The sequence below is a fragment of the Roseateles sp. FW305-36 genome (assembly GCF_058787015.1).
The window spans coordinates 1-56972 of record NZ_JBYSZK010000004.1; the positions used below are offsets into that span (position 1 = coordinate 1).

The following is a 56972-nucleotide window of genomic DNA, read 5'->3' on the forward strand; positions in this document are numbered from 1 at the left end:
GGTTTGGCGCAGCGACCGCGACATCGCAGACTCTCAGCAACACCGGCTGAGCGTCCAATTGGGAAGATACAAGGGGATGGCGATGCTTGCCGGATCGACCGGCAAGCACATCGCCAGGCGGGCCGGCTAGGGAGCGGCCCGGCGCTCGGCCCGCAAGACAAGCAGCCCAGCTACCATCCTGGCATGAGCGCCCCTGAAGCCACCTCCGAGGAACTGCGCGTCACCTCCAGTGCCGAGATCGCGGCCTATCTGCAGCAGCTGCAGCGCGAGAGCGCTGGCGTGCTGCTGAGCGGCCCCCAGGGCCTGAGCCTGTCCAGCCATATCGTCGCCCTGGACATCGATGCCGACCTCATCGGCCTGGAAATCGCCACCGATCCCCAGGGCATCAGCCAGGCCATGGTGGCCGAGGGCGAGATCACCGCCGTGGCCTACCTCGGCGCCATCAAGCTGCAATTCGAACTCGAAGCCGCGGTCCTCGTGAGCGGCGAACAGGGCACGGTGCTGCGCAGCGCCTTGCCGCAACGGCTCTACCGCTTCCAGCGCCGCCAGTCCTTCCGCGTCCAGCCGGCTGGCAGCGCGTTCCCGCGCGTCGTGCTGCCTGGCGGCGAGGAATTCGGGCATGTGCTGAGGGTGCTGGACATCAGCATCGGCGGCCTGGCCCTGGCCCTGCCGCAGCCATCCCCGCCCCTGCCGCTGGGCCAGGTCAGCGAGGGCCTGGTGCTGGAACTGGACCGCATCAGCGCCCTGCGCGTCTCCCTGCTGCCGCACCACGTCAGCCCCGTGGCCGGCGACGCCAGCGGCATGCAGCAACTGGGCTGCTCCTTTGTCGACCTCGACGCCAACGCCAGCCGATCGCTGCAGGTCTATGTGGACCAGACCCAGAAGCGGCGCCGGCTGCTGAAGCTGGATCCATGACGCGCCGCCCCCGTGGTTTCACCCTGATCGAAGTCGTCTGCGTGATCGCCATCATCGGCATCGTGCTGTCGGTGGCCATTCCGAACTACGCGAGTTATCTGGCCCGCCAGCGCCTGCGCCATGTGGCCGAACTGCTGGAGCTGGACCTGCGTCGCGCCCGCGCCCTCAGCGTGGACGAAAACCGCAACATCTACGTCAGCTTCAACAGCGGCGCCCAGTGGTGCTGGGGTGCCAGCCGCGTCGCGCCCTGCGACTGCGCCAGCGGCACGCCGCGCTGCGAACTCGGCAGCATCAACTACCGCGAGCACAAGGGCACGCTGCTGCAGTCGGGCCAGAGCATCAGCTTCCAGGCCGGCATGGGCCGGGCGCTGGACTGGACGCGCATCGGCATCTCCAACGACAAGAATCAGCAGCTCTACCTGGACCTGAACCCGCTGGGCCGGCCTGCCATCTGCGGAGCAGACGCGCGAAAAGGCAGTTGTTGAGGCGGCAGCCTCAGATCTGCATGTTCATGATCTCGGAGTAGGCCGAGACCAGGCGGTTGCGCACCTGCAGGGTGGCCTGGAAGCCGATCTGCGCCTTCTGCATCGAGACCATGGTCTCTTCCAGGCTGACGGTCGGGTTGTCCAGCTGCACCTCTCGCTGCAGGCGGGCGGCCTCGTTCTGCTGGGCGCTGACGCCCTTGAGCGCCTGGGTCATGGCATCGCCGAAGCTGGCGCCGGTGGTGGCGGCCGGCTTGGGTGCCAGCGGCGTGCCGTTGACCGCCAGGCCTGCGCGGGCGGCAGCCTGGGCAAAGTCGAAGGGGCGCAGCTTCATGTCCATGGGGCAGGACTTTGGCAGCAAGTCACGGCCACGAAGCGCGGAGATGCGCGGGCCGAGTCGGCCACTTCAGCGCTTTCTTGAGGGTGGCGGCACGAATAATTTGCGCATCGCCGGATTCCCCGGCCTCCGCTGTATTCGCCCACCCGATGGACACTGCCCTGAGCGCCTCCGCTGCCGCCGCCCCGGTGATGATCACCCCGGTCGACGCCCAGCCCAATTTCGTGCAGCGCCTGAACGGCCTGCCGCTGCGCAGCAAGCTGACCATGGGCGCCGGCCTGCTGGCCCTGGCCGGCGCCGTGCTGGCCATCACGCTCTGGTCCAGCCAGGGCGACTACCGTCCCCTCTTCTCCGGCCTGGCCGACAAGGACGGCGGCGCCGTCATCGGCCAGCTGTCGGCCCTGCAAGTGCCCTACAGGCACGAGGCTGGCGGCACCATCCTCGTGCCGGCCAACCAGGTCTACGAGCTGCGCATGAAGCTCGCCGCCCTGGGCCTGCCCAAGGGCGGCAACGGCAACGGCGTCGGCTTCGAGCTGATGGACAAGTCCTCCATCGGCCAGACCCAGTTCGCCGAGCGGCTGAACTTCCAGCGCGGCCTGGAGGGCGAGCTGGCCCGCACCATCACCGCCATGTCCGACGTGGCCGACGCCCGCGTGCACCTGGCCATCCCGCAGCAGAACGGCTTCTTCCGCGAGCAGCAGAAGCCCAGCGCCAGCGTCTTCCTGACGCTGCGCGGCGGCCGCACCCTGGACCGCGCCCAGGTCGCCGGCATCGTGCATCTGGTCTCCAACGCCGTGCCCGAACTCAATCCCAAGGCCGTCAGCGTCTCCGACCAGACCGGGGCCCTGATCTCCCAGGCCGGCGCCGACAGCGCCACCGGCCTGGACAGCCAGCAGCTGCAATACAAGCAGCAGGTCGAAGCCGGCTACAACAAGCGCATCTTCGATCTGCTGGAACCGGTCGTCGGCCGTGACAACCTGCGCTCCACCGTCACTGCCGACGTGGACTTCTCGCAGACCGAGGCCACCGCCGAGGAATACCGCCCCAACCAGGGCCCCAACACCCAGGCCGCGGTGCGCTCCAGCCAGAGCAACGAGAGCAACAACGCCAGCAACGCCACGCCCACCGGCGTCCCGGGCGCCGCCACCAACCAGCCGCCCGTGCCGGCCACAGCGCCCGTCAACGGCGCCAGCGCCCCGCTGCAGGCCGCCCAGGGCGGTGCCGGCAACGGCAACAGCCGCCGCGAGCAGGTCACCAACTACGAGCTCGACAAGACGGTGCGCGTCACGCGCGGCTCGGTCGGCAACATCAAGCGCCTGAATGCCGCCATCGTCGTCAACCACCGCTCGGTGACCGACGCCAAGGGCAAGACCACCCAGCAGCCGGTCTCGGCCGAAGAAATCACCCGCCTGACCGACCTCGTCAAGGAAGCCATGGGCTTCAGCGCCGACCGCGGCGACTCCGTCAAGGTCATCAGCGCACCCTTCGTCGTCGACAAGACCGAGCCCACAGACGTGCCGGTGTGGAAGCAGCCCTGGCTGCTGGACATCGCCCGCAGCGCCATCGTGCCGCTGGCCTTCGTCGCCATCGCGCTGATCGCCGTCTTCGGCATGATCCGCCCCGCCATCAAGGCCGCCACTGCCAAGCCGGAGGCCGAAGACAAGCCCGAGGCGGTGGACGAGGTCGTCGACGATGCCGAACTGCTGCCCGGTGCCGATGGCATGCCGCGCCTGGAGGCACCGGTGCACAACGAAAAACTCGACCGCGCCCGGCTGCTGGCCCGCGACAATCCCGTGGCCGTCGCCAATATCGTGCGCGACTGGATGGCGGGCGAAACTGCCGCATAACATGGACCACCCCTACTCGCTTCGCGAGCCCCTCAAGGGGCGCCGCCAATGGCCTGGCAAAGCCAGTTCCATGGCAGCCGCTTGGGAAGGCACTACGCCCTGCGTGAGGCTTGATCATGGATGACAAAGGCATAGAAAACGCCGCAATCCTGTTGATGTCGCTGGGCGAAGAGGAAGCCAGCGAGGTCTTCAAGCATCTGTCGCCCAAGGAAGTGCAGGCGCTCGGCGAGACCATCGCCAAGCTCAAGGTCATCAAGCGCGCCCAGGTCGAGACCGTGCTCGACAAGTTCGACGCCGTCGCCGAGACCCAGAGCACCCTGGTCACCGACACCGACGAATACGTGCGCGCCGTGCTGCGCAAGGCCCTCGGCGAGGACAAGGCCAACCTGCTGCTGGACCGCATCCTGCAGGGCAGCGACGTCTCCTCCATCGAGAGCCTGAAGTGGATGGACGCCGCCAGCGTGGCCGAGCTGCTGCGCAACGAGCACCCGCAGATCATCGCGGCCATCCTGGCCCACCTGGACTTCGACCAGACCAGCTCCGTGCTCAAGCTCTTCACCGAGCGCGGCCGCAACGAGGTGCTGATCCGCATCGCCACGCTGGACGGCATCCAGCCGACGGCGCTGAAGGACCTGAACGAGGTCATGAGCCAGATCCTGGCCGGCGGCGAGCGCATGAAGAAGAGCTCGCTGGGCGGCGCCAAGACGGCCGCGGAAATCATCAACATGATGGGCTCCAGCGTCGAGGCCTCGGTGCTGGACTACATCCGCGAGGCCGACTCCGACCTGGCGCAGAAGATCATGGACAACATGTTCACCTTCGACGATGTGACCAAGATCGACGACAAGGGCGTCCAGGCCATGCTCAAGGAAGTCCAGAGCGAAAGCCTCGTCGTCGCCCTCAAGGGGGCCAGCGCCGAGCTGCGCGAGAAGATCTTCCGCAACATGTCCACCCGCGCGGCCGAGACGCTGCGCGAAGACCTCGAGACCCGTGGCCCGGTGCGCCTGTCCGAGGTCGAGGCCGAGCAGAAGGAAATGCTCAAGATCGTGCGCCGCCTCGTCGACGAAGGCCAGATCGTGCTGGTCGGCGGCGGCGACGACCAGTTCGTCTGAACATGAAGCCCCTCGTCCAAGGCGTACCTTGGCCGGTCCCCCGAGGGGACGGCGATGCTTGCGGCATCCAGCCACAAGCACATCGCCATGGCGGGCCGGCTCGGGAGCGGCCCAGCGCTCGGCCCGAAATGCATCGCTTGGACAACTGACATGGCAACTGGACGTCAGCCCCCGCGGCAAGTGCCGCCACCCGATCGCCGCGAAAGCGATCGCCGCGGCACTTATGCCCGCTTCATTCCCGGCGAGGAACTCCAAGGCGCCAAGGCCTGGAGCATGGACAACCTGGGCAACACGACACCCTCGCCCTTCGCGCCCATGCGCCCGGGCACGCCCCAGCCACCAGCCGCCGCCGCGGCGCCGGTGCAGCCCCCGCCTCCGCCGGAGCCCAGTGCTCAGGAAATGCTGCATGCCGCGCGCCAGAGCGGCTACCAGGACGGCTACCGCGACGGCATGGCCGCGCTGGACGCCTTCAAGCACAGCTTCGCCCAGCAGATGAGCAAGCAGATCGGCGGCCTGGTCACGGGCTTCGACGACGAGATGCGCGCGCTGGAAGACGAGATGGCCGCCGCGGTGGCCCGCATCGCCGTCGAACTGGCCCGCCAGGTCGTGCGCAGCGAGCTCGAACAGCGCCCCGAGCTGATTGCCCGCGTGGCGCATGACGCCGTCGAGGCCCTGCAGCTGTCGGCCCGCCATGTGCGCGTACGCGTCCACCCTGACGACCACGCCCTCGTGCAGGAAGGCGCCGGCAACGAGCTGCAGGCCCGGGAAGCCCAGTTGATTCCCGACCCCGAAGTGCCACGCGGCGGCGTCAAGGTCGACGCCGATGTCGCCAGCGTCGATGCCACCATCGCGACGCGCTGGCAGCAGGCCGTCTCGGCCATCGGCCAGCAGTCGATCTGGGAAGACCGCCGTGGCGCGGACGACGAATGAGCTCCGCTCGAACCGACCGCTGGCAACGCTACCTGGGTGACCTCGAGACGCTGGCCGCCAATGCCGCGCCGCTGGAATGCCAGGGCAAGCTGGTACGCGTCGCCGGCCTGGTGCTGGAAGCCACGGGCATCAAGGTGCCGATGGGTTCGGTCTGCCGCATCCAGATGCCCAGCAGCGGCAACAACCCGCGCCGCGGCTCGGCGCCGGTGAATGCCGAGGTCGTCGGCTTCTCGGGGGACCGCGCCTATCTGATGCCCACCGACGAGGTCCAGGGCCTGTCCAGCGGCGCCTCGGTCGTGCCGCGCCACCTGCCGCCGCTGGCGCCCCAGCTGGGCCAGCCTCTGCATCCCTGGCGCCGCGGCGAGGACCGCGGCCTGCACCTGCCCATGGGCGACGGCCTGCTGGGCCGCGTCGTCGACCCCCACGGCCACCCGCTGGACCGCGGCGGCGAGCTGACCAACATCCATAACGAGCCCATGGTGCGGCGCCCCATCAATGCGATGGATCGCGACCCGGTGCGCACGCCTCTCGATACCGGCGTGCGCGCCATCAACGCCATGCTGACCGTCGGCCGCGGCCAGCGCCTCGGGCTGTTTGCCGGCACCGGCGTCGGCAAGTCGGTGCTGCTGGGCATGATGGCCCGCTACACGCAAGCCGACGTCATCGTCGTCGGACTGATCGGCGAACGCGGCCGCGAGGTCAAGGAATTCATCGAGGACATCCTCGGCGACGAGGGTCGCCAGCGCAGCGTCGTCGTCGCGGCACCCGCTGACGCGCCGCCGCTGATGCGCATGCAGGGCGCCCACTACGCCACCGCGATCGCGGAATATTTCCGCGACCAGGGCCGCCACGTGCTGCTGCTGATGGACTCGCTGACCCGCTACGCCATGGCCCAGCGTGAAATTGCTCTCGCCATCGGCGAGCCGCCGGCCACCAAGGGCTATCCGCCCAGCTGCTTCGCCAAGCTGCCCCAGCTGGTGGAGCGCAGCGGCAACGGCCTGCCGGGTGAGGGATCCATCACGGCCTTCTACACGGTACTGACCGAGGGCGACGATCCCCAGGACCCCATCGCCGATGCGGCGCGCGGCATCCTGGACGGCCACATCGTGCTGTCACGCGAGCTTGCCGAGGCCGGCCACTACCCGGCCATCGACATCGAGCGCTCCATTTCCCGGGTGATGACCAGTGTTGCACCCCAAAACCAGGTCGATTCCGCGCGTCGATTCCGCCAGCTTCTGGCGAAATACAACAAGGCCCGCGACCTGATCCAGCTCGGTGCCTATGCCCCGGGCGCCGACCCCGAGCTGGACCTGGCCGTTCGCCTGCATGCCGACATGACGCGGCTGCTGCAGCAGGACATGCACAGCCCGGCACTTCTTCACGCCAGCGTCAGCCAATTGCAGGCCGTGGTCCAAGGCGCCTAAACCTCCGGGTGGCGCCCGCCGATATCGAATGAGCGCCGGCCCGCGGGTCTGGCGCTGCGCTGGAGAAGTTGAATGAGTGCAAACGCAAAAGACACGCTGGCCCTGCTGCTGGAACGCGCCGAGAACGAGCGCGATGCCGCCGCACAGGCCCTGCATGCCGCCAGCAACCAGGCGCAGGCCGCGCGCGCCCAGCACGGCGAGCTGGCCGGCTATCGCCAGGACTACCAGCAACGCTGGACACAGAGCTTCGCCCAGGCCACGACCATGGACATCGTCGGCTGCTACCAGAGCTTCGGACGGCGCATCGACCAGGCCGTCGACACCCAGGGCCACGTCGCCAATCACGCCGACCAGCGCCAGCAGCGTGCCCGAGAGGCCCTCGGCCAGGCCGAGATGCGCGTCGCCGCGCTGCGCCAGCTGATCGCGCGCCGCCAGGCCGAAGCCGACAAGGTCGCCCAGCGCCGCGAGCAGAGCGCCGCCGACGAATTCGCCGCGCGCGCCCATCTGCGTCGCATGGCCCACGCCTGAGGAGCCGGACACCATGCTCAGCAGCGCCCAATCCGTCACGCCCAAGCCGGCCGCCATGCCGCCGGCCGTCCAGGCGCCTCAGACCGCTCTGCCCGGCTCCGGCAGCGCCGGCGGTCCGAGCTTTGCGCAATTCCTGAACGACCAGCCCCTCCAGCCGCCGGCCCATCCCGACCCCGTGCCCAGCGAGCCTGACACGGCCGCCCAGGCCAAGGCCGCACCGGCCCCGGCGCCCAACACGGCGTCGACGCGCCGCAAGGACGGCAACGCCACTTCGGCCAAGCCGGCCGCACCAGCGCCAGCCCCCGACGCCAAGGACGCCGGCAAGGCCCCTGCCAAGGACGCCAAGGCGACCGAGGCCAGCCAGGACAGCACCGAAACCGACGACGCCAAGGCCGCCGGCGACAAGGACCCGGAGACCTCGGGCCTGAACGAATTCACCCAGCTCATCGGCATGGCCGTGCCGCCGCAGACCACCACGCCCCAGCCCGTCACGCCAGGCCTGCCGGGTGCCGCGGATGCCGCCAACGAGTCCGGCGTCAAGGGTGCTCGGGCTGCCCGCGCCGGCCGTGTCGCGACCGACGAGGCCACCACCGACACCAAGCCCCGCGGCGACGCCGGCGACACCGGCGCTGCCGTGACCAGCGAACAGCAGCGGCCCGCTGACACGCATGCGCGCGCCACCGACGCGCCCCGCGCCAAAGGCATCGAGCTCGCCGCCGACAAGGCCACGGCTGCTCAAGGCGCCGCCAGCGAAGCGCTGAAGACTGCCACGGCCGCGCCCGGCGAAGCCGCTCCGCGCATGGCCGGCTCGGTCGATGCCGCCGCACCCAATTTTTCCGCCCTGCTGGCCCAGGCCATGCCCACCGCGGCGGCGGCGACCGACACCTCTTCGGTGACGGCGACCGGCCAGGTGCATGCCGCCGTGCAGAGCAATGCCTTCGCGTCCGAGCTCGGCGCCCGCGTCAGCCTGCTGGCGGTTGACGGCGTGCAGCAGGCCGAGCTGCAGCTCAACCCGGCCGACATGGGCCCAGTGGCCGTGCAGATCGTCGTCGACGGCTCGCAGGCCCAGGTGTCCTTCCACGCCGCCCAGGCTGACACCCGCCAGGCCCTGGAGCAAAGCCTGCCCGACCTGGCCGCGGCGCTGCAGAGCCAAGGCCTGACGCTGTCCGGTGGCGGTGTGTTCCAGCAGGCCCAGCAAGGTTCCAAGGGTGGCGAGGCGGAAGCCGGCAACGGCTCCGACGGCCGCGGTTCGCGCACAAATACCGGTGGCGGGCGCGTCGCCGCCAGCGCCACGGCAGCTCCCATTCGCCGCAGCGTCGGCCTGCTCGACACATTTGCCTGAAGCTGTAGCGGAAATAGCCACGCCTCACTCAAGCTAATCGACGCTTGGCCGGCGGGTCCGAGGTCAATAATCGAGCGCATGGGCCCATTGCCCGCAGTGGGCAAGGCCCGTTCAAGGAGTTCACATGGCGACTGCGCCGGCTGCCGAAGCCGCTGCACCCAAGGGGGGCGGCAGCAAGAAGCTCATCATCATCATTGCCGCCGTGCTCGTGCTGGTGCTGGTGGGCGGTGGCGCGGCCGTCATGTTGCTGAAGAAGAAGCCGCCCGCCGAAGATGGCGAGGACGGCGCCGAGACCACCGAGGCCCCGGCCAAGGCCAAGGCCCACGCCAAGAGCGACCACCCGCCCACCTTCGTGCCGCTGGACCCCTTCACGGTCAACCTGGCCGACAAGGACGTGGACCGTTTCGCCCAGGTCGGCGTGACGCTGCAGGTCGACGACCCCAAGTTCGCCGACCAGATCAAGGCCTACATGCCCGCCATCCGCAGCAATGTGCTGATGGTGCTGGCGCACAAGACGGCCGCCGAGTTGCTGACCCGCGAGGGCAAGGAAAAGCTCGCCAAGGACATCATGCGCGAGTCGGTGCGCCCCATGGGCATCGAGCTTGATGACGAAGAGGACGACCCCGCGGCCGCCAGCGACGCACCCAAGAAAAAGAAGAAGAAAAAGGCCCACGTGGAAAGCCCCGTGTCGCAGGTCCTGTTCTCCAACTTCATCGTGCAGTAAGCCGGATCGGCCATGAATCAGCAGATCCTTTCCCAAGACGAAGTCGATGCACTGCTCCAGGGCATCACCGGCGAGAGCCAGAAGCTCGAGGCCGAAGAGGAGCAGGTAGGCGGCATACGCGAGTACAACCTCGCCAGCCAGGAACGCATCGTTCGTGGGCGCATGCCCACGATGGAAATCATCAACGAGCGGTTCGCGCGCAATATCCGCGTCGGCCTGTTCAACTTCATCCGCAAGAGCCCGGAAGTCGCCATCGGCGGCATCAAGGTGCAGAAGTACAGCGCCTTCCTGCGCGAGATCGTCGTCCCGACCAACTTCAACATCGTCTCGGTCAAGCCGCTGCGCGGCAGCGGGCTGATCGTCTGCGACCCGACGCTGGTGTTCGCCGTCATCGACTCCCTGTTCGGCGGCATCGGCAAGTTCCACGCCCGCATCGAGGGCCGTGACTTCTCGCCCACCGAGCAGCGCGTCATCACCCGCATCGTCGAGGTCATCCTCGCCGAATACCACAAGGCCTGGAAGGGCATCTATCCGCTCGAGCTGGAATACCAGCGTTCGGAGATGCAGCCCCAGTTCGCCACCATCGCCACGCCCAGCGAGATCGTCGTGTCGACGTCCTTCACGCTGGAGATCGGCGAGACCAGCGGCACCATCTATTTCTGCATTCCCTACTCGACGCTGGAGCCCATCCGCGACGTGCTGTATTCCACGACCGTCGGCGACTCCTCCGAGCCCGACCGGCGCTGGATCAACCTCCTGAAGACGCAGATCCAGGCCGCCGAGGTGGAACTGGTGGCCGAGCTGGGCACCGCGCCGGCCACGGTGGAGCAGCTGCTGGCCTTCAAGCCGGGCGACTTCATCGAGCTGGACCTGGAACCCCAGATCCAGACCAAGGTGGACGGGGTGCCCGTCTTCGACTGCCACTACGGCACGTCCAATGGTCGCTACGCCCTGAAGATCGACAAGATGCTGACTGGCTCCCAGGAGAGCTGGTTGGGAGCCAAACATGAGTCCTGATTCACCCAGCCAAGAAGAACAAGACGCGATGGCGGCCGAATGGGCCGCGGCGCTGGCCGAGGCCGCGCCCGCCCCATCCGTCGCGACCGAAGTCGTCGCCGAGGTGCCGGAGCAGGTCTCCACGCCCAGCTTCGCCAACTTCACGCCGACCACCGGCGCGGGTCCGGGCAACGACATCAACATGATCCTGGACATCCCCGTCCAGCTGACGGTGGAACTCGGCCGCACCCGCATCCCGATCAAGAACATCCTGCAACTTGCCCAGGGCTCGGTCGTGGAACTGGACGCCCTGGCCGGCGAACCCATGGACGTGCTGGTCAACGGCTATCTGATCGCCCAGGGCGAAGTGGTGGTCGTGAATGACAAGTTCGGTATCCGGCTGACGGACATCGTCACGCCGTCGGAGCGCATGCGCCGCCTCTCAAAGGCTGCCTGAACCGGCGCCGCTGGCGCAGTCTTTGGACAACCAAGGGTTTGCCGGGCCATTTAGGGGGTTCGGCAGCTCAAGTCCGTCCGCAGAATGCCGAGGCATGAATGCTTCCGGCCTGCTCCCCTTTCTGTGGTTCCTCGCCATCGTCGCGCTGATCCCGGTCGCGCTGTGGCTGCTCAAGCGCACGCCCCTGGGCGGCGCGGCGGCGGCCGGCGTGCTGCGCGTCGTGGCCCAGCTGCCCACGGCCCCCAACCAACGCCTCCTCGTCGTCGAGGTCGGCCAGGGCGAGGACCGCCGCTGGCTGGTGCTGGGCGCCACCGCCCAGAACATCACGACGCTGCATGTGATGCCGCCGCAGGCCGAGCCCGTGGCAGCTGCAAGCTTTGCCAAGCTGCTGAGCAAGGAGCGCCAAGATGCGTCTTAAGCCCCTGCTTGGCGCCACGTTGCTGCTCGCTGCCGGCGCCGCCTTCGCCCAGCAGAACCAGACCCCGCCAGCCTCCCTGCCCCTGCTGATCGGCCAGGGCGCGGGCGGCAGCTATTCGGTGCCCATCCAGACCCTGCTGTTCTTCACGGCCCTGGGTTTCCTGCCTGCGGTCATCCTGATGATGACGGCCTTCACGCGCATCGCCATCGTGCTGAGCCTGATGCGCCAGGCCCTGGGCACGCAATCGGCGCCGCCCAACCAGGTCATCGTCGGCCTGTCGCTGTTCCTGACCTTCTTCGTCATGAGCCCGACGCTGGACAAGGTCTATGCCGACGCCTGGCAGCCCTACAGCGCCGGCACCATCCAGTTCGACGAGGCCCTGAAGCGCGCCGAAGTGCCGATGCGCGGCTTCATGCTCAAGCAGACCCGCCAGGCCGACGTGGCCCTGTTCTCGCGCCTGGCCAAGCTGGACGCCAGCGTCAAGCCCGAGGAAGTGCCTTTCAAGGTGCTGGTGCCGGCCTTCGTGACCAGCGAGCTGAAAAGCGCCTTCCAGATCGCCTTCCTGATCTTCATCCCCTTCCTCGTCATCGACATGATCGTGGCGAGCGTGCTGATGAGCCTGGGCATGATGATGCTGTCGCCCGTGCTCGTCGCCCTGCCCTTCAAGCTGATGCTGTTCGTATTGGCTGATGGCTGGAATCTTCTTCTTGGCTCTCTCGCAGCCAGCTTTGTGACTTGATCAGTTGGGGACAGAGCAGCCGGCGAGTACGCCGTCAGGTCCGTCCCGCAAAGAAAACAACCCATGGACGCCCAACAAGTCTTCACCTTCGGCCAGCAAGGCCTCTACATGATGATGCTGGTGGCCGCACCCATCCTCATCGTCGTGCTGCTGGTCGGCGTCGTCATCAGCGTGATCCAGGCAGCCACGCAGATCAACGAGGCGACGCTGTCCTTCGTGCCCAAGGTCGTCGCCGCCATCCTGACCCTCGCCATCGCCGGGCCTTGGATGATGACGACGCTGGTGGAGTACATCCAGCGCACGCTGATGACGATTCCTCAGGTTGTCGGCTGAATGTTCTCGGTCACCGAAGCCCAGCTGCTGGCGTGGTTGAACCCGCTGCTCTGGCCCTTCATCCGCACGCTGGCCCTGTTCGCCGGTATGCCGACCTTCAGCCAGCGCAACGTGCCGCTGCGGCTGCGCATCGGCCTGTCCCTCTTCATCGCCGTGGCGGCCCAGCCCTCGCTGCCGGAGATGCCGGTCACGCCGCTCGACTCCCTGCCCGGCCTGACCCTGCTGGTGGCCCAGCAGCTGCTGATCGGCTTGGCCATGGGCTTCGCGGTGCGCATCGTGTTCGCGGCGCTGGAATTCGCCGGTGAAGTCATCGGCCTGCAGATGGGCCTGAATTTCGCCGGCTTCTTCGACCCCGGCACCGGCGCCCAGGGCACGGCCAGCGCGCGCTTCTTCGGCAGCATGGTGGCCTTCCTCTTCATCGCCATCAACGGCCACCTGCTGCTGATCAATGCGCTGATCCAGAGCTTCCACTCCTTTCCGGTCGGCACCGAGCCCTTCGCCTTCCTGCGCGTGGCGATGCCCCAGCAGTGGGGGGCCGAGATCTTCAGCATCGGCCTGTGGATCGCGCTGCCGCTGATCACGATGCTGATGTTCGTCAACCTCGTGCTCGGCGTGATCTCGCGCGTCGCGCCCCAGATCGGCGTCTTTTCCGTCGGCTTCCCGCTGACCATCAGCATCGGCCTGATCGGCATGGTGGCCACACTGCCGCTGATGCAGACGCCTTTTACCGTGGCGCTGGAGAGGTTGCTGGCGGCGTTCAGCTAGCGGCCTGCTGATGCGGGGATCAGCTGGCGTTCGGCTCCGCCAGCGAAGGCGAACGTGGCCGCGGCTGCTGCGCCGCCTTTCCTCGCGAGGACTTCCCGAAGCTACCGGGGGGCTGAAAGCTTGCCGATGATGGCTTCGAAGAGGAGATTGCTCGCGGCCAGAATATCCTTGCGCGCGAGCCCGTGGTTCACCAGCGATAGCGCGCCCTGGGAGGCCGCCCAGACGACCCGCGCGGTGGCATCAACCGGCCCTTGCAGTCGACCCATGTCTACAAGCCTCTGGACACGGGACTGCATGAGCGCATAGGCATCGGCGACCAGCGCTGGCTCAGCGCGAACATGGTGTGCCAGCAGCGCATACAGCGCCGGACGCTTGAGCGCGAATTCAAGCGCGACATCCCATCCCTCACGCAACTGGTCCAGAAGGTCTGCCGACGCCGGTGACTGCAGCTTGCGTCGCATGAAATCGGACATCCCGCGGCGGATCAGAGCCCGCTCCATGCCGTCCTTGTCGCCGAAGTGGTGATAGAGCGTGGGCGCCTTGATGCCCGCAGCTTCGCAAACCGCGCGGGTCGTCAGTGCCCCAGGACCTTGCGCCTCAAGCAGCGCAGCAGCCGCGTCAAGAATCACCGTTTCGGTATCCATCCATGTCCTCGATCGCCCCATCGCTTGACGAGGACTATATCAACGATATACATTCCATATATCACTGATATACGGAGGTGCTCGATGTCTGTCACATGCCTTGTTACGGGCGGTTCTGGCTTCGTCGGCGGCAGGCTCATTGAGCGGCTTGTTGCGAAGGGGTGGAAAGTCAGGGCGCTTGCGCGCAGCGACGAAGCCGCGCGAATTGTAGGCAGCAGGGGTGCGCAACCCATGCGGGGTTCGCTCGACGACATCGCTGCGCTGACCCATGCCGCGATGGGCTGTGACGTGGTGTTCCACGTTGCGGCTCACTTCAAGCTATGGGGTGACCCAACCGAGTTCGAACGCACCAACGTTGACGGCACGTCTCGTCTGCTGAAGGCCGCAGCAACCGCGTCCGTCGGGCGCTTCATTCAGCTGGGTGCGGCTGCCGTCGTGATGGGCGACATGGAGCCCATGCTGAGGGTCAACGAAACACTGCCTCTGCAGGAGCGCTCCTGGGCGCCCTATAGCGCTTCAAAGGCGCGCAGCGAGGCATTGGTGATGAGCAGCAACAAGCCTGGCGTGTTCGAGACTGTCGTGGTGCGGCCGCCGATGATCTGGGGGGCGGGCATGCCGACACTGGATCACATGGTTGAAACGGTCAAGGCGGGCCAATTCCGCTGGGTCGGCGACGGGTCGCAGGCCATGTCGACGGCGCACGTGGACAACGTGTGCCAGGCCCTCGAACTGGCCGCGATCAAGGGCAAAGCGGGCGAGGCCTACTTCGTCAGCGACGACCAGGACAGCACGCTCAAGCAAGTGATTTCTGGATTGCTGGAAACGCGATCCATCAAGCCACCGCGTGCGTCTGCACCACTCCCCGTCGCTTGGGTGATGGCCAGCGTCATGGAGTGGGCATGGCGGACGTTCTCCCGCAAAGGCGAGCCCCCGATCACGCGGCAGATGCTCCGCCTCATCGGCCAACCTTTCACCTTGGACATCCGGAAGGCGCAACGCGAACTGGGCTACCGGCCTGAGGTGACGCGCGACCAGGGGCTGCGGTCCATGGTGACCGTCTGAGGTTGCTCTCCCTCCATGAGCCCGCCTGCATGGGGTGACATGGGCTCGACCTGAGCCGGCAGCCGCTCCGAGCGACGACGCCTTGCCCCCGCTCTCCCAACCGGAACCATTCATGCGCAAACTGCTCGCACTGACTGCCATCACCCTGCTCTTCGCGGGCCACCCTGTCCATGCGGCTGACGAAGCCCAGTCGCCGCTCGGCTTGTGGCGAACGATGGACGACAACACAGGCAAGCCGCGAGGCATCGTGCGCGTCTACGAGCAAGACGGGCGTTACTTCGCGCGCATCGAGCGCAGCCTCACACCGGGCGAAGAAGGACGCAAGTGCACGGCTTGCACCGATGAACGCAAGGACCAGCCCTTCATTGGCCTCGTGCTGATGCGCAATGTGAAGCTTGAGAAGGGCGAGTATTCCGGCGGCGACATCCTGGATCCCGACACCGGCTCCGTGTACCGATGCAACTTCAAGCTCGAAGACGGTGGCAAGACGCTGGTCGTCCGTGGCTTCATGGGCGTGTCCCTCTTCGGCAGGAGCCAGAAGTGGCTGCGCGAGGCGGGCTGATCGGGTCGGCGCTGGCCGGCATGGCGACGCTGCTGGGATTGCTGGGCTGCGCGACTCGCCACGACGGGCCGGCCACCGATCACTTCGACGGCCGTCATTTCCGCAATGCCGAAGCTCCGCCTGACGGCGCTTTCTGGGGCTTCCTGCGCTGGCAGCTCTTCGAGAAAGCAGCACCCTGGCCGCAGAGTGTGCGCACCCCTCAGGACCTTCCCCCCAGCCGCGTCGATGGCACCGAGATGCGCGTGTCCTATGTCGGCCATGCCACGGTCCTGATCCAGGTGGCAGGGGTCAACATCTTGACCGATCCTGTGTGGTCGCAGAGGGCGTCGCCCGTACCGTTCGCCGGCCCCAAGCGCGTGTCCCCACCAGGGGTCGCTTTCGAGAATCTGCCGCCGATAGACGTGGTGCTCGTATCTCACAATCACTATGACCATCTGGACGTCGACACCCTGGCCCGTCTATGGAAACGCGACCGACCGCTGATCGTCGCGCCGCTCGGGAACCTCGCCACGATGCGGACCATGGACAAGAAGCTCCAGGCGGTCGAGCTTGACTGGGGCGATTCGGTCGGCAAGGGACCCATCCGCGTGACCGCGGAGCCGCTGCAGCATTGGTCAGCGCGCGGGGCGATGGACCAGAATCTTTCGCTCTGGGCGGCGTTCGTTCTGGAAACGCCGGCCGGATCTGTCTACTTCGCGGGCGACACTGGCTACGGAAACGGTGAGCATTTCAAGATCGCGGCCCGCCGACATGGCCCCTTTCGGCTGGCGATCTTGCCCATTGGGGGCTATGAGCCTCGGTGGTTCGTGGGGTATGCACACATGAATCCTGAGGAGGCGGTGCAAGCCGCCCTCGACCTGCAGGCGAACAACGTCATGGGGCATCACTGGGCGACCTTCCGCTTGACGAACGAACCCCTTGAGGATCCGGGCCGGCGGTTCACAGACGCAGCGCATCGAGCAGGGTTGCGGCCGCACCGCTTCCAGGCGATGCGCCCTGGCCACGTCTGGCAGGTGCCGGATGATCAACGCGACCGCCAAGGAAGTTCGTGACTTGCCGATCACACCGGACAAAAGTGCTCGCGAGATTCTCTTTCGGCGTTGCTCGCGCCTCGCGCTGGAGCGCCGGCAAGCAACCGGCCCGCTGTCGGCGAGGGCTGCCAACCAAGCAGCCTGCCGCCGACTCCCCCAATGCAGACTCAGGCCTCGCGCAGCGCGGTCGTCACCGGCAGCGATGCCGCCCGCACCGCCGGGAACAGCCCGCCGACAAAGCCGATGGCCAGGGCCCATTTGATGCCCTCCCACAGCAGCTGAGGCGACACCGCCAGGTTGAAACTGAGCTTGCCGACCGAGCCGGCCGCCATCGTCGAGGCCTCGTAGCCGTTGAAGATCAGCCAGGCGATGCCGCCGCCGATGAGGCCCCCGACCAGGGCCAGCAGCGTCGTCTCCAGCATCACTGCGACGACGACGGGCAGGCCGCGGAAGCCGATGGCGCGCAGCGTCGCGATCTCGCGGGCGCGCGCCGCCACGGCCGCGAACATGGTGTTCAGCGCGCCGAAGACGGCGCCGACGGCCATGATGGAGCCGACCACGATGCCGATGATGCGCAACACCTTGGTCATCTGCTCGCTCTGCTTGGCGAAGAAGTCCAGCGTCGTGCTGGCCTTGACCTTGAGCTGCGGGTTGGCCTCGAGCGCATCGCCGAAGGCCTTGATGGCCGCCGGGTTCTCGAGCTTGACCGTCGCCGAGTTGCGGCCGCTGCCGCGCTTGTAGCTGTCGTTGACGACATTGGCATCGGCCCATAGCTCCGACTCCATCGCGTCGCCCGAGGCGAAGATGCCGACGATGGTCCAGGGCTGGTTGCCCAGCTTCAGCGTGGCACCGACCTTGAGCCCCGCGAACTGCCGCACCGCGCCCTTGCCGACGACGATCTCGCGCAGGCCCGGCTGGAAGATGCGGCCCTCGATGATCTTGGCATTGGGCCGCACTGCGAAGGCCGCCTCGCTGATGCCGCGCACCTGGGCGCTGCCCGACTCGTCGGCCTTGCCGCCCTTGATGGGCAGGTTGGCCGCCACCACGGTCTCGGCCGAGAGGATCGGTTCGCCCTTGGCGTTGCGGGCCACGCCCGGGGCCTGCTCGATCTGCACGATGTCCTCGCGGCTCAGCGAGGACGAGACCTCGTTGGCCGAGGCGCCGCGCATGACGATGGCCGTGTCCAGGCTGCCCGAGTTGCGCAGCGTCTGGCCATAGCCCTCGGCCATGGCCAGCAGGGCCACCAGCACGCCCACGACGCCGGCGATGCCGACGACGATGACGGCCGACGAACCCAGGCGCTGGGTCAGCGTGCTGATGCCCACCGACGCGACCGAACGGGTTTGCATGCCGGTGCGGAACAGGAACATCCACAGCGCCAGCAGCACGGCCAGCGCCAGGGCGCCGAACCAAGGCATGGCCACCCAGGCCACCAGCATGACGATGGTCAGAAGGACGAGGCCCAAATTTTTCAGGAATTTCATGTCATGCCCTCCCGGCGAGTGCATCGGTGATGTTGACGCGCATCGCTCTCAGGCCTGGCAGTGCGCCCACCGCCAGGCCGAAGAACAGGGCCAGGCCGATGCCGGTGATCCAGCTCGCGGCGCCCGCCGCCGGCAGATTGAGCGCGCCACCACTGCCGGCGCTCACGGCGGGGCCGATGACGCTGGCCAGCAGCAAGCCCACCGCACCACCCAGCAGCAACAGCAGCACCGACTCCGCCAGCACCATGGACAGCACACTCTCGCCCGAGAAGCCCAGGGTCTTGAGCACCGCAATCTCGCCGGTGCGCTCGCGCACGGCCTGCATCATGGTGTTGCCGGCCAGCAGCAGCAGCGTGAAGAACACCGCGCCCATGATGGAGGTGACGATGAGGTTGATGTCGGCCACCTGCTTCATCCAGCTGGACATGGCCGCCGCCTCGGTCTGGGTGCGGGTCTCGTGGTCGGAGTTGGCCGAGATCTCGTCGATGGCCTTGAGCACACGGTCGGCCTGGTTGACGTCCTTGACACGCGTCACATACCAGCCCACCTGCCCCTGGTTCCAGGGCGTCGTGTCGTCGAAGTATTTCCAGTTCAGCAAGAACATCTGGTCGTACCAGGCGCCGGACTTCTTGTCGGCCACATGGATGAGGCCGACGATCTTGAACGGCCAGTTCTGGCTGCCGTTCTTGTCCGGGAAGATGGTCGACTGCATGGGCACCTGGTCGCCGACCTTCCAGCCGAACTTGCGCGCCAGGCCCTCGCCGACGATGGCCCCATCCTTGGTCTCGGCGAAGGCCTTGCGTTGCTCGGCCGAGACTTCCATCTCCGGATAGACGTCCAGGTAGTTGGGCGACACGGCGAAGCTGAAGACCTGGTTCTCGGGCTTCTGGTAGGCGCCGCCGAACCAGTTGGCGAAGGCCACGTCCTTGACGCCGTCGATCTGCGAGATGCGACCCTGCAGCGACATCGGCAGCAGCTGGATGAAGCTGAGCTTGGAGCCCGTCTGCAGGCGTTGGGCACCGTTGGCGCTCTTGCCGGCCTGGTCGAAGCCGACACGCACCGCGTCCAGCAGACCGAACAGCAGGAAGGCCGTGATGATGGACACCAGGGTCAGGAAGGTCCGCCCCTTGCGCCTGAACAGCGCGGCCCAGATCAGGTGGAGGTATTTCATGCCAGCCTCCGCAGAGCCGCCTCAAGGAGGCTGGACGCCCTCTCGGGGGGCAGCGAACAAAGTGAGCGTGGGGGCATCATTTGCTCTCCTTACGCGGTGGCTTCGGTCACCAGCGTGCCCTTGTCCAGATGCAGGGTGTGGCTGGCCCGGGCGGCGGCGCGCGGGTCGTGGGTGACCATGACGATGGTTTTGCCATGCTCGCGGTTGAGCGCCTGCAGCAGGGTCAGCACGTCCTCGGCGGACTGGCGGTCCAGGTCGCCGGTGGGTTCGTCGCAGACCAGCAGCGTCGGGTCGGACACGATGGCCCGGGCGATGGAGACGCGCTGCTGCTGGCCGCCCGACAGCTCGGTGGGCTTGTGCGAGGCGCGGTCGGCCAGGCCGACGAGCTGCAGCGCGATGGCCGCCCGTTTCCTGCGCTCGCCCGCCGACAGCTTGGTCAGCAGCAGCGGCAGCTCGACGTTCTTCTGCGCCGACAGCGTGGGCATCAGGTTGTAGAACTGGAAGACGAAACCGACCCGCGAGGCGCGCCATTTGGCCAGGGCCGCGCCGGAGAGCTTGTCGATGCGCTCGCCGCCCACGCTGATGGCGCCGCCCGTGGGCGCGTCCAGGCCGCCCATGAGGTTGAGCAGCGTCGTCTTGCCGGAACCCGACGGGCCCATCAGCGCCAGGAAGTCGCCCTGTTGCACATCGAGGTTGATGCTGTGCAGCACCTCGACCTTCTGCTTGCCGCGGGTGTAGACCTTGGACAGATCGCGGACTTCGATCAAAGCGCTCATGCTCATTCCTTGCTTGCGATGGTTGAACCCTGCTTCAGCTCGGCCGGGGGCGACACGACGACGGTCTCACCCGCCTTCAGGCCCGAGGTGACGAGCTTGAACTTGCCGACGTCGCCACCGAGCTTGACGGCTCGCTGCTCGACGCGGTTTTCCTGCACGACGAAGACGACATCGGCGCCATTGCGCTGGGCCAGCGCGTCCGGCGGCAGCAGCACGCCGGGCACGGGCGCCGCTTCGGCCTTGGGCTTGGTGGCCAGAAAGCTGACGCGCACGCCCATGTCGGGCACGACGCGGTCGTCCTTCTTCTCCATCGCCACGCGCACCTTGACGGTGGCCTTGCCGCGGTCGGCGCTGGGGATGACGGCGACGACATGGGCCGGGATCTTCCAGTCGGGGTAGGCGTCGAGCACGGCCTCGCAGGGCATGTCGGCCTTGACCTGGGCGATATAGGCCTCGTTGACGTCGACGTTCACTTCCAGCGAGTCCATGTCGACGATGGTGCCCACGCCGGTGCGGGTGAAGCCGCCGCCGGCGGACAGCGGCGAGATGATCTCGCCGACCTGGGCCGCGCGCGCCGTGACGACGCCGTCGAACGGTGCGCGCACGACGGCGTAGTCGAAGTTGACGCGCGCCTGGCGGGCCTGGGCCTGGGCGGCCTCGATCTGGCGCTGCGACGCTTCCAGCTGGGCGCTGACGGTCTTCACCGCCGTGGCAGCCTGTTCGCGGGACTGGCGCGTCGTCATGCCGCTGGCGTTCAGCTCGGCCTGACGCTTCTCGTCGGCCCGGGCCTGGTCGAGCTGGGCGCGCAGCTGGCCCTGGTTGGCTTCGGCGGTGCGGACCTGGGCCTCGGCGGCCGCCAGGCCGGCCTTTAGCCCGGTGTCGTCCAGCCGGGCCAGGATCTGGCCCTTCTTGACCTTGAAGCCCTCATCGATGAGGACCTCGGTCAGGGTGCCGGTGATCTGGGCCGAAACGGTGGCCATGCGGCGCGCCGTCACATAGCCCGTGGCCTGCAGCACGGCGTCGGCGGCCGGCCCCTGGCCGTTGGCGCGCACGCTGGCCGTCTGCACGGCAACGGGCTTGTTGCCCGCCAGGAACCACCAGGCCGCGCCGCCGCCCAAGGCCAGCACGACGACAGCGGCCCCCAGGCCCCAAACCCACTTCGGCGGTCCGCCGCCCTCGTGGTCCTCGCGGTGCGCACCGTCGATGCGCAGTTCCTTCAGCAATCCGGTATCGATGACGCGCTCCCGAAAGTTGTCGCCTGCAGGTGAATCGGGGCGGATTGTGCACAGACAGCGCTGACAGTCGACAGGGCTTTCGATGAACGGCGACCGGCGCTGGCGAATCGACAGCCAGCGGGGATGAACGGTGGCCGCTTGAGACTAACGGACTTCCCGGGCCAGTTTCAGCACCGGCGCCGCCAGGCTGAGGCCGCGTTTGCGGGACTCGCCATGGTTGACGGCAAACGCCATGCCCTGGGGCTCGCTGATGAGGGCGATGCAGACGCCCGCCCGCATGGCCTCGGGGCTGGTGGCAATGACGAGGACGGGCGCATCGGCCACCGCGGCGATCCAGTGGCGCAGCGTGGCCGCGTCGGCATGGCCGAGCAGCAGCACCTGGCAGTCGCGCGCCGCATCGCGGGGCTCGCTCAGCGCCCTCACCTTCAACTGGGCCGTGCCCACCGGGCGGCTGGCCAGGGCCCGCACCGCCTCCAGCCCGGCGGGCTGCAGGCCGGCCGCGCACAGCGACAGCGTCGGGCTGTCGGCCACCGGGGCCGGCCATTGGGTGTACTGGGTCAGGCGCAGCACGAAGGCGGCGCGCAGCCTGTCCTCGTCCAGGCTGTCGGCCCGGACCAAGGCGGTTGCCGCGGCCAGCACCAGCGGCCAGAGCCGCGAGGATCTCAAGGCGCGTCTCCGCGCCAGGTCAGGCCGGTCTGCCAGCGCGTGCCCTGGCGCTGCACGGGCGCGCTGTAGCCTGTGCCGCTGGACTCGGCATAGGCCCGGCCGCCGACATTGTCGGCACCGATGAAGAAGTCCCAGCGCCGGCTGGGTTGCCACAGCAGATGAGCCCGGGTCTGGGCATAGCCGGGCAGGCGCTCGTCACCGAAGCGCGACTTGGTCGCCCAACCGCTGAGGGACAGGCGCAGCGTCGGCCCGGCCACGGGCATCTGCAGCATCCATTTCAAGGTCTGGCTGGGGCTGTAGGCCTGGTGGCTGCCGTCGGCGGCCCGGTTGCGCTGGCCCATCAAGCTGAGTTGCAGCTGCCAGCCCTCGCCCCAATGGCCGTCCAGGCCCAGCTCGGCGCCGCGCGAATGCGCCACCGGCATGTTGGCGAAGGGCTTGGCATCGCCGCGCTCGATGAAGTTGACGAGATGACTCGTGAACAGCGAGGCCTGCCAGGTCCAGGTGCCCCAGCCGCTGCCGGACAGGGGCGCCAGGGGGCCCTGCCAGGCCAGTTCGGTGGTGCGCAGCCGCTCCGGCCGCGGGGCTTCGGCACCGGCGCCCAGGTTGAGGGCCTGCTCGAAACGGTTGGGCGCCCGGAAGGCCGTGCCCCACATCAGCTTCAGGCTCTGTCCCGGTGCCGGCGACCAGACCCAGGCCGCGCGCGGATTCCAGCTCGAGTCGCCGCCATGCACGCCGTCCTGACGCAGGCCCAGCACCAGGCGCTGGCGCTCGGCCAGCCGCCATTCGTCCTGCACATAGAAGCCCAGGCGCTGGGACGCGAAGTTCTCGTCGCCGGGCGCCTCGCCGAGGTAGACGAAGCGAAAGCGCTGGATGGCATCGCGCTGCCAGTCCATGCCGAAGCTGGTGGTGTGGCTGTCGCCGCCGGGGCCGCCCCAGGCGCGCGCCAGGCGCAGTTCGGCCAGCCACCAGCGCCCCAGGGCCTCGAAGCGGCTGGTGCGCAAGTCGGCCTCGCTGTCGTCGGCCTGCTCGGAGCGGTAGCGCGACTGCTGCCAGGCCAGGCCCAGGTGCAGGTCCCAGTCGGCGGCGCGACCGTCCCAGCCGGCTTGGGCGAACTGCTCGCGCAGGGAGTTGACGCTGCCGGTGATGTCGCCCGACTTGGGCAGGAAGCTGTAGAGGCCACGTTCGCGCTGCACGCCGCCGACCCGCAGCGACAGGCCGCCGGCCCGGCCGCCGAGCAGCCAGCGCCGCGCGCGGTCCCATTCCAGCGGCTCCAGCTGGGCCCGGTATTCCTGCGGCTCGCCGAACATCAGCGGGGTGTGGGGCTCCTCGTCGCTGCTGAAGGCGGCCAGCCATTCGGCGCCGCTGTCCAGGCGCTGGGCATAGCTCAGCCGCGTGCTGACCTGGCCGCGCGGCGACAGCACCACATGGGCCTGGGGGCCGGCCAGGGTGTCGGCGCGCTGGGTGACGATGTTGACAACGCCCAGCAGCGCGTTGCCGCCGTACAGGGCCGAGCCCGGCCCGGGCGTGAACTCGACGCGCTCGATGAGGCTGACGTCGACGTAGAACTCGCGGTTGATCGGGCCGCCGTCGTAGAGGTTGTCGTTCAGCCGCAGGCCGTCGAGCAGGAAGAGCACGCGGCCGTTGAAGTCGCCCGGCGCCACGCCGCGCACGGCGACACGGGTGAACTCGTTGTCCTCGCGCACCTCCAGGCCGGGCATGCGGCGCAGCACGTCGGCGATGCTGCGCAGGCCCAGGCGCTCGATGTCCTGGCGGCTGACGACATGGGTGACGGCCGGCGCGAGGTCGGCGCTCTGGGCCTGGCGCGAGGCGGTGCTGACCGAGACGTCGGCCGCGGCGCCGCGGCGCTCGGTGCGCAACAGGTCTTCGAGTGAGGGAAGTTCGCCCGTCTGCGCCAGGGCGGGGGCGCCCAGCAGCAGCAGGGCGCTGAGTTCAAGGGCCCGCAGAAGGCGCGCGGCTCGCCCTGCGGTAAGTGTTCTTGCCGGCATGCTTGGCAGCGTACATGGCGGCATCGGCCGCGCACAGCAAGGACTCGGGGTCGGTTGCGTCATCAGGCACGAAAGCCAGGCCCACGGTGGCCCCGACGGGCTGGACCTGGCCCTGGACGACCAGGGGTTCGCGCACGCTGGCGATCAGCCGGCCCGCCAGCTGCTCGACGGATTCCGCCTCCGCCACGTCGGCCACCAGCAGCGCGAATTCGTCGCCACCGAGGCGGAACAGGGTGTCACTGGCGCGCAGCACGCTGCCCATGCGCCGGCTGACCTCGACCAGCACGCCGTCGCCCGCCGCATGGCCCAGGCTGTCGTTGACGAGCTTGAAGTTGTCCAGGTCGATGAAGAGCAGGGCCAGGCGTTGGCCGCCGGCATGTTGGGGATGGTGCAGGTCGACGAAGAGGCGCTCCAGCGTCAGCTCGAAGGCCAGGCGGTTGGGCAGGCCGGTCAGCGTGTCGCGGTGGGCCAGCTGCTGCATGGCACGGCCGGTCTGCTGTTCCTGCGCCAGCTGCTCGTTCATGTCCTCGTGCCAGACCTCGATGCGCCTGAGCATGCCGTTGAAGCGCTCGGCGAGGCGCCCGACCTCGTCGTTCTCGCGCACCGGGGCGCGCAGGCTGTAGTCCTGGCTGGTGGCGACGCGTTCCGCCAGCCGCGACAGCGCGATCAGCGGCGCCAGGGCGCGGCGCTGCGTCCAGCGCAGCAGCAGGCCGGCGCCGAGCAGGGACAGGGCCAGCACCAGGCCGGCTCCCGCAGCCAGGCGCAGCAGCGTCGCATTGAGGGCCTCGAAGGACTCGGCCCATGCCAGGTTGCCGATGCGCTCGCCATGCAGCTGCACCGGCACGACCAGGCGCAGGCCCTGCCAGTCGACCCGCAGGGGCGCGTCGCTCCAGGCGGCCGAGGCGGCTGCCTCGGGCCAGCTCACGAAGACCTCGCCGCCGGGCTGGCGCACCACCAGGCTCTCCAGACCCTCGCGGCGGCTGAAGGCGACCAGGGCGTCGCGCGTGGCGCGGTCGTCATGGAAGGCCAGGGCCGGCGCGACGTTTTCGGCCAGCAGCTGGGCCGATTGCTCGGCACTGCGGATCTGGGCTTCGCGCAGGCTGTGGTGCACCCAGGCCGACAGGGCCAGGGAACTCATCAGCATGGCCGCGCCCATGACGACAACGCTGAGCCGCGTCAGCCGCCTGACCAGCGACGGACGGCGGCGCGGGCGCGGGCCCTCAGCTGGCGACGAGTCCGTTGCGGATGGCATAGACCGTCAGTTCCGAGTTGTTGCTCAGGCCCAGTTTCTCCAGCACGCGGGCTCGGTAGACGCTGACGGTCTTGGGGCTGAGCATCAGCTCCTCGGCGATGTCGGACAGGCGCTTGCCCGAGGCGATCATGACCAGGGTCTGCAGCTCGCGGTCGGACAGCTTGTGGTGGGCCTGCTCGGTAACGGGCGCGGTCAGGCTCTCGACCAGCATCTGCGCGATCTCGGGCGTCACGTACTTGCGGCCCTGGGCCACGGTGCGCACGGCCTGCACCAGGGTGGCCGGGTCACCACCCTTGTTGACGTAGCCATAGGCCCCGGCCTTCAGCGCGCGGATGGCGTACTGGTCCTCGGGGTACATGGAGACGATCAGCGTGCGCACCGGGTTGCCCTCGTCCTTCAGCACATGCAGCACGTCCAGGCCCGAGCGGCCCGGCATGTTGATGTCCAGCACCAGCACGTCGCAGGGGTTGTCCTTGCCCAGGGTGTGCAGCAGGCCGCGCAGCTCGGTGTAGTCGCCGGCCTCGCCGACGACCTCGATGTCCTGGGCATCGGCCAGGGTGTCGCGGATGCCGCGGCGGATCAGGCCATGGTCGTCGCAGAGGATGACGCGGATCATGCGCGGCCCCAGATGGAGTTGCCGTCATCCTTGCCGAAGTCGGTGGCGTCGTCCAGCGCGTCGATGGCGTCCTGGGCCAGCGGCACGGTCAGGATGAGGCTGGTGCCGCCGCCCGGCGGGCTGGACAGGTCGACCCAGCCGCCCACCGTCGCGGCGCGCTCGTGCAGGCCGCGGATGCCGAAGCTGCGCTCCTTGGCGAGGTCATTGGCGCCCATGCCGCGGCCGTTGTCGCGGATCTCCAGCGTCAGCACGCCGGAGTCCTGGCTGAGGTCGATGTCGACCCGCGTCGCCAGCGCATGCTTGGACACATTGGTGAGGGCCTCCTGAGCGGTGCGGTAGGCCACCAGCGGCACGCCCGACGGCAGCTCCAGCCTCTCCTCGCCGATGCGCAGGCCGGCCTCGATGCCGGTGCGGCGCTCGAAGCGGGCCGTCATCCACTGCAAGGCCGCGACCAGGCCCTGTTCCAGGATGGCGGGGCGCAGGTTGTGCATGATGCGCTGGCTGGCCTCGATGGCGGCATTGACGGTCTCCAGCGCCGCGGCGACACGCTGGCGCACTTCGGGCTCCTGGGCGTGGCGGTCGATCCAGGCGAGGTCGAACTTCACGGCCGTCAGCGACCCGCCGACGTCGTCGTGGATCTCGCGTGCGATCGCCGCCCGCTCCATCTCGACGCTGGTCTGCAGGTGGCCGGCCAGCTGGTGCAGGCGCTGCTTGGACTTGACGAGCTCATGGTCGGCGGCGACCCGTGCCTTCTCGTTCTCGGCCGCGTCGATGGCATGCAGCAGGGCCGGCGCCAGGCGGTTCAGGTTGTTCTTCAGCAGGTAATCGGACGCGCCGTTGCGCATGGCGCCCACGGCCGTGTCCTCGCCGATCTCGCCCGAGACCAGGATGAAGGGCGTGAGCAATTGGCGTTCCTTCAACGCCTCCAGCACATCCAGGCCGGTGAAGCCGGGCAGGTTGTAGTCCGAGATGATGGCGTCCCAGGACAGCGGCAGCGCGGCCAGCACGGCGGGCAGCGCGTCCAGCCTTTGCATCTCGACCTTCAGCCCGGCCCGGTTGAGCTGGGCGAGGATGAGTTGATGGTCGAGTTCGGAGTCCTCGACATGCAGCACACGCAGGACCCGGGGCGCCTGCTCCACACCAGAAATCGTCATGGGGGCGCAGTATGCCGCCGCCTGCGGGATATGGCCCGGCGCCACACTCGGCGCGGGTCAGACCGGTAATACGGCTCGTTCTCGCGACATCTCAAGGTCGACAGTGGCGGAAAAAGGGGTGAACATGCCATGATGCATTCGCCCTGAGGGTATTCACAGGGCTTTGGGACAAGAAGCAGCATCCCCTCGCGGAGACACGATGCAGACAGAACCTTCCACCGCCGCTGATTTCGACGGAGCCGTGGCAGCCATGCCGCTGCTGGCGGCCGCGGAACTGCAGGATCACCTGATGACGGTGACCAACGACCTCGAGCGCCTGCAACGCCTGCTGGATGACGCCGGTGAAGCCCTGTCCAACCATTTCTACAGCGCCTCCAACCAGGCCATGTCCCTGCTCAGCGGCAGCGACGGCACCGCCGCCTCCGATGGCCTGAAGCAGATCATGCAGGACATCGCCGGTGCCATCACGGCGCTGCAGTTCCAGGACATGGCAACCCAGCTGATCGCCCACACCAGCCAGCGCCTGCGCAACTGTTCCGACCAACTGGCCCGCGACACCTTCGGCATGGACGACGAGGACGGCGCCGCCGTCGTCGAGATCGCGCCGCTGCGGCCCAACCCCGTTACACAGGACGAGATGGACGCCGGTTCCATCGAGCTCTTCTGAATCCCCCCGCCAATCTCAGCCCCCCAGGCAACAAGTCCCCTCGGAGAAAAACAGATGACCCACTCAATCCTTGCTGTCGACGACTCGGCCTCGATGCGCCAGATGGTGGCCTTCACGCTCAAGAACGCCGGCTTCAACGTGGTGGAAGCGGTGGACGGGCAGGACGCCTGGGAAAAATCCGGCCAGCGCGATTTCGACCTGGTGCTGACCGACCAGAACATGCCGCGCATGGATGGCATCAGCCTGACCAAGAAGCTGCGCGAGAACCCCAAGTTCAAGACCACGCCCATCCTGATCCTGACCACCGAGTCCAGCGACGCGATGAAGCAGGCGGGCCGCGCCGCCGGCGCCACCGGCTGGCTGGTCAAGCCCTTCGACCCGGCCAAGCTGATCGAGGTGATCGGCAAGGTCATTCGCTGAAGTCAGAGTTCCAGGGGAGCCAACCATGGGTGACATGACCTCAGAAGGCGCCAGCATCAGTGCCGGCATCGATCTCAGCCAGTTCTACCAGGTCTTCTTCGAGGAAGCCGGCGAGAACCTCGACAACATGGAGCAGCTGCTGCTCAATGTGAATGTCGAGGCGGCCGACGATGAAGAACTGAACGCCATCTTCCGCTGCGCCCACTCCATCAAGGGTGGCGCGGCAACCTTCGGCTTCAGCGACGTCGCCGAGCTGACCCACCAGATGGAGACGCTGCTGGACAAGCTGCGCCGCCACGAGCTGCAGCCCAATGCCGCCATGGTGGACGTGCTGCTGCAGTCCGGCGACGCGCTGCGCGCCCAGCTGGCCCGCCATCAGGGCTCGGGCGGCGACGTGTTCGACACGACCGACCTGCTGGTCAGCATCAAGAGCTTCGTGGAAGGTGGCGGCGCCCCGGCGCCCGCTGCCGCAGCGCCTGCGCCCAAGGCCGCCGCACCGGCACCTGCCGCTGCAGCGCCGGCCGCCGCGGTCAAGCCCGGCACGCGCCTGCTGGAGCTGCAGGTCGGCCCGCTGACCGACCTGACGCTGGCAGACAACCTGGTCGAGCTGTTCAAGGAAATCACCGACCTCGGCACCATCGAGCCGCTGGACGCCGGCCAGAGCTCCGACGGCATGCGCCGTTTCAAGGTGCTGACCAGCTCCACCGACAACGACCTGCTGGACCTCTTCACCTTCCACGTGGCCCGCGAGCAGGTCAAGCTGATGCCGCTAGGCACCGGCTTCGGCTTCTATGACGGCGCGCCGGGTGCGCCGCCGGCCGAAGCGCCGTCCTCGGACCCCGGCTATGGCTTCTTCGACGACGCTCCCGGCGTGCCTGCCGGTAGCGCCGTCGAAGCCGCAGCCCTGGCAGCGCCCGCACCGGCCGCCGCCATCGTGCCCACCCGTGCCGCCACGCCGGCCAAGACCGAGGGCAAGCCCGCGGCCATGGACCAGACGACGCTGCGGGTCTCCATCGAAAAGGTCGACCAGCTCATCAATCTCGTCGGCGAGCTCGTCATCACCCAGGCCATGCTGGCCCAGAACAGCCGCGAGCTCGATCCCGGCCTCTACCAGCAGCTGACCTCGGGCCTGGCCGACCTGGAACGCAACACGCGCGACCTGCAGGAATCGGTCATGTCGATCCGGATGATTCCGATGTCGACGGTCTTCAACCGCTTCCCGCGCATGCTGCGCGACCTGGCCGCCAAGCTGGGCAAGAAGGTCGAGTTGGTCACCCAGGGTGAAGCCACCGAACTGGACAAGAGCCTGGTCGAGAAGATCACCGACCCGCTGACCCACCTGGTGCGCAACAGCTGCGACCACGGCATCGAGATGCCGGAAGACCGCCTTGCGCGCGGCAAGCCCGAGCAGGGCACCATCACGCTGGTCGCCTCCCACCAGGGCGGCAGCATCGTCATCGAAGTGCGCGACGACGGCCGTGGCCTGAACCGCGAGAAGCTGATCAAGAAGGCCCGCGAGAAGGGCATCGACGCGCCGGACAGCATGACCGATACGGAATGCTGGGGCCTGATCTTCGCGCCGGGCTTCTCCACCGCCGAGCAGGTGACGGACGTGTCCGGCCGCGGCGTGGGCATGGACGTGGTCAAGAAGAACATCACCTCGCTGGGCGGCACGGTCGAGATCGACTCCGCCGAAGGCTACGGCATGAAGGTGTCGGTGCGCCTGCCGCTGACGCTGGCCATCATGGACGGCATGAGCGTGGGCGTCGGCGACGAGTGCTACATCCTGCCGCTGTCCTCCGTCGTCGAGTCCTTCCAGGTGCAGTCCGACACCATCAAGACGGTGGCGGGCTCCGGCCGCGTCGTCGAGGTGCGCGACGAGTACATGCCCGTCATCGAGCTGGAGCGCGTCTTCGACGTGCCGCGCTTCGACTTCGAGCACGTCAGCTCCATCATGGTCGTCGTGGAAGCCGAAGGCGGCCGCGTCGCCCTGCTGGTGGACGAACTGCTCGGCCAGCAGCAGGTCGTCGTCAAGAACCTCGAAGCCAACTACCGCAAGGTCAACGACGTGTCCGGCGCCACCATCATGGGCGACGGCCGCGTGGCACTGATCCTGGACGTCGGCAGCCTCGTGCGCCGCTCGCGCCACTAACCCGATCACACAACTAGGAGAGGTCTGCATGGAAGCCAGCAACGTGCCCGCCCTGCGCCAGCAGGGCGCCGTCAGCACCAAGGCCCACGGCCCCAAGAGCGGTGAGTACCTGACCTTCCGCCTCGGCTCCGAGGAATACGGCATCGACATCCTGAAAGTTCAGGAGATCCGTTCCTACGAGCAGCCCACACGCATCGCGAATGCGCCGGACTTCATCAAGGGCGTCGTCAACCTGCGGGGCGTCATCGTCCCCATCGTCGACCTGCGCCTGAAGCTGCGCTGCCCCAGCGCCGAGTACAACAGCTTCACGGTCGTCATCGTGCTGAACGTGAAGAACCGCGTCGTCGGCGCCGTCGTCGACTCGGTCTCCGACGTGCTGGAACTGAGTCGCGACGCGATCAAGCCGGCTCCCGAGCTGAGCTCGGCGTCGGTGGACACCAGCTTCATCACCGGTATCGGCTCGGTCGCAGAACGCATGCTGATCCTGATGGACATCGAAGGCCTGATGAGCAGCGCCGAGATGGGCCTGATGGATGCGGCCATCGCCGCCTGATCGCCCGCCCTGCCCTGATTCCCGTTCGCGCCCCCTGCATTGAGGCGGGTTGGCGGAGCCTTGATTGCTTTGGCTACTGGAGATTCGCATGAGTCAGCCCATCAACTCCATTGCCCGCCAGGTCTCGCTGACCGGCGCCGTCGCGGTCGCCGCGGTGCTGCTGGTCGTCAGCCTCGTCGTTGGCGCCCTGCTCAAGCGCTCGTCCAATCAGCAGGTGCAGACCTGGGTGGGCGACAAGGCCGCCACCCTCGTCGACGCGATGCAGGCCATGGACGAAGTGGCCGCCAAGCAGGCGCAGAGCAGCTTCGGCTCCTTCCGCCAGGACTTTGGCCCCAGCTTCACGCTGGACGAGGCCACCGGTGACCTGCGTGACTGGGGCCCCAAGCTCAACGGCAACTTCACCCAGGTCGACAAGTTCGCGGCCGTCAACGGCGGCGTGGCCACCGTCTTCGCGCTCAAGGGCGATGACTTCGAGCGCATCACCACCTCGCTGAAGAACGACAAGGGCGAGCGGGCCATGGGCACCTTGCTGGGCAAGCAGCACCCGGCCTACGCGAACGTCTCGGCCGGCAAGCCCTACACGGGCCGTGCGCTGCTGTTCGGGCGCGCCTACATGACGCACTACGAGCCCATCAAGAACGACGCCGGCAAGGTGGTGGGCATACTGTTCGTCGGTTTCGACCTCGACGCCTTCGGGCAGGCCATGGACCGCATGGCAGGCAGCGCCAAGTTCTTCGATCACGGCGGCACCTACATCGTCGCCGTGCCCAGCGACCCGTCCAAGGCCCAGTTCGCCGCGCACCCGTCGGCCAAGGGCAAGCTGCTGTCCAGCGTGGCGCCGGGCTTCGAGAAGACGCTGGCCGAGCAGAAGGAAAGCGCCGTCGTCTTCGACGATGCGCCCGACGTGCTGGGCAACGGCCTCTCTGACAACTTCGCCATCGCGCGCAAGAGCGAGAAGACCGGCTACTGGGTCATCGCCCAGGTCTCGCGCGGCGAGGCCTCGGCCGCCGGCCGCTCCACGCTGTGGTTCTTCTGGGGCGCGCTGGCGCTCACCACCGTGGGCCTGGGCTTCGGCCTGATGTGGATGATGCGCCGCTGGGTCGCCCAGCCCCTGGCCTCGCTGCAGAAGGCCGTGGGCGCCATCGCGGACGGCGACCTCAGCCAGTCGGTCAGCAGCAGCCGCAACGACGAGATCGGTTCGCTGATCCAGGACACCGAGAGCATGCGCCAGCGCCTGGCCTCCACCATCGGCACGGTGCGCAATTCGGTCGACAGCATCGGCACGGCCAGCACCGAGATCGCCACCGGCAACCTCGACCTCAGCCAGCGCACCGAGCAGACGGCCAGCAATCTGCAGAACGCGGCTTCGTCCATGAGCGAGCTGACCGGCACGGTGCGCCAGACGGCCGATTCGGCCCGCACGGCCAACCAGCTCGTGCATTCCGCCGTGTCGGCCGCAACCCGCGGCGGCGAAGTGGTCGGCCAGGTCGTCACGACCATGGACGAGATCAACGCCGCCAGCAAGAAGATCAGCGACATCATCGGCACCATCGATGGCATCGCCTTCCAGACCAATATCCTGGCCCTGAACGCCGCGGTGGAAGCCGCGCGTGCCGGCGAGCAGGGCCGCGGCTTTGCCGTGGTGGCTGGCGAGGTGCGATCGCTGGCCGGCCGCAGCGCCGAAGCGGCCAAGCAGATCAAGGCCCTGATCGGCAACAGCGTCGAACGCGTCGAGAACGGCGCCCGCCTGGTGCAGACGGCCGGCACGACCATGGGCGAGATCGTCTCCAGCGTGCAGCGCGTGCAGGACATCATCGGCGAGATCAGCTCCGCCGCCACCGAGCAGAGCGAAGGCATCGCCTCGGTCAACACCTCGGTCGTGCAGCTGGACCAGATGACGCAGCAGAACGCTGCCCTGGTCGAGGAATCCGCGGCCGCCGCCGAGAGCCTGAAGGAACAGGCGCAGCGCCTGGTCGAAGCCGTGGCGGTGTTCCGCGTGGCCGGCAGCGAGCCGCAGCGCCGCGCCAGCGCGCCGGCGCCGGTCCACAAGCCGGCGCCAGCGCCGGCCAAGGCCCAGGCACCCGCCAAGGCAGCCGCTCCCAAGGCTGCGGCGCCCAAGGCCGCTGCTCCCAAGCCTGCCGTCAAGCCCGCAGCTCCCGTCGCCGCACCCCGCCCTGCCCCGGCGCCGGCACCGGCGAGCGAGGAAGGCGACTGGGAAACCTTCTGAGCTGACGCCCTGATGCCCTGACGCCCGCCTAGGGCGTCATCGCCTTGAGGGCGCCGACCGCCACCGCGCGGACGGCCTTGTCGGCCTCGGCGTCTTCGCTGGCATTGCTGGTGACCAGCACGGCGTCCTCGCTGTCCGGCTTCAGCACGATGAGGGCGAACCAAGCCCCGTTGCTGCCGGTGTGGGCGAGGTGGCGGGCGGTCACGCCGGCCATGCTGCCCTGCGCCCGCCAACCGAGGGCGAACTTGCCGCCTACACGTGCCGGCTGGTGCAGCAGGCGGTAGGTCTCGGCCTTCAGCAACTTGCCACGACCCTGCTCGCCGGCCATCTGGTCGACCGCGAACCGGGACCAATCTTCCAGCGACATATGGATGCCACCGGCCGGGGCAATGACGGCGGGGTTGTCCGCCTCCACGCCTTCGACGGGCGCCCCCGCCTTGTGCCCCAGGGGCTGGCCGCGATGCGTGGCACCGAACCCCGCGCTGCGCAGGCCCAGCGGCTCGAACAGCTCGCGCTGCATCAAGGCCTCGTAGGACAGGCCGGTGGCGCGCTCGGCGGCCAGGCCAGCGATCAGCACGCCCGAGTTCGAGTAGCCGTCGCCAGCACCGCGCGCAAAAGCCGGAGCTTGCGCCAGCGCGATGCGCGCAAAGGCCAGGCGCTGCTCGTGCAAGGGGCGCTTGTCCTTGTAGAAGACGGTCATCCAGGATTCGTCGATGTCCGCTTGCAGGCCAGCCTGGTGGGCGAGCAGATCGCGCAGCGTGACGTCACGGTAGGCGGCCTGCATGTCGACGGCCAGCTCGGGCAGCAATTGACTCAAAGGCGCCTCCCAGGACAACACGCCGCGCTCCACCAGGCGCGCCACCATCGTGGCCGTCATGGCCTTGCCGTTGGAGCCGAGGTGCCAGACATCGTCACGTTGAACTGGCACGACCTCGCCTTTGGCGCGCAGGCCGGCGACCGCCAGCTCCGTCACCTGGCCATGGCGTATCAACACGGCGCCCATGGCTGGCACCTTGCTGCCGTCGACGCTGGCCTGGAGCCGGGCCTGCAGACCGAGGCTGGGCGCTGCGTTGGCTGCTGACGCGGCGGCCTGCGGCGCATCGGCTGCGAAGGCAGTCAGAGCTGCGAACGGGGCAGCGCAGACAGCCAGGGCGATCGTGCAAATTCTGTTTTTCATCTCGGTGGTTCTTCTGTTTTGGACACACCGATCCCGCAGCGCGACGGGGCGTGGCAGGACCGCCCTCCAGGGGTATGGGGAAGGTTGGAGGGCCACCGCAGTGTTGTCACAGCCCTTGCTGGCTGCCAGCGCTTGCCGACGAACTGCACGATCGTCGGTATGGTCGGCGCACCCACCAAAGAAAAGGCCCGCGATGCGCGGGCCTTGTTCATTCAGGGGCGAAAGCGTCAGACGCGCTCAGCCACCCAACCCGCCACGCTGTTCAGCGCCGCGGCCACGCCGGCCGGCTGGGTACCACCCGCCATGGCCAGGTCGGGCTTGCCGCCACCCTTGCCGCCGACCTGCTGGGCGACGAAGTTGACCAGCTCGCCGGCCTTGACCTTGCCAATGCTGTCGGCGGTCACGCCGGCCGCCAGCTGGACCTTGTCGCCGTCGACGGCCGCCAGCACGATGGCCGCCGTCTTCAGCTTGTCCTTGAGCTTGTCCATGGTCTCGCGCAGGGTCTTGGCGTCGGCGCCTTCGAGCCTGGCGGCCAGCACCTTCAGGCCCTTCACGTCCACAGCTTGGGCCAGCAGTTCATCGCCCTGGGCGGACGCCAGCTTGCTCTTGGCAGCCGTCAGCTCCTTCTCCAGCGCCTTGATCTGGTCCAGCACCGCATGCAGGCGGGCGCCCAGCTCGTGCGGCGAGGTCTTCAGCGTCATGGCGGCGCCCTGCACTGTCGTCTCGAGCGACTGCAGATAGGCCAGGGCGTTGTCGCCGGTGACGGCCTCGACGCGGCGGATACCGGCCGCAACGCCCGATTCGGCCACGATCTTGAACAGGCCGATGTCGCCCGTCGCCTTCACGTGGGTACCGCCGCAGAGCTCCTTCGAGCTGCCGATGCTCAGCACGCGCACCGTCTCGCCGTACTTCTCGCCGAACAGCATCATCGCGCCGGACTTCTGCGCGTCGTCCAGGGCCATGACCTGGGCGCTCGCGCCGGCGTTGGCCAGGATCTCGGCGTTGACGAGGGCCTCCACTTCGCGGATCTCTTCGGCCGTCATCGGCGCGTTGTGGGCGAAGTCGAAGCGGGTGCGTTCGGCATTCACCAGCGAGCCCTTCTGCTGCACATGGGCGCCCAGCACTTCGCGCAGGGCCTTGTGCATCAGGTGGGTGGCGCTGTGGTTGCGCACGGTCTTGGCGCGGCGCTCGGCGTCGACACGGGCGACGAAGACGTCACCGACCTTGACCGAACCTTCGACGACCTGACCATGGTGGCCGAACACATCGGCCTGGATCTTCAGCGTGTCGGCCACGACGACGCGCGTCGTGCCGTTGCGCAGCTCGCCGGCATCGCCAACCTGGCCACCGCTCTCGGCGTAGAAGGGGGTGTGGTCCAGCACGACGACGGCGTCGTCACCGGCCTGGGCCTCGGCGACCTGGGCGCCGTCAACGTAGATCGCGGTGACCTTGGCTGTTTCGCAGACCAGATGCTCGTAGCCGTGGAACTCGGTCGGCGCGCCACTGTAGGCCAGGCCCTGGGCCATCTTGAACTTGCCGGCGGCGCGGGCGCGGTTCTTCTGCTCTTCCAGCAGCTCGTTGAAGCGGGCCTCGTCCACCGTCACGCCGCGCTCGCGGCAGACGTCGGCGGTAAGGTCGACCGGGAAGCCATAGGTGTCGTGCAGCTTGAAGGCGGTGTCGCCGTCGACGTTGCCGCCCTTGGCGAGCGCGCCTTCCAGGATTTCCATGCCGGTGGCGATGGTCTGGAAGAAGCGCTCTTCCTCCTGCTTCAGCACGTCGGTCACGCGGGCCTGGGCCTGGCGCAGCTCGGGATAGGCGTCGCCCATCTCGGCGGACAGGGCCGCCACCAGCTTGTGGAAGAAAGGCGTGCGGGCGCCCAGCTTGTAGCCGTGGCGGATGGCGCGGCGGGCAATGCGGCGCAGCACATAGCCGCGGCCGGCGTTGCCGGGGATGACGCCATCGACGATGGTGAAGGAGCAGGCGCGGATGTGGTCGGCAATGACCTTCAGCGACGGGCTCGTGGCATCGCAGTCGCCACCACCGGCCGCGTCGACGGCCGACTTGGCAGCCGCGAGCAGGTTCACGAAGGTGTCGATCTCGTAGTTGCTGTGCACATGCTGCAGCACCGCGGCGAGGCGCTCCAGGCCCATACCCGTGTCCACCGACGGCTTGGGCAACTTGTGCATGACGCCGTCTTCAGTCCGGTTGAACTGCATGAAGACGTTGTTCCAGATCTCGATGTAGCGGTCGCCGTCCTGCTCGGCCGAGCCCGGGGGGCCGCCGGCCACGTCGGGGCCGTGGTCGTAGAAGATCTCGGTGCAGGGGCCGCAGGGGCCGGTGTCGCCCATCATCCAGAAGTTGTCGGACATGTAGCGCGCACCCTTGTTGTCGCCGATGCGCACGATGCGCTCGGCGGGCACGCCCACCACCTTGTTCCAGATCTCGTAGGCCTCGTCGTCCTCTTCGTAGACCGTGACCCAGAGCTTGTCCTTGGGCAGGCCGAAGTTGACCGTCAGCAGCTCCCAGGCATATTGAATGGCGTCATGCTTGAAGTAGTCGCCGAACGAGAAGTTGCCCAGCATCTCGAAGAAGGTGTGGTGCCGCGCGGTGTAGCCCACGTTGTCCAGGTCGTTGTGCTTGCCGCCGGCGCGGATGCACTTCTGGCTGGTCGTGGCACGCGTGTAGGCGCGCTTGTCGAAGCCCAGGAAGACGTCCTTGAACTGGTTCATGCCCGCGTTGGTGAACAGCAGCGTCGGGTCGTCGCCCGGCACCACCGGGCTGGAGGCGACGATCTGGTGGCCTTTCGACTCGAAGAACTTCAGAAAGGTCTGGCGGATCTCGGCGGCTTTCATCCCGGGGGCTTCCTGGAAAAGGTCTGTGACAAGGAGGGGCGATTGTAGAGAGGGGGCTTTGCATCCCGCGGGTAGAGTGCTCCTCAATTCGATTGGAGAACCTAGATGGACGCGAATTCGCCGCTGGAGGCGCTTGAAAACCCCGGATTGCTGCGCACCCAGGCGCTGATCAACGGTGAATGGGTGGGCGCCGGCACCACGTTCGCCGTCAACGACCCGGCCACCGGCCGCGAGCTGGCCCAGGTGCCCAATCTGGGCCGCGCCGAGGCCGAAAGCGCCATCGCCGCCGCTGCCAACGCGCTGAATGCCTGGCGCGCCAAGCCGGCCAAGGAGCGCGCCGCCGTGCTGGTGCGCTGGCAGCAGCTGCTGGTCAAGCATGCCGACGACCTGGCCCGGCTGATGACGGCCGAACAGGGCAAGCCGCTGGCCGAGGCGCGCGGCGAAGTGGTCTATGGCGCGAGCTTCCTCGACTGGTTTGCGGAGGAAGGCAAGCGCGTCTACGGCGAGACCATCCCGACGACCGACCCCAGCAAGCGCTATCTGGTCATCAAGCAGGCCGTGGGCGTCTGCGCGGCCATCACGCCGTGGAACTTCCCGCTGGCCATGATCACCCGCAAGGTCGCGCCGGCCCTGGCGGCCGGCTGCACCGTCATCATCAAGCCGGCCGAAGCCACGCCGCTGACGGCCCTGGCCGCCGCCGAGCTGGCCCAGCAGGCCGGCATGCCGGCCGGCGTGCTGAACGTGCTGACGGCCGACTCCCAGCAGTCCATCGAGATCGGCCAGGTGCTGTGCGAGAGCGACGTGGTGCGCCACCTGTCCTTCACCGGCTCCACCGAGGTCGGCCGCATCCTGATGAAGCAGTGCGCGCCGTCCATCAAGAAGCTCAGCCTGGAGCTGGGCGGCAATGCGCCCTTCATCGTCTTCGACGACGCCGACCTCGACTCGGCCGTGGAAGGCGCCATCGCCAGCAAATACCGCAACGCCGGCCAGACCTGCGTCTGCGCCAACCGCATCTATGTGCAGGCCGGGGTCTACGACGCCTTCCTGGAGAAGTTCGCCGCCAAGGTCGGCGCGCTGAAGACGGGCAATGGGTTCGAGGCCGGCATCAATGTCGGGCCGCTGATCGACGCCGCCGCGCTGCAGAAGGTCGAGACCCATGTGGCCGACGCCATCGCCCTGGGCGCCAAGCTGCTGACCGGCGGCAAGCGCCTGGAGACGGCGGGCGGCAACTTCTTCGAACCGACGCTGCTGGCCGACGCGACACCGCAAATGCTGTGCTCGCGCGAGGAGACCTTCGGCCCGGTGGCGCCCGTCTTCAAGTTCCAGGCGGAGGAAGACGCGATCCGCCTGGCCAACGCCACCGAGTTCGGCCTGGCCAGCTATTTCTACAGCCGCGACATCGGCCGCATCTTCCGCGTCGGCGAGGCGCTGGAGTACGGCATGGTGGGCATCAACACTGGCCTGATCTCGACGGCCGAGGTGCCCTTCGGCGGCGTCAAGCAGTCGGGCCTGGGCCGCGAGGGCGGCCGCCAGGGCATCGAGGACTATGTCGAGGTGAAGTACCTCTGCCTGGGCGACATCCAGAAGTAGCACCTGCAGCCGCAATGAAGAAGGGGCCCTTTTGGGGCCCCTTTGCTTTGGGCAGGACCGATAAGGCGGTCCTGCTTTTCTTGCTCTGTTTTTAGAACTCGTACTTGGCGGTCAGCTGCATGGCCCACTGCGATTCGCCGCGGGTCTGCTTGGTCGTGTAGTCGCCCGGATCGTTGACGGCGTAGACCATCTTGCCGGTCGAAGGATCGATACCGGCGTAGTTGATCCAGCGGCGGGTGGCGCCACCGGTGCCGAAGCCGACTTCGTCGATACGGCCCCAACGCTTGTTGATCAGGTTGCCGAAGTTCAGGATGTCCAGCGTCAGCGTGCCCTTGTTGTTGCCGAAGAAGCCGGGGACTTCCTGGCTGACACGCACGTCGAAGCTGTTCACGAAAGGCGAGAACGAGGCGTTGCGGCCGACGACCTTGCCCTTGGAGTTGCGCAGACCCGGGTTGGCATCCACGATGGACCAGAACTTGGCTTCCGCGGTGGCCGAGGTCTGGGCCGTGAAGGCGTCGATCTGGGCTTGCGTCGTCATCGTCGAGCCGGTGTTGGACGAGCGGAAGATGACTTCGCCGGAGCCCGGGCCCTTCGGGATGTACAGCAGGTCGTTGCCGGCAACGCCGTCGCCGTTGACGTCGTTGTTGAACGTCCAGCTGTAGGCGTGGCCGGTGCGGCCTTCGTAGAACATGCCGAAGGTCGTCTTGTACTTGCCGAAGAAGGCCTTGGCCCAGTTCACGTTACCCGTGAAGCGGTTGCGGATCAGCGTGGCCGAGTTGGCCGCCACTTCCTCGTTCGGGTTGAAGACGGCGCGGTTCAGCCAGCCGGAGTTGGCGGTCGACGAGGTCAGGCCGCTGACTTCCGTCGCGCGGGTGTAGGTGTAGGCCACGCCCCAGCCCAGGCCCGTACGGTTGGGGCTGTTCAGCGACAGGGTCAGCACGTCGCCGTCGCCCTTGCTGCTGTTCTTCAACACGGTGACGTTGTTGAAGTTGGGGTTGTTCAGGGACTTGACCAGGCGACCGCAGTTGCTGGGGCTGCTGTCATTGCCACCCGCGTAGCACAGCGGGCTGCGGCCGGCGGCGTTGTAGTACATCTCGCGGCCATCGACCGGCGACGTGGACGTCACGGGGCCGAGGTTCAGGTAGTTGTAGTACAGGCCCTTGTCGACTTCCGTGTGCAGCCACTCGGCGCCGGCCACGAGGCCGTACCAGGGCAGTTCCTTGTCGACGGCGAGGTTCATCTTCCAGACCGTCGGCTGCTTCACGCCAGGGGCGACGAAGTCGACGTTGGCGGCCGGCGGCGTGCCTGCCACGGCGGGCTGCGAGGCCGGATTGGCCGAGAACTGGATGGCCGAGCAGGGGGTCGAGCCACCGCCGCAGCTGAAGTTGGCCGTCGTGACGCCGGTGTTCTGATAGGGGTTGGTCAGCCAGACCGAGGCCGAGGAACCCATGAACAGGCCGAAGCCACCGCGCAGCTGGGTCTTGAGCTTGTCGGCCGGGTCGAACTGGTAGTTGAAGCCGAAGCGCGGCTGGACGATCTTCTGGCCGTCCAGCGTGTAGCTGTTGTCGTAGCCGAAGCCACCCGCCTGGCGGCCGTTGGCACCGATGGTGGTCGGGGCCGAGGCGGTCGCGTTGAACTTGGGCTTGTCATTGACGTCCATCGTGTCGACGCGCACGCCGGCCACGATGTTCAGCGCCTTGCTGATCTTCCAGGTGTCCTGGACGAACAGGCCGATGTTGGCGATGGTCCAGTTGGCGGCACCGTCTTGCAGCGTGTTGCCGGCCAGCGGCTGCTGCACGTTGTAGGACGTCGGCACACCGGCGTTCCACAGCGCGATCGGGTCGCTGCCGCTGAAGGTGTAGACACCCCGGGTGTTCTGCAGGAAGGCGTTGAAGATCTGGTTGCGCTCGAGGTCGGCGCCGGCCTTGATCTCGTGCTTGTCCAGGAACAGGTTGCCCGCGAAGAAGCCGTTGAAGGTCTTGGTGTGCAGGCTGTTGAAGTGGCGGCTCTGCTCGGTACCGAAGGTCAGCGTGCGATTGCCGGTGGCCGTGCCGGCCGGCGCAGCCGTCGTCCAGGTCAGGCCGACCTGGGGCAGGTTGCTGTTGTTGATCGGGTCGCTCTTGTAGTCGCGCTGCGAGACCTTCAGCTCGGTCGAGAAGTTGTCCGTCCAGTCGCCGAACCACTGGCCGACGACGGTCTCCAGCGTCTTGGCCTGGGTGTACCAGTCGGACGACAGCGACAGCTGGTTGGCGGTGAAGTTCGGGAAGATCGGGTTGCTTTCCTCGGACTTCGTGTAGCGGACGTTGACCTTGTGGTTGTCGCTGACGTTCCAGTCCAGCTTCAGCAGCGTGTCCTTGGCGACGAGCTCCACACCCTTGGGCGTCGACATGCTGCCGATGTCCATGTTGTATTTGCTCTTGGCCAGGTCGATGGCCGACTGGATCTGGGCCTGGGTCAGGCCGACGTTGACGCTGTCGGTGCCGATCGGGCCGAAGGCCGGCACGGAGCGGCTGCTGCGCAGCTCTTCGTAGCCGGCGAAGAAGAACAGCTTGTCCTTGATGATCGGGCCGCCGGCCGTGAAGCCGTACATCTTTTCGTAGAAGCCCGGGGTGCGGAAGGTGACGTTGCGGACGCGGTCATAGCGGTCGCCGGTCAGCTTCTCATCGCGGTAGACGTAATAGACGCTGCCGGTGAACTCGTTGGTACCGGACTTGGTCACGGCGTTGATGTTGGCGCCGGTGTAGCCCTGCTGCGTCACGTCGTAGTTGGAGACGTTGACCTGCACGGCCTGGATGGCGTCGATGGAGATCGGCTGCTTCAGCGTCGGCAGGCCGTTCAGTTCCAGACCGAAGGTGTCGTTGACCTTCACGCCGTCGATGGTGACGGTGTTGAAGCGGCCGTTCTGGCCGGCGACGGTGATTTCGCCGTTGCCCTTGTCGGACTGGGCGACGCGCGGGTCGTTGCGGGCGTAGTCCTGCAGGCTGCGCGAGATCGAGGCGTAGGCGGCGAGTTCCTGCTTGCCGATGCTGGTGCCGGCGCCCATGGCGCTGCCGTCGAACTTGGCGGCACCGCCCGACGAACTGCCCGTCAGCACGACGGTCTCGAGCACATTGGAGCCGCGGATGCGGATCTCGAGGTTCAGGGTCTCGGCCAGGGCCAGGTAGATGTCGTTCTGGACTTCGCGGTCACCGCCCTTGACGGCCGTGACGGTGTAGGGGCCACCGACGCGCAGACCGCGAGCCGAGAAGCGGCCGTCGCCGTCGGTCGTCAGCGTGTTGGTGGAGCCCGACTCCTTGTGCACGATGGTGACGGTGGCGCCACCCATCGGCTTGCCATCGGCGCCGATCACCTGGCCGCCAATGGCGGCCGTCGTGTTCTGTGCCATCGCGGGCGCGGCGGCCACGATGGCCACAGCGGCGCACAGCGCCGACAGCGGGAATCCAGACCCAAACCTGTTGCTCATCCCAATCACTCCTGTTGTGCGCGCGGCAGCCCGCGGCTGATGTGTCGAAAGTGGTCACGCAAGCGTCATGAAGCGCTCGCTGCGGTTGCGTTTCCCGCCGCCCAAAGAGGGCACGGCCGCTACGGTGGCGGAATTGTCATGACTTTCTGTGACAGAACTTTACGGGTAAGTCAGAAGTCGCCCGTTTTAGACCTCACGCCCTGGGGAAAGGCACTGCGGCAGTGCGTCGCGCGGCCGCTACATTGGCCTGTTTTCACCCGTGCCAGCAAGGATTTCTCCCAGAAGACCTGGAGCAAATGCACCGACTTGGTGCGATTTTCGATCAATGTAAACCTCGCAACCACCGGTCCGCCCTGTCGCATAACCGCGACAAACTTGCGCAACAAAGCCACTTCTAAGATCGCCGGCTTCTTCAAGCCCCACCTGCCATGGCCCTCCCCCACACCTTCCGCCTCGGCGCCGGCCTCGTGCTGGGCGCCGTGCTCGCCGGCTGCGCCACCCAGCAGCCCGCCGCCCCGACCGAGCTGACGCTGCTGTCGATCAACGACTTCCACGGCAATATCCAGCCGTCGGACCCGACGCCGCTGATGCCCCGCCTTGCCGACGCCACCGGTGCGGTCAAGGCCCAGCCCGCCGGCGGTGCCGCCTATCTGGCGACGGCCCTGGCCGCGCTGAAGGCCAAGAACCCGGACGCCCTGGTCGTCGCCGGCGGCGACCTGATCGGCGCGTCGCCGCTGATCTCCAACCTGCTGCGCGACGAGCCGACGCTGACGGCCATGTCCCAGCTCGGCATCACCGCCAGCGCCCTGGGCAACCACGAGCTGGACGCCGGCCTGCCCGAATTGCTGCGCCAGGCCCGCGGCGAATGCGCCCCCAGCGGCTGCCTGTGGCCCAACTACAAGGGTCCCGGCTTCCCCTACCTGGGCGCCAACGTGCTGGACGCCGCCACCGGCAAGCCCCTGCTGCCCACCCACGTGCTGAAGCAGGCCGGCACGCTGAAGGTCGCCATCGCCGGCGTCGCGACGCTGGAAACCCCGCATGTCATCGTCGCCCGGGCCATCCAGGGCATCCGCTTCGCCGACGAAGCCGACACGTTGAACGCCCTGGTGCCGCAGTTGAAGGCAGAAGGCGCCCAGGTGCTGGTGGCTGTCATGCACGAGGGCGGTGTGCAAGGCCCCGGCGCCGGCGCCAACGACCCCAGCTACGCCTGCCCGACGCTGACCGGCCGCGTGCAGGACATCGCGAAGCGCCTGGACCCCGCCTACGCCATCATCGTCGGCGGCCACACCCACCAGGCCTACACCTGCAAGATCGACGGCCGCCTCGTCGTGCAGGCTGGCAGCTATGGGGGCTGGATCACCGAAAGCCATCTGAAGTTCGACGCCGCGGGCAAGGTCATCGACGCCCAGGCCGTCAACCATCCGGTGCTGCAGTCGGCCTATGCCCCCAACCCGGCCCTGGCCGCCCTGGTGGCCCAGGCCGCCGCGCTGACCGAGGCCGCCCGCAACAAGCCGGTCACGACGCTGCCCCAGGGCGCCACGCGCTATCCCAAGGAGCCTTACGGCGACGCCGCCCTGGGCAATCTGATCGCTGACAGCCAGCTCGCCTTCGCCCGCAAGCAGGGCCCGGCGGACGTCGCCTTCATGAACCCCGGCGGCATCCGCGCCGAGCTGGTCGTCAAGCCCGGCCGGCCGACGACGATGAGCGACCTGCTGGCCATCCAGCCCTTCGGCAACGACATCGTCGCCGTCACGCTGACCGGCCAGCAACTGCTCGACATCCTGCAGCGCCAGCTGCCCAAGGCCGACGCCGCGCCACGCATGCTGCAGCCCTCGTCCACGCTGCGCTACCGCTACCGCGTGGGCGCCGACGGCGTGGCCCAGCTGGTCGATCCGCGCATCAACGGCGAGCCCGTGGACCCGGCCCGCAACTACCGCGTGATCATCAACAACTTCCTGTCCGAAGGCGGCGACGCCCAGGCCGGTTTCAAGCACGGCCGCGACCGCGCCGTGCTGGGCACCGACATCGACGCCCTCGTCGAATTGCTGCGCGACACCCCCGACGCGCTGGCCAAGGCCGCCCCCGGACGCATCACCCGCGAGTGACGACGCCGCCCCCAGGACGGCGCCCTAGGGCAAACCTGTAACTTCTTGTAGCGACCCGGCCCCGGCGGCCCGGCAGGCCAGTCCTAGACTCGAAGCGCCCGGCATCACGCCGGGCAGCAGCGGCTCGGGGGAGTGATGGCGTGGGACAAGCAAGCTGGCGGTGACGCCCAGCCTCGGGCCGGTCCAGCGGACGCGGGCCCTTCGAGCAGCACGCCCAGCCCGCTGATCCGCGAGGTCATCGCCCATCTGCCCTGCGGCCTGGCCGTCTTCGACGCCGACCGCCGCCTGCTCGTGCACAACGCCGAGTTCGAGCGCCTGCTGCATGTGCCCGCCTCCCTGTTCGAAGAGCCGCCGCTGCGCTTCGACGACCTGATCCAGTTCTTCGCCGCGCGCGGCGACTACGGCCAGGGCGAACAGGCCCGCTCAGCGGTCGACGCCGCCCTCGCCCTGGGCCGCGACCAGCGCGCCAACCGGCTCGAGACCTATCGCACCGGCGACCGCCTCATCGAGGCCCGCACCGCGCCCCTCCCCGACGGCGGCCTGGTGCTGACGGTCCTCGACCTGACGCCGCAAGCCCAGGCACGGCTCGCCGCCGAGCGCGCCTCCCAGGCCAAGACGCGCTTCCTGGCCAACATGAGCCACGAGATCCGCACGCCGATGAACGCCGTGCTCGGCATGCTGCGCCTGCTGCAGAAGACGCCGCTGGACGCCCGCCAGCGCGACTACGCCGTCAAGAGCGAAGGCGCCGCCCGCGGCCTGCTGGGCCTGCTCAACGACATCCTCGACTTCTCCAAGATCGAGGCCGGCCACCTCGGCCTGGATCCCCATCCCACCCGCCTGGACGAACTGCTGCGCGACCTGTCGGTCATCCTGGCCGCCAATGTCGACAAGCGCGAGCTCGAGCTCATCTTCGACCTCGACCCCGCCCTGCCTCCCGTCATCGTGGCCGACGCGCTGCGCCTGCAGCAGGTCCTCATCAACCTGGCCGGCAACGCCATCAAGTTCACCCAGGCTGGCGAGGTCGTGCTGCGCATTGCGCGCGCCTCGCAGAGCGCCAGCAGCGTGGTGCTGGATTTCAGCGTGCGTGACACCGGCATCGGCATCTCGGCCGAGCAGCAGCAGCGCATCTTCACCGGCTTCACCCAGGCCGAGGCTTCCACGGCGCGGCGCTTCGGCGGCACCGGCCTGGGCCTGGCCATCAGCCGCCGCCTGGTGCGGCTGATGGGCGGCGACATCCACGTCGACAGCCGCCCCGGCCACGGCAGCCGCTTCAGCTTCACGCTGAGCTTCCCCCTGCCCGCCGAGGAAACCGCGCCAACGGTGCGCCAGGCCCTGCAGGTCCTGGTCATCGATGACCACCCGGAGGCCCGCCGCGTGCTGGGCGTCCTGGCTGAATCCCTCGGCTGGACGCCGCGTCTCGCCAGCGGCGGCGCCGAGGCCCTGCAGCTGATCGAAGCCGGTACGCCGGAGGTCGTGCTGCTCGACTGGGTCATGCCCGGCATGGACGGCTGGCAGACCGCCGTGCGCCTGCGCCAGCGCCTGGGGTCCGAGCCGTTGATCCTGATGGTCACCAGCCATGACCGTGAACGCCTGGCCCAGCGCAGCGCCGCCGAGCAGGCCCTGCTCGACGGCTTCCTCGTCAAGCCCGTCACCGCGGCCATGCTGAGCCAGGCTGTCGCCAGCGCCATGCAGGCCCGCCGCGGCGATGGCGAGCCGCCCGAGCCCGCGCCGCAGCGGCTGGCCGGCCTGCATCTCCTCGTCGTCGAGGACAACCCCGGCAACCAGCAGGTCACGCGCGAACTGCTCGAGCTTGAAGGCGCCCAGATCAGCCTCGCCGGCGACGGCCAGCAAGCCCTGACCCTGCTGGCCCAGACGCGTGGACGGCGCGGCTTCGATGCCGTGCTGATGGACGTGCAGATGCCGGTCATGGACGGCACGACGGCGACGCGGTTGATCCGCCGCCAGCTCGGCCTGACCCTGCCCATCATCGCGATGACGGCCGGTGCCCTGGACGCCGAGCGCCAGGCCTGCCTGGAGGCCGGCATGGACGAGCACATCGGCAAGCCCTTCGACCCCGACATCCTCGTCGCCGTGCTCAGGCGGCGCTGCGACGCGGCGCCCGCCGGGCCCAAGGCCGCCGCCGCCGATCTGCCGCCCGCGGTGCTGGCCGACGCCGGCCGCTCCGGCATCGCGCTGGCCGAAGCACTGGCACGCATGTCGGGCCGCGTGGAACTCTTCGAGCGCACCCTGGGCGCCCTGCACGAGCAGGACCGCAAGCTCGCCCAGGCCCTGGCCGAAGGCGGCCGCGCGGCCACGCGCGGGCTGCACGGCTACCGGGGTCTGGCCGCCATGCTGGGCGCCGGCGAACTCGCGGCGCTGGCCGCCGAAGGCGAGCATGCCGTGGAACCCGACGAAGACTGGCGCCGCCGCTTCCTCGAACGCCGCCAGGCCGACCTTGCCGCCCTGGACCGCCTCGCCGCCGACCTGCAGGCCCGCCAGGGCTTGCACGACGTCCACGCCGAACTGGATCGCCCCGGTCCGCCGGGCAGCCTGTCCCACGGCCTCAACCGGCTGGCCGAACTGCTGGACGGCGCCGACCTCGAGGCCCTGGACGTCCACCGGGGCCTGCGCGCACGGCTGCCGAACGAAGCCGATGAAGACACCGCGGCCGCGCTGGATGCGGCCATGGACGCCCTGGACTTCGGCACCGCGCTGACGCTGTGCCGCCGCCTGCGCACGACGCTGGAGGCCCGAACATGATGCAGATCTCCCTGCCCGACCGGGCCCCGCTGATGCCTGGCCACGCCCCTCCCGGTCGGCGGCCGCGACTGCTGATCGTCGACGACCAGCCCGTCAACATCCAGGCCCTGCATCGCGTCTTCTCGGCCGACTGCCAGGTGCTGATGGCCACCGACGGCGCCCGCGCCCTGCAGCTCTGCCGCGACCGCCAACCCGACCTGGTGCTGCTGGACGTGCAGATGCCCGGCATGGATGGCCACCAGCTCTGCGCCGAATTGAAGGCCGACCCGCTGCTGCGCTCCATCGCCGTCATCTTCGTGACCGCCCAGGATCAGCCGGAGGACGAGACGCGCGCCCTGGACGCCGGCGCGGCGGACTTCATCACCAAGCCCTTCAATCCAACCGTCGTGAGGGCGCGTGTGCGCACCCAGCTGACCCTGAAGGCGCAATCCGACCTGCTGCGCGAACTGGCTTTCGTGGACGGGCTGACCGGCGTGCACAACCGGCGGCATTTCGACGAGCGCTTCATTGCCGAGGCCCGGCGGGCCCAGCGCACGCGCTCGGCGATGGCGGTGGTGCTGGCCGATGTCGACCACTTCAAGCGCTACAACGATGCGCTCGGGCATCTGGCCGGGGACGACTGCCTGCGCCGGGTGGCGGGGGCGTTGCGGGCTTGCCTGAGGCGGCCGACGGATCTGCTGGCGCGCTATGGCGGCGAAGAGTTTGTCTGCCTGCTGCCCGATACCGACCTCGCAGGCGCCATCGGCGTGGCGCAGCTGATGGAGGACACGGTGAGGAATCTGTCGCTGCCGCATCCGGGGGTGGAAGGCTGCGTGACGATCAGCCTGGGCGTGGCGGCCAGCAACCAGGGTCAAGGGCTGGTGGAGGCGGCGGACAAGGCGCTGTATCTGGCGAAGGCGGCGGGAAGGGGGAGGGTGAGTTGGGTGGAGGGGTGATGAGTGAGGATGGGAATGCTCCAAATCGGTCGGACCGATTTGGAGGCCCTGGCGGGCGCGTGCCAGGGGCACGCCCAAGGACAGCCACTGGCTGTCCTTGACCGAACCGTGGGGCCTCATCCCAAGACCCCAATCCAAACAAAAACGGCCCGCGAGGGGCCGTTGTTGTTTGGAGCGGGTGATGGGAATCGAACCCACGTAGTCAGCTTGGGAAGCTGAAGTTCTACCATTGAACTACACCCGCCTGTGGCCGCGGAGTCTAACGCGAAGGCCGAACGCGAAAACCCGCGGCGGCTTGCTGGCGTCAGAACTTCGTGCGCAGGCCCAGAGCGAATTCAGTCTGGCTCGGTGCGCCGTTCGTTGCGCCGAATTTGTAGCCGTCCTTGAGCTTCAGGTAGTCCATCGCGACATACACCTCGGTGATCTTGTCGAAGTGGTAGTTCGCAGAGGAATACAGGGTTGAACGGCTGCCCGTCGCGGTGGCCGTCGCAGCTGAGGCGTTGGCGTAGGCGTTGAGGACATTGCCGCTGCCGTTGACGGCCGCATGGCTGGCCTTCATGTTCTGGTAGCCGAGCGCATAGTCGAACGGCCCGCCGCCGGGCGTCCACTTGGCGGACAGCGTGTACGCGTTGTCAGTGCGTTTGCCCAGCACACCTGCGGCACCCTGGTCTGCTGTGTAGTGGAAGACGCCGCTGTTCAGGCGCACGTCACCGATCTGCACGTTGCCACCGACCGAATAGGTCTTGTTGGTCAGCCCCGCGACGTTGGCGTTGGTGACGAACCCGGCAACGTTGAAGCTGCCGCCGGCGTAGGCCAAGGACACGGTCTCGGTACTACCCTTGGAGAAGTCTCCGGGGACCCCGCCGAACTGATATTGAGCGGCGGCCAGGAGGCCGTTGCTGAACGCTTTCTTCCAGGCCACGCCGTTGTTGATTCGAGTGCCGGTGGCACTGCCCGCGTAGAAGATCAGCTGCTTGAAGTTGTTGTTGTTGGAATAGCCACCCTCCTCGGTCGAGGGCGCGGCCGGCCCGTAGGGATCGCCGTAGATCGCCGACGAGGCGGGATCTCGCGCAATCGCGTTCTGCCGGCCCAGCGTGAGCTTGCCGAAATCCTTGCTCTCGATACCCACCCAGGCGTCGCGGTTGAACAGCACGTTGTCGGTGTCCATATTGCCGGTCTGACTCTCGAACTCGCTCTCCAGGCGGAAGATCACGTTCAGGCCGCTGTCGCCCATCTTGCGGGAGCCGACCACGCCCCAGCGATTGCCGCTGAACCAGGCCACGCGCGGCGACGTGACGCTGTGACCTGCGGCGTCGGCGTGATTGGTGTGCACATACGAGACGTCGATGAGGCCGTAGAGCGTCACGAACCCGTTGGCGGAGCCGATGCTCAAGCCCTCTCCGAACTTGTAGCCGCCTGGCATCGGCTTGCCATCGGCGGCGGCCGGAGCGGCAGCGGGCGCGGCTGCCGATTGTTGAACGGCGGCCAGCCTTTTCTCGAGCGCGTCGAGCCGCGCCTGCTGCGCGGCTGCAGCCTGCTTCTGCGCGGCGATCTCGGCCTTCAAGTCAGCCAAGTCATCGGCGAAAGCCGGGCTCGCATGGGCGAACGCGGCCAACACCGCCATGCACAGGACGGTCTTCTTCATGGGTCTGTCTCCTGGAGTTGTGGTCAAGGCGCCGTCTCGGGCGCTCCGGAACGAGGCGGATTGCCTGCGAACTGGCCGCATTGTTTTTTTCGCCACCTTTCGCGCCGCTTTACTCTGCAATGCGTCTTGGAAAACCCTGTGGCGGCGCGCCGACGGCTTCCTGCCAAATGCGCCCCTACGTTTCTCGCTCCCCGTGTCGCCCGCATGCGCCTGCTACTCGTCGAAGACAGCACCAAGCTGGCAGCATGGCTGGGCAAGTCGCTTCGACAGCATGGCTACGCCGTCGACGTCTGTGACGACGGCGCGGTCGCGGATTCGTTGCTGCGCACCGAGCACTACGACGCCATCGTTCTGGATCTGTCCCTGCCGTCGATGGACGGGTTGACGCTGCTGGAGCGGCTGCGCTCGCGAGGCAACGCCTCGCCCGTGGTGATCCTGACGGCTCGAGGCGACCTGGAGGACCGCGTTCGCGGCCTGAAACTCGGCGCGGACGACTACCTCGCCAAACCCTTTGCACTCGAGGAACTGGAAGCACGGCTGCAGGCCGTGATCCGGCGCGCCCACGGGCAGCCTGCCTCGAAGCTCAGCCTGGGGTCGCTGGCGTACGACGGCAGCGACCGGAGCTTTGCGCTGCATGGCCAACGTCTGGTGCTGCGCCCCAAGGAACACGCCGTGCTGGAAGCGCTGCTGGTGCGCGCGGGCAAGGCGGTCAGCAAGGCCAAGCTTCACGAGCAGATCTTCTCCCTCGATGCGACCACGTCCCAGGAGGTCGTCGAGATCTACATCCACCGCCTGCGCAAACAGTTGCTGAACAGCGGCCTGCGCATCACGACGCTGCGGGGCCTGGGCTATGTACTCGAAGCCGGCTGACAGCCTTCGGCTGCAGTTGCTGCGCTGGCTGCTGCCGCCGCTGCTTCTGCTGCTCTCCATCAACTCGTGGTTGAGCAACCGCGCGGCAGCCGCGACCGCCGACATGGCATTCGACCGCCTGCTGACCGCCTCCGCCGAGGCCATCGCGGAAGACGTGGAGTACCGCAACGGCGAGGTCGTCGTCGACCTGCCCTACGCGGCGCTCGAGCTGCTCGAATCGAACATCCAGGAGCGGATCTTCTACCGCGTGGTGTCGCCCGACGGGCAGACGGCAACGGGGTATGAGGATTTGCCGCTGCCGGCACTGAAGCCCGGCAACGGCGCCGAATCGACGCTGTACACGGCCGACTATCGAGGGGAGCGCATTCACCTCGTCGCGCTGTACAAGCAGCTGTACGGCACCGATGTGGCAGCACCGGTGATCATCATCGTTGCCGAGACCGGTGAAGCCAGGGATGCCCTGTCACGGCAGATCCTCATCGACGGGATGGTGCGTCAGGGTGCCCTGATCCTGGCGGCCGTGGTGTTCGTGTGGCTGGGCCTGGTGCGTGGCTTGCGGCCGCTGGCGCAACTGCGTCGCAGCGTCGCCCTGCGCTCGCCCGCCGACCTCAGCCCCATCGACGCCGGCAATGTGCAGGTCGAAGTGCGCCCGCTGATCGAAGCCCTGAACCAGCACACCGCCCGAATCGAGCGGCTGCTGTCGAGCCGGCAACGCCTCATCGCCGATGCGTCTCACCAGATGCGCACACCGCTGGCTGAAATGCGCGCGCAGATCGAATATTGTCTTCGGCAAGGCCGCGAGGACATGGCGCTCCAGACGCTGCAGGAAGTGCAACAGGACATCAACCGCCTCAGTCGCCTGCTGTCCCAGCTGCTTTTGCAGGCCCGGTCAGAGCCGGATGCAATTGGCGAATTGAGCAACGCCCCGGTCGACTTTGGCGAGCTGGCACGCCAGACGGCCATGGACCACGTGGAAGCGGCCCGCAAGCGATCGATAGACCTGGGTTTCGACGAGCCATCGAAGCCCGCCGAAGTCGCAGGGAACGAGCTCCTTTTGCGCGAACTGATTGCCAACCTCATCGACAACGCCATCCTGTACGGTCGCGAGGGCGGCTTCGTCAACGTCAGGGTCTGCGCCGCAGACACCGTGGTGCTCGACGTGGAGGACAACGGCCCCGGCATCGCGCCTCAGGACGGCGAGCAGGTGTTCGAACGGTTCTACCGGGCACGCAGCGTGATTGCCGCCAACAAGCCGGGCTCGGGTCTGGGACTCTCGATCGTGCGGGACATCGCCACGGCGCACCAGGGGCAAGTGCAGTTGCTGACGCCAGCTGGCGGTGCCGGCCTGTGCGTGCGGGTGACGCTGCCGGCACTCAAACGCGCGGCCCCGGTCGAGGCGACGACGGCTATTTGACACCGCCCGCCTCATGCCTCCAGCGGCGCAGGAATTCCTGCTGCTTGACGCGGTCGAGAAAGACCAGCAGCGCAGGCGCCACGGCAATGGCCTTGAGCCTGCCGCCAAGCTCCCGGCGCAGCGTTGCGGCCGTGAACTCGCCCGGAACATCTTCGCGAATCGAGAACAGCTCGGACTTGCTGGACAGCACGGTCTGCCCGCGCTTGGACAGCAGATAGTCGAGCCAGAGCTTGGCGGCGTTCGGATTGGCGGCTGACTTGGCAATCAGTGCGATGCGCGACATGACGAGGGTGTAGTCCCGCGGCAGCACCACGCCAATCGAAGGGTCGCGGCGGGCACGCGTCAGCGCGTAGGAGCCGATCAGGTTGTATCCGAGATAGACCTTTCCGGCGGCGATTCTCTGCACCATCACCGAGGTGTTGGCCTCCAGCTCGACCGCATCCGCCCCCATCGCGCGGGCCAGGTCCCAGAAGCTGGCCTGGATACGGCTGTCCTGGGTTGCAAACAGGAAGCCAACCGCCGATTTCTCGATGTCATAGGTCGTCACGTTGCCCGCGTACTTGTCGCGCTGGCTGGTCAGCAGCCTGAGGACATCGGCGTGCGTCGCGGGTACCTCATCGCCGGTCACGAAGTGCTTGTTGTAGACAAACACCGCCGGCTCGAACGTGGTGCCGTAGGCGGTCTCGCGCCAGACGGCCCATTCGGGCAGCGATGCGATTTCCGGCGACCGGTAGCGTGTCGCGTAGTCGTCGTTGGCGAGCTTCATCTGCAGGTCCATCGCCGAACTCCACAGGACGTCTGCAGTGGGTTTGCCGGCGTAGGTCTCGGCCAGGTAGCGCTGATGCAGCTCCGCGCTGTTGAGGTCGTTGTACTCGACCCGAATCCCCGGGTAGCACTGCTCGAAGTCGCGGATCAATGAAGCGACGGCGGAGATGTCGGTCGTGGAGTAGACAACGACCTTGCCTTCATCCCGGGCGGCAGCAACGATGCCGGGATAGGAGTCCGGGTAGTTCGACGGCGAGCCCGGCCATGCTTGGAGATGAACCGCCGCTGGCAAAGGCAAGAGCAGCCATCGCAGCAAATTGCGACGGCCCACGGGATCGAGTTGCGCGTCGATTCTCGCCATCGCTCGAGGATAGCGATCAGAGCTGGCCGCAAGCTGTTCACTCTCCCGGTGACGACGCCCATGGGCAGGCGAGGCTACAGTCGGCCGCATGACGTCCCCTGCTGTTTCGCGTCCGCCCGCCACGCTGCTGATTGCCTGGCGGCAATTGCTGCGAGATTGGCGCGCCGGCGAGCTGCGACTGCTGATGCTGGCCGTGGCCCTCGCGGTCGCCGCGCTGTGCGCCGTGGCCTTCCTGTCCGACCGCCTGGACCAGGGCCTGCGCCGCGATGCAGCCCAGTTGCTGGGCGGTGACGCCGTCGTCGCCAGCGACCAGCCCACGCCGCAGGCCATCGTCGACCTGGCCGCTACCCAGAACCTGACCACCGTCCGCAGCGCCACCTTCCCGAGCATGGCGCGCAGCGATGAAGCCCATGGCGGCGAGAGCCGGCTGGTGGCCGTGAAGGCGGTGGGCGCCGGCTATCCGCTGCGCGGCAGCGTCAAGCTGCGCGAAGCCCTGCCCGGCCGTGGCGGCGCCCCGGCGGCCGGCGAGGTCTGGGTCGACCCGGCGGTGGCCGACGGCCTGGGGCTCAAGCTCGGCGACACGCTGCTGCTCGGCGACAGCCAGCTCAAGCTCGCCGCCCTCATCGAGACCGAGCCCGACCGCGGCGCCGGCTTCATGAATTTCGCGCCGCGCGTCATGCTGGGCGAAGGTGACCTCGCCGCCACCCATCTCGTGCAGCCGGCCAGCCGCCTGACCTACCGCATGGCCGTCGTGCCGGCCACCGGTGCTGGGCCGGGCGCGGTGGCCGGCTTCGTCAAGGGCGCCGAGCAACTGGTCGAGAAGGACAAGCTGCGCGGCGTGCGCCTGGAGTCGCTCGAATCCGGCCGCCCCGAGATGCGCCAGACCCTGGACCGCGCGGCGCGCTTCCTGCGCCTCGTGGCCATGCTGTCGGCCCTGCTCGCAGCGGTCGCCGTGGCGCTGGCGGCGCGCGACTTCGCGGCGCGGCATCTGGACGACTGCGCCATGCTGCGCGTGCTCGGCCAGCCGCAGCGCCGCATCGCCTGGGCCTATGGTCTGGAGTTCCTGCTCGCCGGCCTGGGCGCCAGCGCCGTCGGCGTGCTCGGCGGCCTGGCCCTGCATCAGGTCTTCGTGTCGCTGCTGGCCGGCCTCATCGACGTCAACCTGCCGCCGCCCAGCATCTGGCCGGCCCTGCTGGGCCTGGGCCTGGGCCTGTCGCTGCTGATGGGCTTCGGCTTGCCGCCGGTGCTGCAGCTCGCGGCCGTGCCGCCGCTGCGCGTCATCCGCCGCGACCTGGGCGCGCCCAAGGCCGGTTCCCTGCTCGTGCTGGGCGCCGGCGTGGCGGGCTTGGGCGCCATCCTCGTCGTGCTGGCCGGCGACATGAAGCTGGGTGCCATCGCCGCCGCGGGCTTTGCCGGCGCGGTGCTGCTGTTTGCGCTGCTGGCCTGGTGCGCGGTCTGGCTGCTGCGGCGCGTCGTGCCCGTCAATGTCAGCGGCGCGGCCGTGCCGCGCTGGCTGCTGCTGGCCACCCGCCAGGTCGCTGCTCGGCCAGGCTTTGCCGTCATGCAGGTGGCGTCCCTGGCCGTCGGCCTGCTGGCCCTGGCCCTGCTGGTGCTGCTGCGCACCGACCTCATCGACAGCTGGCGCCGCGCCACGCCGGCCGCGGCGCCGGACCGCTTCGTCATCAACATCCAGCCCGACCAGGGCGAAGCCTTCCGCAAGACGCTCACCGACGCCGGCGTGAAAGGCTTCGACTGGTACCCCATGATCCGCGGTCGCCTCACGACCATCAATGGCGAGCCTGTGCTGGCCAAGCGTTTCGCCGAGGAGCGCGCCCAGCGCCTGGCCGAGCGCGAGTTCAACCTCAGCCACACGGCCGAACTGCCGGCCCACAACCAGATCACCGGCGGCCGCTGGGGCGATGCCAAGCCCGATGAGACGGGCCTCAGCGTCGAGGAAGGCCTGGCGGCGACGCTGGGGCTCAAGCTCGGCGACACCCTGGCCTTCGACATCGCCGGCCAGCCGGTGCAGGGTCGCATCACCAGCCTGCGCAAGGTCGACTGGTCGTCGATGCGGGTCAACTTCTTCGTGCTGTTCGAGAAGGCCGAGCTGCCGGACCTACCTGCCACCCAGATTGCCGCCTACCGCAGCCCGGCGGCCACCAAGCTGGACCGCGAGCTGGCCAGGCAGTTCCCCAACCTGACCGTCATCGACGTGTCGGCCCAGCTCAACCAGGTGCAGGGCGTGCTGGACCAGGTCATCCAGGCCGTGCAGTTCCTGTTCGGCTTCACGCTGGCGACCGGCCTGGTCGTGCTGCTGGCCGCCGTGGGCAGCACGCGCGAGGCACGTACCCGCGAGTTCGCGCTGATGCGGGCCCTGGGCGCACCCGGCAGCCTGTTGGCCCAGGTGCAGCGCGCCGAGCTGCTGGGCGTGGGCGCCCTGGCCGGCTTCCTGGCCGGCGCGGTGGCCCTGGTGCTGGCCGCCCTGCTGGCACGCTTCGTGTTCGAGTTCGAGTGGCATATGAAACCCTGGGTGCCGCTGATCAGTGCCGCTTGCGGCGCGCTGCTGGCCTGGAGTGCCGGCTGGTGGAGCCTGCGCGGCGTGCTGCAGCGCCCCGTGGTGCAGACGCTGCGGGAGGCTCAGGCGGAATGAGCCCCGCACGGCCGTCCGAAGGGGCTCGGCTCCCGCCTGGCGGGACAGCGCGCAGCGCGAAGGGTGCCCAGTGAACTCCGTCGGCGCCCGCGAAATCGGCCGCTATCTGGCGCTGTCCGCGGCCGTCGTCGGCGTCTACTACCTGCTGGCCCGGCTGGGCCTGCTGATGGTGCTGCCGCCCTACCAGGTGGCGCCCATCTACCCGGCGGCCGGCTGGGGCCTGGCCGTGCTGCTGGTCTGGGGCCTGCGCTACACGCCGGCCGTGGCCCTGGGCTCCTTCATCGTGCAGGCCACGATGATGAGCGAGCAGGGCGGCGTGCTGGCCCTGGCAGCCGGCATCGGCCTGGGCGCGGCGACGCAGGCGGTGGCCGGCACCCTGCTGATGCGCCGCTGGTGCGGCCGTCCCATCGTGCTGGCCTCGCCCCGCGAGGTGGCGGGTTATCTGGCCGCCGCCGCCCTGGCCGGCTGCATCAGCCCGAGCTGCGCGACGCTGCTGCTCAAGGTCTTCGGCGTCATCGCGACGGCGCAGGCGACGCTGGTCTGGACGGTCTGGTGGACCGGCGACCTGATGGGCGTGCTGATCGCCACCCCCATCACGCTGGCCCTGATCGGCCAGCCGCGCTCGGCCTGGGCCACGCGGCGCTTCAGTGTCGGCCTGCCCATGTTGCTGACCACGCTGGTGGTGGGCCTGGGCGTGGCCGCCACCATGGAGTGGGACCACCAGCGCAATCGCGCCGACTTCGCGCGCGACGCCACCGGCGCTGCCCAGGACCTGGCGGGCCGGCTGCGCGAGCCGCTGCTGATGCTGGAAGGCGTGCATGGCCTCGTCAAGGTGAAGCCGCGACCGACGCGCGAGGAATTCGTGCGCGCCACCCGCGGCTTCCTGACCGAAGAAAGCCCGCTGATCGCGCTGGGCCTGACCTTGCGGGTCGCTCGTGAGGATGTCGACCGCTTCAACGCGGCCGCTGCAGCCGACTTCCCGGGCGGCTACCAGGCCCGTGATCGACTGCGCGCCGGCGATCTGCGTCCGCCGCTGGACGAGGACATGCTGGCCATCCGCCTCATCGAGCCGCTGTCACGCAATGCCGGTGCCCTCGGCGTCAATGTGCGCACCATCCCCGGCGCCCGCGCGGCCATCGAGCAGGCCGCGGCCGTCGGTCGGCCGGTCGCCTCGGCCGGCTTCCAGCTGTCGCAGGACAAGGAGGCCGCCGTCGGCGTGGTCGTCTACCAGCCGCTCTACCGCGGCAATGCCGCGCCGGACGCGCAGGCCCTGGACGGCGTCGTCTTCGCGACGCTGAGGCCGGACCTGCTGCTGTCGCGGCTGGCCGCGGGCTGGCCGGAGCACCTGGCGGCCTGTC

At 68.2% G+C, this 56972-nt stretch carries 47 protein-coding genes and 1 tRNA gene (1 of these 48 running past the window's edge); 31 read left to right on the top strand and 17 right to left on the bottom strand.

Annotated elements, in window-relative coordinates:
• Positions 1 to 183: 183 nt before the first annotated feature.
• Together AC3WOE_RS08655 and AC3WOE_RS08660 are read left to right on the top strand one after the other, a co-directional pair.
• A complete protein-coding gene (locus AC3WOE_RS08655; protein ID WP_492689746.1) occupies positions 184 to 915 on the top strand; it encodes a flagellar brake protein in 732 nt (243 codons plus the stop codon).
• On the top strand, positions 912 to 1400 hold the full coding sequence (locus AC3WOE_RS08660; protein WP_492689747.1) for a pilus assembly FimT family protein: 489 nt from the start codon (positions 912 to 914) through the stop codon (positions 1398 to 1400). Before AC3WOE_RS08655 ends, AC3WOE_RS08660 begins: the two co-directional genes overlap by 4 nt.
• 10 nt (positions 1401 to 1410) lie before the next feature.
• Here the strand turns inward: AC3WOE_RS08660 and fliE are convergent, their stop codons facing one another.
• Positions 1411 to 1737 (bottom strand): flagellar hook-basal body complex protein FliE, encoded by a 327-nt coding sequence (fliE, locus tag AC3WOE_RS08665; protein ID WP_492689749.1) that lies wholly within the window; start codon positions 1735 to 1737, stop codon positions 1411 to 1413.
• 146 nt (positions 1738 to 1883) lie between these two features.
• Between fliE and fliF the strand changes: the two genes are divergently transcribed.
• From fliF to fliR, 13 genes are all read left to right on the top strand, one after another.
• Positions 1884 to 3581 (top strand): flagellar basal-body MS-ring/collar protein FliF, encoded by a 1698-nt coding sequence (fliF, locus tag AC3WOE_RS08670; protein WP_492689751.1) that lies wholly within the window; start codon positions 1884 to 1886, stop codon positions 3579 to 3581.
• A gap of 116 nt (positions 3582 to 3697) precedes the next feature.
• Complete coding sequence (fliG, locus tag AC3WOE_RS08675; protein WP_492689753.1) at positions 3698 to 4693, top strand: flagellar motor switch protein FliG; 996 nt, start codon at positions 3698 to 3700, stop codon at positions 4691 to 4693.
• A 150-nt stretch (positions 4694 to 4843) separates the two neighbouring features.
• Complete coding sequence (locus tag AC3WOE_RS08680) at positions 4844 to 5623, top strand: FliH/SctL family protein (protein ID WP_492689755.1); 780 nt, start codon at positions 4844 to 4846, stop codon at positions 5621 to 5623.
• Positions 5620 to 7047, top strand: coding sequence for a flagellar protein export ATPase FliI (gene fliI, locus AC3WOE_RS08685; protein WP_492689757.1), 1428 nt, complete (start codon positions 5620 to 5622; stop codon positions 7045 to 7047). Before AC3WOE_RS08680 ends, fliI begins: the two co-directional genes overlap by 4 nt.
• 72 nt (positions 7048 to 7119) lie before the next feature.
• Positions 7120 to 7575: a flagellar export protein FliJ gene (gene fliJ, locus AC3WOE_RS08690; protein ID WP_492689758.1), complete on the top strand. Its 456-nt coding sequence runs from the start codon at positions 7120 to 7122 to the stop codon at positions 7573 to 7575.
• Between the two features lie 13 nt (positions 7576 to 7588).
• The gene (locus AC3WOE_RS08695; protein WP_492689759.1) at positions 7589 to 8917 is read left to right on the top strand and encodes a flagellar hook-length control protein FliK; all 1329 of its coding nucleotides are present in this window, start codon (positions 7589 to 7591) and stop codon (positions 8915 to 8917) included.
• Between the two features lie 124 nt (positions 8918 to 9041).
• Positions 9042 to 9641 carry a flagellar basal body-associated FliL family protein gene (locus AC3WOE_RS08700; RefSeq protein ID WP_492689761.1) on the top strand — a complete coding sequence of 200 codons (600 nt, stop codon included), beginning with the start codon at positions 9042 to 9044 and terminating at the stop codon, positions 9639 to 9641.
• A 12-nt stretch (positions 9642 to 9653) separates the two neighbouring features.
• Complete coding sequence (gene fliM, locus AC3WOE_RS08705; protein ID WP_492689762.1) at positions 9654 to 10658, top strand: flagellar motor switch protein FliM; 1005 nt, start codon at positions 9654 to 9656, stop codon at positions 10656 to 10658.
• Positions 10648 to 11094: a flagellar motor switch protein FliN gene (gene fliN / locus AC3WOE_RS08710; RefSeq protein WP_492689765.1), complete on the top strand. Its 447-nt coding sequence runs from the start codon at positions 10648 to 10650 to the stop codon at positions 11092 to 11094. Before fliM ends, fliN begins: the two co-directional genes overlap by 11 nt.
• A gap of 94 nt (positions 11095 to 11188) precedes the next feature.
• A complete protein-coding gene (locus AC3WOE_RS08715; RefSeq protein ID WP_492689766.1) occupies positions 11189 to 11512 on the top strand; it encodes a FliO/MopB family protein in 324 nt (107 codons plus the stop codon).
• Positions 11502 to 12251, top strand: a complete 750-nt coding sequence (gene fliP, locus AC3WOE_RS08720) for a flagellar type III secretion system pore protein FliP (protein WP_492689767.1) — start codon at positions 11502 to 11504, stop codon at positions 12249 to 12251. Before AC3WOE_RS08715 ends, fliP begins: the two co-directional genes overlap by 11 nt.
• Before the next feature lie 63 nt (positions 12252 to 12314).
• Positions 12315 to 12584 carry a flagellar biosynthesis protein FliQ gene (gene fliQ / locus AC3WOE_RS08725; protein WP_492689768.1) on the top strand — a complete coding sequence of 90 codons (270 nt, stop codon included), beginning with the start codon at positions 12315 to 12317 and terminating at the stop codon, positions 12582 to 12584.
• Entirely contained in the window at positions 12585 to 13349 is a 765-nt protein-coding gene (fliR, locus tag AC3WOE_RS08730; RefSeq protein WP_492689769.1) for a flagellar biosynthetic protein FliR, read from the top strand. It abuts the gene before it with no gap.
• A 101-nt stretch (positions 13350 to 13450) separates the two neighbouring features.
• On the opposite strand, the gene AC3WOE_RS08735 is transcribed toward fliR, so the two are convergent.
• Positions 13451 to 13993 (bottom strand): TetR/AcrR family transcriptional regulator, encoded by a 543-nt coding sequence (locus tag AC3WOE_RS08735; RefSeq protein WP_492689771.1) that lies wholly within the window; start codon positions 13991 to 13993, stop codon positions 13451 to 13453.
• Positions 13994 to 14077: 84 nt separating this feature from the next.
• Here AC3WOE_RS08735 and AC3WOE_RS08740 point away from each other — a divergent pair, with 84 nt between their 5' ends.
• The 3 genes from AC3WOE_RS08740 to AC3WOE_RS08750 all read left to right on the top strand — a co-directional run bounded on the left by AC3WOE_RS08740 (position 14078) and on the right by AC3WOE_RS08750 (position 16669).
• Positions 14078 to 15055 (top strand): NAD-dependent epimerase/dehydratase family protein, encoded by a 978-nt coding sequence (locus AC3WOE_RS08740; RefSeq protein ID WP_492689772.1) that lies wholly within the window; start codon positions 14078 to 14080, stop codon positions 15053 to 15055.
• A 112-nt stretch (positions 15056 to 15167) separates the two neighbouring features.
• Positions 15168 to 15617 carry a DUF2147 domain-containing protein gene (locus AC3WOE_RS08745; protein WP_492689774.1) on the top strand — a complete coding sequence of 150 codons (450 nt, stop codon included), beginning with the start codon at positions 15168 to 15170 and terminating at the stop codon, positions 15615 to 15617.
• Complete coding sequence (locus AC3WOE_RS08750) at positions 15596 to 16669, top strand: MBL fold metallo-hydrolase (protein ID WP_492689775.1); 1074 nt, start codon at positions 15596 to 15598, stop codon at positions 16667 to 16669. The genes AC3WOE_RS08745 and AC3WOE_RS08750 overlap by 22 nt, the downstream gene beginning before the upstream one ends.
• A 146-nt stretch (positions 16670 to 16815) precedes the next feature.
• On the opposite strand, the gene AC3WOE_RS08755 is transcribed toward AC3WOE_RS08750, so the two are convergent.
• The 9 genes from AC3WOE_RS08755 to AC3WOE_RS08795 form a co-directional block, all read right to left on the bottom strand.
• Positions 16816 to 18132, bottom strand: coding sequence for an ABC transporter permease (locus AC3WOE_RS08755; RefSeq protein ID WP_492689777.1), 1317 nt, complete (start codon positions 18130 to 18132; stop codon positions 16816 to 16818).
• A 1-nt stretch (position 18133) separates the two neighbouring features.
• Positions 18134 to 19303, bottom strand: a complete 1170-nt coding sequence (locus AC3WOE_RS08760; protein ID WP_492689779.1) for an ABC transporter permease — start codon at positions 19301 to 19303, stop codon at positions 18134 to 18136.
• A gap of 89 nt (positions 19304 to 19392) precedes the next feature.
• A complete protein-coding gene (locus AC3WOE_RS08765) occupies positions 19393 to 20085 on the bottom strand; it encodes an ABC transporter ATP-binding protein (protein WP_492689780.1) in 693 nt (230 codons plus the stop codon).
• The gene (locus AC3WOE_RS08770) at positions 20082 to 21302 is read right to left on the bottom strand and encodes an efflux RND transporter periplasmic adaptor subunit (protein WP_492689781.1); all 1221 of its coding nucleotides are present in this window, start codon (positions 21300 to 21302) and stop codon (positions 20082 to 20084) included. The genes AC3WOE_RS08765 and AC3WOE_RS08770 overlap by 4 nt, the downstream gene beginning before the upstream one ends.
• Positions 21303 to 21458: 156 nt before the next feature.
• The gene (locus AC3WOE_RS08775) at positions 21459 to 21980 is read right to left on the bottom strand and encodes a YfiR family protein (protein WP_492689783.1); all 522 of its coding nucleotides are present in this window, start codon (positions 21978 to 21980) and stop codon (positions 21459 to 21461) included.
• Complete coding sequence (locus AC3WOE_RS08780) at positions 21977 to 23986, bottom strand: TonB-dependent receptor plug domain-containing protein (RefSeq protein ID WP_492689784.1); 2010 nt, start codon at positions 23984 to 23986, stop codon at positions 21977 to 21979. The genes AC3WOE_RS08775 and AC3WOE_RS08780 overlap by 4 nt, the downstream gene beginning before the upstream one ends.
• Positions 23931 to 25238 carry a diguanylate cyclase domain-containing protein gene (locus tag AC3WOE_RS08785; RefSeq protein WP_492689786.1) on the bottom strand — a complete coding sequence of 436 codons (1308 nt, stop codon included), beginning with the start codon at positions 25236 to 25238 and terminating at the stop codon, positions 23931 to 23933. Before AC3WOE_RS08785 ends, AC3WOE_RS08780 begins: the two co-directional genes overlap by 56 nt.
• Positions 25207 to 25854 carry a response regulator gene (locus tag AC3WOE_RS08790; RefSeq protein ID WP_492689788.1) on the bottom strand — a complete coding sequence of 216 codons (648 nt, stop codon included), beginning with the start codon at positions 25852 to 25854 and terminating at the stop codon, positions 25207 to 25209. Before AC3WOE_RS08790 ends, AC3WOE_RS08785 begins: the two co-directional genes overlap by 32 nt.
• Positions 25851 to 27008 carry a sensor histidine kinase gene (locus AC3WOE_RS08795; RefSeq protein ID WP_492689790.1) on the bottom strand — a complete coding sequence of 386 codons (1158 nt, stop codon included), beginning with the start codon at positions 27006 to 27008 and terminating at the stop codon, positions 25851 to 25853. Before AC3WOE_RS08795 ends, AC3WOE_RS08790 begins: the two co-directional genes overlap by 4 nt.
• Before the next feature lie 199 nt (positions 27009 to 27207).
• Between AC3WOE_RS08795 and AC3WOE_RS08800 the strand changes: the two genes are divergently transcribed.
• From AC3WOE_RS08800 to AC3WOE_RS08820, 5 genes are all read left to right on the top strand, one after another.
• Complete coding sequence (locus tag AC3WOE_RS08800) at positions 27208 to 27675, top strand: hypothetical protein (protein ID WP_492689791.1); 468 nt, start codon at positions 27208 to 27210, stop codon at positions 27673 to 27675.
• Positions 27676 to 27729: 54 nt separating this feature from the next.
• A complete protein-coding gene (locus tag AC3WOE_RS08805; RefSeq protein WP_233371888.1) occupies positions 27730 to 28095 on the top strand; it encodes a response regulator in 366 nt (121 codons plus the stop codon).
• Between the two features lie 25 nt (positions 28096 to 28120).
• Entirely contained in the window at positions 28121 to 30247 is a 2127-nt protein-coding gene (locus AC3WOE_RS08810) for a chemotaxis protein CheA (protein WP_492689793.1), read from the top strand.
• Positions 30248 to 30275: 28 nt separating this feature from the next.
• Positions 30276 to 30800 carry a chemotaxis protein CheW gene (locus AC3WOE_RS08815; RefSeq protein WP_492689794.1) on the top strand — a complete coding sequence of 175 codons (525 nt, stop codon included), beginning with the start codon at positions 30276 to 30278 and terminating at the stop codon, positions 30798 to 30800.
• A gap of 88 nt (positions 30801 to 30888) precedes the next feature.
• Complete coding sequence (locus tag AC3WOE_RS08820) at positions 30889 to 33027, top strand: methyl-accepting chemotaxis protein (RefSeq protein WP_492689796.1); 2139 nt, start codon at positions 30889 to 30891, stop codon at positions 33025 to 33027.
• Between the two features lie 28 nt (positions 33028 to 33055).
• Here the strand turns inward: AC3WOE_RS08820 and AC3WOE_RS08825 are convergent, their stop codons facing one another.
• Together AC3WOE_RS08825 and alaS are read right to left on the bottom strand one after the other, a co-directional pair.
• Positions 33056 to 34204 (bottom strand): serine hydrolase domain-containing protein, encoded by a 1149-nt coding sequence (locus tag AC3WOE_RS08825; RefSeq protein ID WP_492689797.1) that lies wholly within the window; start codon positions 34202 to 34204, stop codon positions 33056 to 33058.
• Between the two features lie 227 nt (positions 34205 to 34431).
• On the bottom strand, positions 34432 to 37056 hold the full coding sequence (gene alaS, locus AC3WOE_RS08830) for an alanine--tRNA ligase (RefSeq protein ID WP_492689798.1): 2625 nt from the start codon (positions 37054 to 37056) through the stop codon (positions 34432 to 34434).
• 105 nt (positions 37057 to 37161) lie between these two features.
• Between alaS and AC3WOE_RS08835 the strand changes: the two genes are divergently transcribed.
• Positions 37162 to 38646, top strand: coding sequence for an NAD-dependent succinate-semialdehyde dehydrogenase (locus tag AC3WOE_RS08835; RefSeq protein WP_492689800.1), 1485 nt, complete (start codon positions 37162 to 37164; stop codon positions 38644 to 38646).
• Positions 38647 to 38737: 91 nt separating this feature from the next.
• On the opposite strand, the gene AC3WOE_RS08840 is transcribed toward AC3WOE_RS08835, so the two are convergent.
• Positions 38738 to 42109, bottom strand: coding sequence for a TonB-dependent receptor (locus AC3WOE_RS08840; RefSeq protein WP_492689801.1), 3372 nt, complete (start codon positions 42107 to 42109; stop codon positions 38738 to 38740).
• Between the two features lie 428 nt (positions 42110 to 42537).
• Between AC3WOE_RS08840 and AC3WOE_RS08845 the strand changes: the two genes are divergently transcribed.
• The 3 genes from AC3WOE_RS08845 (at position 42538) to AC3WOE_RS08855 (ending at position 47909) form a co-directional block, all read left to right on the top strand.
• Positions 42538 to 44214: a bifunctional metallophosphatase/5'-nucleotidase gene (locus AC3WOE_RS08845; RefSeq protein ID WP_492689803.1), complete on the top strand. Its 1677-nt coding sequence runs from the start codon at positions 42538 to 42540 to the stop codon at positions 44212 to 44214.
• A 135-nt stretch (positions 44215 to 44349) separates the two neighbouring features.
• Positions 44350 to 46974 (top strand): response regulator, encoded by a 2625-nt coding sequence (locus tag AC3WOE_RS08850; RefSeq protein ID WP_492689805.1) that lies wholly within the window; start codon positions 44350 to 44352, stop codon positions 46972 to 46974.
• Entirely contained in the window at positions 46971 to 47909 is a 939-nt protein-coding gene (locus AC3WOE_RS08855; protein WP_492689807.1) for a diguanylate cyclase, read from the top strand. The genes AC3WOE_RS08850 and AC3WOE_RS08855 overlap by 4 nt, the downstream gene beginning before the upstream one ends.
• Before the next feature lie 170 nt (positions 47910 to 48079).
• Here the strand turns inward: AC3WOE_RS08855 and AC3WOE_RS08860 are convergent.
• Both AC3WOE_RS08860 and AC3WOE_RS08865 read right to left on the bottom strand, forming a co-directional pair.
• Positions 48080 to 48153 (bottom strand) — tRNA-Gly (locus AC3WOE_RS08860).
• Positions 48154 to 48213: 60 nt separating this feature from the next.
• Positions 48214 to 49332, bottom strand: a complete 1119-nt coding sequence (locus AC3WOE_RS08865; RefSeq protein WP_492690309.1) for a porin — start codon at positions 49330 to 49332, stop codon at positions 48214 to 48216.
• Between the two features lie 426 nt (positions 49333 to 49758).
• Between AC3WOE_RS08865 and AC3WOE_RS08870 the strand changes: the two genes are divergently transcribed.
• Positions 49759 to 50424 (top strand): response regulator, encoded by a 666-nt coding sequence (locus tag AC3WOE_RS08870; RefSeq protein ID WP_492689809.1) that lies wholly within the window; start codon positions 49759 to 49761, stop codon positions 50422 to 50424.
• A complete protein-coding gene (locus AC3WOE_RS08875; RefSeq protein WP_492689811.1) occupies positions 50405 to 51838 on the top strand; it encodes a sensor histidine kinase in 1434 nt (477 codons plus the stop codon). Before AC3WOE_RS08870 ends, AC3WOE_RS08875 begins: the two co-directional genes overlap by 20 nt.
• Here AC3WOE_RS08875 and AC3WOE_RS08880 read toward each other — a convergent pair.
• Entirely contained in the window at positions 51831 to 52964 is a 1134-nt protein-coding gene (locus tag AC3WOE_RS08880; protein WP_492689813.1) for an ABC transporter substrate-binding protein, read from the bottom strand. The genes AC3WOE_RS08875 and AC3WOE_RS08880 overlap by 8 nt on opposite strands.
• An 88-nt stretch (positions 52965 to 53052) precedes the next feature.
• Between AC3WOE_RS08880 and AC3WOE_RS08885 the strand changes: the two genes are divergently transcribed.
• Positions 53053 to 55614, top strand: coding sequence for an ABC transporter permease (locus AC3WOE_RS08885; protein WP_492689815.1), 2562 nt, complete (start codon positions 53053 to 53055; stop codon positions 55612 to 55614).
• A 70-nt stretch (positions 55615 to 55684) separates the two neighbouring features.
• Positions 55685 to 56972, top strand: the 5' end (the start) of a protein-coding gene (locus AC3WOE_RS08890) for a PAS domain S-box protein (RefSeq protein WP_492689817.1). The gene runs 1892 nt beyond the window's last position; the window shows 1288 of its 3180 coding nt (coding positions 1-1288); its start codon is at positions 55685 to 55687; the stop codon falls past the right edge of the window.

Excerpts from the sequence above, each read along its gene's own strand:
- AC3WOE_RS08655 (WP_492689746.1), top strand. The coding sequence starts at position 184 with ATGAGCGCCCCTGAAGCCACCTCCGAGGAACTGCGCGTCACCTCCAGT.
- AC3WOE_RS08660 (WP_492689747.1), top strand. The coding sequence starts at position 912 with ATGACGCGCCGCCCCCGTGGTTTCACCCTGATCGAAGTCGTCTGCGTG.
- fliE (WP_492689749.1), bottom strand. The coding sequence starts at position 1,737 with ATGGACATGAAGCTGCGCCCCTTCGACTTTGCCCAGGCTGCCGCCCGC.
- fliF (WP_492689751.1), top strand. The coding sequence starts at position 1,884 with ATGGACACTGCCCTGAGCGCCTCCGCTGCCGCCGCCCCGGTGATGATC.
- fliG (WP_492689753.1), top strand. The coding sequence starts at position 3,698 with ATGGATGACAAAGGCATAGAAAACGCCGCAATCCTGTTGATGTCGCTG.
- AC3WOE_RS08680 (WP_492689755.1), top strand. The coding sequence starts at position 4,844 with ATGGCAACTGGACGTCAGCCCCCGCGGCAAGTGCCGCCACCCGATCGC.
- fliI (WP_492689757.1), top strand. The coding sequence starts at position 5,620 with ATGAGCTCCGCTCGAACCGACCGCTGGCAACGCTACCTGGGTGACCTC.
- fliJ (WP_492689758.1), top strand. The coding sequence starts at position 7,120 with ATGAGTGCAAACGCAAAAGACACGCTGGCCCTGCTGCTGGAACGCGCC.
- AC3WOE_RS08695 (WP_492689759.1), top strand. The coding sequence starts at position 7,589 with ATGCTCAGCAGCGCCCAATCCGTCACGCCCAAGCCGGCCGCCATGCCG.
- AC3WOE_RS08700 (WP_492689761.1), top strand. The coding sequence starts at position 9,042 with ATGGCGACTGCGCCGGCTGCCGAAGCCGCTGCACCCAAGGGGGGCGGC.
- fliM (WP_492689762.1), top strand. The coding sequence starts at position 9,654 with ATGAATCAGCAGATCCTTTCCCAAGACGAAGTCGATGCACTGCTCCAG.
- fliN (WP_492689765.1), top strand. The coding sequence starts at position 10,648 with ATGAGTCCTGATTCACCCAGCCAAGAAGAACAAGACGCGATGGCGGCC.
- AC3WOE_RS08715 (WP_492689766.1), top strand. The coding sequence starts at position 11,189 with ATGAATGCTTCCGGCCTGCTCCCCTTTCTGTGGTTCCTCGCCATCGTC.
- fliP (WP_492689767.1), top strand. The coding sequence starts at position 11,502 with ATGCGTCTTAAGCCCCTGCTTGGCGCCACGTTGCTGCTCGCTGCCGGC.
- fliQ (WP_492689768.1), top strand. The coding sequence starts at position 12,315 with ATGGACGCCCAACAAGTCTTCACCTTCGGCCAGCAAGGCCTCTACATG.
- fliR (WP_492689769.1), top strand. The coding sequence starts at position 12,585 with ATGTTCTCGGTCACCGAAGCCCAGCTGCTGGCGTGGTTGAACCCGCTG.
- AC3WOE_RS08735 (WP_492689771.1), bottom strand. The coding sequence starts at position 13,993 with ATGGATACCGAAACGGTGATTCTTGACGCGGCTGCTGCGCTGCTTGAG.
- AC3WOE_RS08740 (WP_492689772.1), top strand. The coding sequence starts at position 14,078 with ATGTCTGTCACATGCCTTGTTACGGGCGGTTCTGGCTTCGTCGGCGGC.
- AC3WOE_RS08745 (WP_492689774.1), top strand. The coding sequence starts at position 15,168 with ATGCGCAAACTGCTCGCACTGACTGCCATCACCCTGCTCTTCGCGGGC.
- AC3WOE_RS08755 (WP_492689777.1), bottom strand. The coding sequence starts at position 18,132 with ATGAAATTCCTGAAAAATTTGGGCCTCGTCCTTCTGACCATCGTCATG.
- AC3WOE_RS08760 (WP_492689779.1), bottom strand. The coding sequence starts at position 19,303 with ATGAAATACCTCCACCTGATCTGGGCCGCGCTGTTCAGGCGCAAGGGG.
- AC3WOE_RS08765 (WP_492689780.1), bottom strand. The coding sequence starts at position 20,085 with ATGAGCATGAGCGCTTTGATCGAAGTCCGCGATCTGTCCAAGGTCTAC.
- AC3WOE_RS08780 (WP_492689784.1), bottom strand. The coding sequence starts at position 23,986 with ATGCCGGCAAGAACACTTACCGCAGGGCGAGCCGCGCGCCTTCTGCGG.
- AC3WOE_RS08785 (WP_492689786.1), bottom strand. The coding sequence starts at position 25,238 with ATGCCATCCGCAACGGACTCGTCGCCAGCTGAGGGCCCGCGCCCGCGC.
- AC3WOE_RS08790 (WP_492689788.1), bottom strand. The coding sequence starts at position 25,854 with ATGATCCGCGTCATCCTCTGCGACGACCATGGCCTGATCCGCCGCGGC.
- AC3WOE_RS08795 (WP_492689790.1), bottom strand. The coding sequence starts at position 27,008 with ATGACGATTTCTGGTGTGGAGCAGGCGCCCCGGGTCCTGCGTGTGCTG.
- AC3WOE_RS08800 (WP_492689791.1), top strand. The coding sequence starts at position 27,208 with ATGCAGACAGAACCTTCCACCGCCGCTGATTTCGACGGAGCCGTGGCA.
- AC3WOE_RS08805 (WP_233371888.1), top strand. The coding sequence starts at position 27,730 with ATGACCCACTCAATCCTTGCTGTCGACGACTCGGCCTCGATGCGCCAG.
- AC3WOE_RS08810 (WP_492689793.1), top strand. The coding sequence starts at position 28,121 with ATGGGTGACATGACCTCAGAAGGCGCCAGCATCAGTGCCGGCATCGAT.
- AC3WOE_RS08815 (WP_492689794.1), top strand. The coding sequence starts at position 30,276 with ATGGAAGCCAGCAACGTGCCCGCCCTGCGCCAGCAGGGCGCCGTCAGC.
- AC3WOE_RS08820 (WP_492689796.1), top strand. The coding sequence starts at position 30,889 with ATGAGTCAGCCCATCAACTCCATTGCCCGCCAGGTCTCGCTGACCGGC.
- AC3WOE_RS08825 (WP_492689797.1), bottom strand. The coding sequence starts at position 34,204 with ATGAAAAACAGAATTTGCACGATCGCCCTGGCTGTCTGCGCTGCCCCG.
- alaS (WP_492689798.1), bottom strand. The coding sequence starts at position 37,056 with ATGAAAGCCGCCGAGATCCGCCAGACCTTTCTGAAGTTCTTCGAGTCG.
- AC3WOE_RS08835 (WP_492689800.1), top strand. The coding sequence starts at position 37,162 with ATGGACGCGAATTCGCCGCTGGAGGCGCTTGAAAACCCCGGATTGCTG.
- AC3WOE_RS08840 (WP_492689801.1), bottom strand. The coding sequence starts at position 42,109 with ATGAGCAACAGGTTTGGGTCTGGATTCCCGCTGTCGGCGCTGTGCGCC.
- AC3WOE_RS08845 (WP_492689803.1), top strand. The coding sequence starts at position 42,538 with ATGGCCCTCCCCCACACCTTCCGCCTCGGCGCCGGCCTCGTGCTGGGC.
- AC3WOE_RS08850 (WP_492689805.1), top strand. The coding sequence starts at position 44,350 with ATGGCGTGGGACAAGCAAGCTGGCGGTGACGCCCAGCCTCGGGCCGGT.
- AC3WOE_RS08855 (WP_492689807.1), top strand. The coding sequence starts at position 46,971 with ATGATGCAGATCTCCCTGCCCGACCGGGCCCCGCTGATGCCTGGCCAC.
- AC3WOE_RS08865 (WP_492690309.1), bottom strand. The coding sequence starts at position 49,332 with ATGCCAGGCGGCTACAAGTTCGGAGAGGGCTTGAGCATCGGCTCCGCC.
- AC3WOE_RS08870 (WP_492689809.1), top strand. The coding sequence starts at position 49,759 with ATGCGCCTGCTACTCGTCGAAGACAGCACCAAGCTGGCAGCATGGCTG.
- AC3WOE_RS08875 (WP_492689811.1), top strand. The coding sequence starts at position 50,405 with ATGTACTCGAAGCCGGCTGACAGCCTTCGGCTGCAGTTGCTGCGCTGG.
- AC3WOE_RS08880 (WP_492689813.1), bottom strand. The coding sequence starts at position 52,964 with ATGGCGAGAATCGACGCGCAACTCGATCCCGTGGGCCGTCGCAATTTG.
- AC3WOE_RS08885 (WP_492689815.1), top strand. The coding sequence starts at position 53,053 with ATGACGTCCCCTGCTGTTTCGCGTCCGCCCGCCACGCTGCTGATTGCC.